The sequence below is a fragment of the Pseudomonas sp. PI1 genome, assembly GCF_000812405.1.
Taxonomy (GTDB): domain Bacteria; phylum Pseudomonadota; class Gammaproteobacteria; order Pseudomonadales; family Pseudomonadaceae; genus Pseudomonas; species Pseudomonas citronellolis.
The window spans coordinates 1-55,574 of the sequence record NZ_JWMC01000078.1; the positions used below are offsets into that span (position 1 = coordinate 1).

Here is a 55,574-nt window from a genome sequence, read left to right on the forward strand (position 1 = left end):
TTCGGCTCTTCCTGATGCTACGCATAAAGCCTGATGCCTCCATGGGGCACGGCCTTCACGCCGGCACGGACTAGCTCCCTCTCCCTTCAGGGAGAGGGTTGGGGAGAGGGGCGGTGTTCAGGTTGGTATCGATGTTTCCGGGAGGCACCATTCGCGAGCAAGCTCGCTCCTACGAAAAGCCCCCAGAGCCCCAGGGCCTCAGAGCCCGCGCAGGGCCAGGTCCGCGCCAAGCAACAACAACCCCCCGAAGAAGCACCGGCGAAAGGCCGTCGGGCTGATGCGGTTGCGCAGCCACTGCCCCAGGTACATCCCCGCCAACGCCGGCAGCAGCGCCAGCAACGACACCCCCAATACCGAGGCATGCAACAGCGAGCCCTGCTGCCCGAGGGTGAGCGCCAGGGCCAGGGTGGAGATGGTGAAGGACAGCCCGAGGGCCTGCACCAGGTCGTCCTTCTCCAGGCCCAGCGCCTGCAGGTAAGGCACCGCGGGGATCACGAAGACGCCGGTGACCGCGGTGACGGCGCCGGTGGCCAGGCCGATCAGCGGCGACAGCCAGGCCTCGTGTGCCGGCGCCACCTGGAAGCGCTTCGCCGACAGCCCGAGCAGCGCGTAGAGGACCAGCGCCACGCCCAGCAGCGGCGTGGCCGCCGGCCAGTGCTCGCCGCCCAGCCACCAGCCCACGGCCAGGGTACCGGCGACGATGCCGGCGAGCATGCCCCACATCCGCCTGAGCAGCCCGAGGAAGCGCGGCCCGGCGGCCAGTTGCCAGACGTTGGTGACGGTGGAGGGCACCACCAGGATGGCCGCCGCCTGCATCGGCGGCATCAGCAGCCCGAGCAGGCCGACCGCCACCGTCGGCAGGCCGAGGCCGACCACGCCCTTGACCAGGCCGGCGAGGAGGAAGGTAAGGACGATCAGGTCCAGGTGCGCGGGCAGCGAGTCGAACATGGGCGGGCCTTGCCTTGGCGGTGGAGCGGGGCAGGATACCCGCAAACGAAGAACCCCGCCGCGGCGGGGTTCTTCTTCAACGGATGGCGACTCAGATATTGGCCACCTGCTGGTAGGCCTTGGGCTTGAAGTACAGCGTCTCGCCGCGGGCCAGGCCGACCAGGCTGTCGTGGTCCTTGACCACTTCGGCCTCGATCAGCTCGTCCTGGCCGTCCACCTTCAGCGTCACCCGGGTGATCGCGCCCAGCGGGCGGATGTCGCGGACTTCCGCCGCGCGGTGCGCTTCCACCGCCTGGCGCGACAGCGAGACCTCGTGCGGGCGGAACAGCAGGTGCTCGTCGTTGCCCAGGTGCAGGCGGTTGGAGTCGCCGAGGAAGTGGTAGACGAAGTCGCTGGCCGGGTTCTCGTAGACCTCGCCCGGCGAGCCGATCTGCTCGATCACGCCCTTGTTCATCACCACGATGCGGTCGGCGACTTCCATCGCCTCTTCCTGGTCGTGGGTGACGAACACGGAGGTGAGGTTGATCTCCTCGTGCAGGCGCGCCAGCCAGCGGCGCAGCTCCTTGCGCACCTTGGCGTCGAGGGCGCCGAAGGGCTCGTCCAGCAGCAGGATCTTCGGCTCCACCGCCAGGGCGCGGGCCAGGGCGATGCGCTGGCGCTGGCCGCCGGAGAGCTGTTCCGGGTAGCGGTCGGCGAGCCAGTCCAGCTGCACCATGTTCAGCAGCTCGTGGACCTTCTCGGCGATGCGCGCCTCGCTCGGGCGTTCCTTCTTGGCCTTCATGCGCAGGCCGAAGGCGACGTTGTCGAACACCGTCATGTGGCGGAACAGCGCGTAGTGCTGGAACACGAAGCCGACGTTGCGGTCGCGCACGTCGTGCTGCGAGACGTCCTCGCCGTGGAACACGATGTTGCCGGCGTCCGGCGTCTCCAGGCCGGCGATGATCCGCAGCAGGGTGGTCTTGCCGCAGCCGGAGGGGCCGAGCAGGGCCACCAGCTCGCCGCTGTGGATGTCCAGGTTGATGTCGTCGAGCGCCTTGAAGGCGTTGAAGTTCTTGCTGACGTTACGGATTTCGATACTCATGGCTTATTCCTCGTCAGCTTTGACTTTCAATCGGGACAGGCGCGACTCGCTCCACTGCTTGAGCAGCAGGATGACCAGGGCCATCAGCAGCAGCAGGGTGGCGACGCTGAAAGCGGCGACGTGATTGTATTCGTTGTAGAGGATCTCGACGTGCAGCGGCAGGGTGTTGGTGACGCCGCGGATGTGCCCGGAAACCACCGATACCGCGCCGAACTCGCCCATCGCCCGCGCGGTGCACAGCACCACGCCGTAGATCAGGCCCCATTTGATGTTCGGCAGGGTCACGTGCCAGAACATCTGCCAGCCATTGGCGCCGAGCAGGCGCGCGGCCTCTTCCTCCTGGGTGCCCTGTTCCTGCATCAGCGGGATCAGTTCGCGGGCGACGAAGGGGAAGGTGACGAAAATGGTGGCCAGGACGATGCCGGGCACGGCGAAGACGATCTGGATATCGTGGTCGCTGAGCCACGGCCCGAAGTAGCCCTGGGCGCCGAACAGCAGCACGTAGATCAGGCCGGCGATCACCGGCGAGACCGAGAACGGCAGGTCGATCAGCGTCACCAGGATGCTCTTGCCGGGGAACTCGAACTTGGTCACGCACCAGGCGGCGGCCACGCCGAACACCAGGTTCAGCGGCACCGAGATGCCCACGGCGATCAGCGTGAGCTTCAGCGCGGCCAGGGCGTCGGGCTCGACGATGGCCTCGAGGAAGGTGCCGAAGCCCTGCTTCAGCGCCTCGCTCAGGACCACGAACAGCGGCATCAGCAGGAACAGGGCAAAGGCCAGCCAGGCCAGGCCGATGAGCGCCCGGCGGCCCCAGGGGTTGCCACGCCGGGCGGCGTTCGCCGCTTGTGCGGTGGAAAGCGTTACGGAACTCATGGCGCGCTCCTTACGGGGTCTCGATGCGGCGTTGCAGCAGGTTGATCAGCAGCAGCAGGACGAAGGCCACCACCAGCATCAGCACGCCGATGGCGGTGGCGCCGGTGTAGTCGTACTGGTCCAGCTTGACCATGATCAGCAGCGGCAGGATCTCGGTCTTCATCGGCATGTTGCCGGCGATGAAGATCACCGAGCCGTACTCGCCGACGCCGCGGGCGAAGGCCAGGGCGAAGCCGGTCAGCCAGGCCGGCAGCAGCGCCGGCAGCAGCACGTGGCGGAACACCTGCAGCGGCTTGGCGCCCAGGCAGGCGGCGGCTTCCTCGACCTCGCGGGGGATGTCCGCCAGCACCGGCTGCACCGTGCGCACCACGAAGGGCAGGACCACGAAGGTCAGCGCCAGGGTGATGCCCAGCGGGGTGTAGGCGATCTTGAAGCCCAGCTCGGTGGCGAAGCGGCCGATCATGCCGTTGGGGGCGTAGAGCGCGGTCAGGGCGATGCCGGCCACGGCGGTGGGCAGGGCGAAGGGCAGGTCGATCATGGCGTCGATGACCTTGCGCCCGGGGAAGCGGTAGCGCACCAGCACCCAGGCCAGCAGGGTGCCGATCACGCCGTTGATCAGCGCGGCGATCAGCGCGGTGCCGAAGCTCAGCTTGAGCGCGGCGAACACGCGCGGGGCGGTGATGATGGTCCAGAACTGTTCCCAGGTGAGCTCGGTGGTCTTGAGGAACAGGGCCCCCAGCGGAATCAGCACCAACAGGCTGAGATACACCAGGGTGTAGCCCAGAGTCAGCCCGAAGCCGGGTATGACCGGGGAGATGCGTCGTGACATTGAAACCTCGTTAGCTGAAAGCCGGAAGCTGGAAGCCTGAAGCTGAAAGCGGTGCCGAGGTCGACTTCCAGCTTCGCGCTTCCAGCTTCCAGCCCGTATTCACTGCGCCTGGTAGATCTTGTCGAAGATGCCACCGTCGTTGAAGAACTTGGGCTGCGCGACCTTCCAGCCGCCGAAGTCCTTGTCGATGGTCACCAGGTCCAGTTTCGGGAACTGGTTGGCGAACTCGGCGGCGACCTTGGCGTTGCGCGGGCGGTAGAAGTTCTGCGCGGCGATGCGCTGGCCTTCCTCGCTGTACAGGTACTTCAGGTATTCCTCGGCGACCTTGCGGGTGCCCTTCTTGTCGACGGTCTTGTCGACCACCGCCACCGGCGGCTCGGCCAGGATGGACAGCGAGGGTACGACGATTTCGAAGTTCTCGCCGCCCTGTTCCTTCTTGGCCAGGAAGGCTTCGTTCTCCCAGGCCAGCAGCACGTCGCCGATGTTGTTGTTGACGAAGGTGATGGTCGAGCCGCGGGCGCCGGTGTCCAGCACGGGCACGTGCTTGTACAGGTCCTTGACGTAGTCCTGGGCCTTGTCGTCGCTACCGTACTGCTTCTTCGCCCAGGCCCAGGCGGCCAGGAAGTTCCAGCGGGCGCCGCCGGAGGTCTTCGGGTTGGGGGTGATGACTTCCACGCCCTGCTTGGTCAGGTCGCCCCAGTCCTTGATGCCCTTGGGGTTGCCCTTGCGCACCAGGAACACGATGGTCGAGGTATAGGGGGTGCTGTTGTCCGGCAGGCGCGCCTGCCAGTCGGCCGGCAGCAGGTTGCCGAGCTTGTGCAGTTCGTCGATGTCGCCGGCCAGGGCCAGGGTCACCACGTCGGCCTTCAGGCCGTCGATGACCGCGCGGGCCTGCTTGCCGGAGCCGCCGTGGGATTGCTGCACGGTCAGGTCGTCGCCGCCCTGGGCCTTCCAGTGCTTGATGAAGGCTGCGTTGTAGGCCTGGTACAGCTCGCGGGTCGGGTCGTAGGAGACGTTCAGCAGTTGGGTGGCCGCGGCCGCGGGGCCGGCGATCAAGGCACTGGCCAGGGCGGCCAGGGCGAAACGGCGGATGGACATGTGCAGCTCCTGGATACGAATCTTCAGTGTTGTGCTTGTTGGCGTGTTCTTATCGGGGGCGTCGCGGTGGGGCGCATGGGCCCCGGGGGTCAGCTCTGGCGGCTGGCGGGCTGCTGCAGGCGGAACTTCTCCTTGCGCTCGATCTGCACCACCTGGCCGTTGTGCACGGTGATCTCGACGGCGCCGAAACGCAGACCGCGCAGGGCGCTCTGCACTTCACGCAGGATGTTGGCTTCGTCCTGGCCTTCCAGGCTACGGAGGGTTGCGCTCATGATCTGGGCTCCTTGGTGGGCTTCGCCGGGCCGTCCCGGATGGGCGGCGCGTGCGGTGTGAGCGCATCTTAGGCAGGAGTCGAATATTCTTAAAAATACTATTTAAGAATTTTTATATTCCACCAGGTTTTAATTCGATTCGGTCGCCACCGCCCGGGCCCAGGGCAGCTCGTCGGCCGGCTGCGGGCGGCCGTACCAGTAGCCCTGGCCGAAGTCGCAGGCATGGTCGAGGAGGAAGGCCGCCTGGTCCGGGCGCTCGATGCCCTCGGCCACCACGCTTAGGCCCATGCTGCGGGCCAGGGCGATGATGGCGCGGGCGATGGCGGCGTCCTCGGCGTCGCCGGGCAGGCCGGCGACGAAGCCCTGGTCGATCTTCAGCTTCTGCACCGGCATGCGTTTCAGGCGCATCAGCGAGGAATAGCCGGTGCCGAAGTCGTCGATCGCCAGTTGCACGCCCAGCGCCCGCAGGCGCTGCAGCAGGGCCACCGACTGGTCGATGTTCTGCATGATGGCGCTCTCGGTCACTTCCAGCTCCAGGTGCCGCGGCTGCAGGCCGCTTTCCTGCAGGGCGCGGGCCACGCGCTGTTCCAGGCCGTCGCGGCCGAACAGGCGGCTGGACAGGTTCACCGCGACGAAATCCAGCGTCACGCCGTCGTCCAGCCACTGGCGCATCTGCCGGCAGGCCTGGTCCAGCACCCAGGCGTCGATGGCGGCGATCAGCCCGCATTCCTCGGCCACCGGGATGAATTCGCAGGGCGGCACCAGGCCGCGCTGCGGGTGCTGCCAGCGCACCAGCGACTCCACTCCGACCACCTGGCCGCTGGCCAGGTCGTGCACCGGCTGGTAGTACACGCGCAGCTCGTCGTGCTCCAGCGCCTGGCGCAGGGCGGCTTCCACCTGCACGTGGGAACGCGCGCGGGCGGTCAGCTCGGGGGTGTAGAAGGCGTACAGGTTGCGCCCGCTGGCCTTGGCCTGGAACAGCGCGGCATCGGCGTGGCGCAGCAGGTGGTCGACGTCGCGGGCGTCGTCGGGGAACAGGCTCACGCCCATGCTGGCGGAGATGTAGATCGGCTGGCCCTGCACCTCGAAGGGCGCGTGCATGGCCTCCAGCAGGCGCTGGGCGAGGCTGCTGGCATGGTGCGGCTGCTGGCTTTCCAGCACCACGGCGAACTCGTCGCCGCCCAGGCGCGCCAGGGAGGCGTGCTCGTCGAGGCAGCCGCGCAGGCGCTCGGCCACCGTCTTGACCAGTTGGTCGCCGGCGCTGTGGCCGAGGCTGTCGTTGACGTGCTTGAAGTGGTCCAGGTCGAGCAGCAGCAGGGCGCCGCTGCCCTGCTCGCGTTCGGCGCGGGCCAGGGCCTGCTCGATGCGCTCGCGCAGCAGCAGGCGGTTGGGCAGCCCGGTGAGCGGGTCGTGGTGGGCGAGGAAGTCCAGCTCGTGCTGCGAGCGCTTGATGCTGCTGAGGTCGGAGAACACCGCGACGTAGTGCGTCAGGCGCCCCTGCTCGTCGTGCACGGCGCAGATGTGCTGCCACTGCGGGTACACCTCGCCGCTCTTGCGCCGGTTCCAGATTTCCCCGCACCACAGGCCTTCGGCGTTCAGGGCCTGCCACATGCGCTGGTAGAAGGCGTCGTCCTGGCGCCCGGACTTGAGCATCGAGGGGTTGCGCCCCACCACTTCGTCGGCGCTGTAGCCGGTGATGCGCTGGAACGACGGGTTGACGTGCAGGATCATGCCCTTGTCGTCGGTCACCAGCAGGCCTTCCTGGGTCGCCTCGAACACCGCCGCGGCCTGGCGCAGGTGATCGTTGGCCTTGCGCTGCTCGGTGACGTCGCGGCTGACGCCGGTCATGCGCAGCGGCTCGCCGTCGTGGCCGCCGCTCAGGCGCGCGCGGGCATGCACCCAGCGGTAGTTGCCGTCGGCGTGGCGCAGGCGGTAGGTGCATTCCAGGCGCTGGCTGCGCCGCTGCAGCAGGTCGCGGTGCTGGGCCAGCACGCTGTCGCGGTCGTCCGGGTGCAGCCGCTGTTCCCAGGTGGCGAAGCTGTCGCCCAGCGCGTCCTCGCTCAGGCCGAGCAGCCGCGCGTAGCCGGGCGAGTAGAACACCCGGTGGCGCTCGATATCCCATTCCCAGAGGCCGTCGTCCAGGGCGTCCAGGGCCCGCTCGAAGCGCCGTTCGCTGCGCTCGCGGGCGGCGAAGGTGCGCCGCATCCACCTGAACTGCCGGGCCAGCAGCAGGAACAGCACGCCGGCGCTGATGGCAAAGAAAAGATACTTTTTCGCCACCAGCCAGGGCAGCAGGTCGCCATCGCCCACCGCCAGGCGCAACAGCTGGTCGCTGGTCAACCCCCACAGGCAGGCGAACAACAGGTACAGCAGGCAGATGCGGAGGGCACTCGGGCGTGGATTCATTATCGCGAGGGGAGCGAGTTATTGGCTGCGCAGTATAGTGGATGGCCATTGGCCCCGGTTCATATCAAAAAGACCGGATGGTTTTCCCGCCGCGCTTGGTGATAATGCGAGCTGGCCCTTGCCTGGGCTGCCGACCATTTCCGAGGTTCATTATCATTCATGTGGTACAACGGTTTCCTTGACCTGCCGCTGTGGCAACTGATCGTGGTCACGCTGGTGCTCACCCACATCACCATCGTCAGCGTGACGGTCTACCTTCACCGCTATTCCGCCCACCGCGCCCTCGAGCTGCATCCGGCGCTGCAACACTTCTTCCGTTTCTGGCTGTGGATGACCACCGGGATGAACACCCGCGAGTGGACCGCCATCCATCGCAAGCACCACGCCAAGTGCGAGACCGCAGACGACCCGCACAGCCCCGTGTACAAGGGCCTGGGCACCGTGCTGCGCAAGGGCGCCGAGCTCTACCGCGAGGAAGCGAAGAACGCCGACACCCTGCGCATCTACGGCAAGAACTGCCCGGACGACTGGCTGGAGCGCAACCTCTACGGCCGCTTCCCGCTGGGCGGCATCGCCCTGATGGTGCTGATCGACGTGGCCCTGTTCGGCGCCCTCGGCCTGACCGTGTGGGCCGTGCAGATGGCCTGGATCCCGTTCTGGGCGGCCGGTGTCATCAACGGCCTGGGCCACGCCGTGGGCTACCGCAACTTCGAGTGCCGCGACGCCGCCACCAACCTGGTGCCCTGGGGCATCGTCATTGGCGGCGAGGAGCTGCACAACAACCACCACACCTACCCGAACTCGGCCAAGCTGTCGGTGAAGAAGTGGGAGTTCGACCTGGGCTGGGCCTGGATCAAGCTGTTCTGCTTCCTGCGCCTGGCCAAGGTGGCGCGGGTGGCGCCGATCGCCCACCGGGTGGAAGGCAAGGGCAGCCTGGACATGGATACCGCCATGGCCATCCTCAACAACCGCTTCCAGATCATGGCCCAGTACCGCAAGCTGGTGATCGGCCCGCTGGTCAAGCAGGAGCTGGCCAAGGCCGATGCCTCGGTGCGCCACCTGTTCCGCCGCGGCAAGCGCCTGCTCTCGCGCGAGACCAGCCTGCTGGAGGAACGCCACCACGCGCGCATCGAGCGCCTGCTGCAGCACAGCCAGGCGTTGCAGGTGATCTACGAGAAGCGCCTGGCGCTGCAGCAGATCTGGCAGAAGACCAGCGCCAACGGCCACGACATGCTGGCCGCCATCAAGCAGTGGGTGCAGGAGGCCGAGGCCAGCGGCATCCAGTCGCTGCGCGACTTCGCCGAACAGCTGAAGACCTACTCGCTGCGCCCGGCTGTCTGAGTTGGCCTGATAACTGAGATGTGCATCACAAAAAGCCCGCCGTTCGGCGGGCTTTTTCTTTTTTTGTCGAGCGCTTAGCTAATTTTGCGGTCATAGACCTCTCGATTAGTTGTGGGAAGCTGAGACATGGACGATAGGTACAGGGCGCCGCAGGATCTCGACGAAGCGCTGCTGGCATTGCTGCACAGCCGCGCCGAGGTGGAGCGCCTGAAAGAACGCGAGCAACTCTTCAGCGCCCTGCTGGCCAGCGTCAATGCGGTGCTCTGGGCCTTCGACTGGCAGGCCCAGCGCATGGTCTACGTCAGCCCCGCCTACGAAAGCATCTTCGGCCGCTCGGCAGCCCTGCTGCTGGCCGACTATAACGAATGGCTCAACGCCATCTATCCCGACGACCTCGACTACGCCGCCAGCAGCCTGCTGCAGGTGCTCGAGCGCGGCGCCGTGGAGCAGCGCGAGTACCGCATCCTGCGCGCCGACGGCGAGGTGCGCTGGCTCAGCGACAAGTGCTTCATCAGCCAGCACAGCGAGGCGGGCCTGCCGCTGATGGTGGTCGGCATCGCCGAGGACATCACCGACAAGAAACACCTGGAAAGCGAGCTGCAGCGCCTGGCCACCACCGACGTGCTGACGCAGAGCAGCAACCGCCGCTACTTCTTCGACAACGCCGAGCAGGCCTTCAACGAATCCAAGCAGGCCGGCACGGCCCTGGCCTTCCTGCTGCTGGACGTGGACGACTTCAAGAAGGTCAACGACCGCTACGGCCACCAGGTCGGCGACCGTGTGCTGCAGCGCGTGGCCCAGTGCGCCTCCGGGGCGCTGCGCCGCGGCGACCTGTTCGGCCGCATCGGCGGCGAGGAGTTCGCCGTGCTGCTGCCCGGTTGCGACCAGGTGACCGCCCGGCAGATCGGCGAGCGCCTGCAGCGCGAGGTGCAGCGGCTGCGCTTCAAGGAAGACGAGCAGACCTTCGGTATCAGCGTCAGCCAGGGCCTGACCCTGCTGCAGCCCCACGACGAAAACCTCTCGGCGCTCTACGGCCGGGCCGACGCCGCGCTCTACCAGGCCAAGCGCAACGGCAAGGACCGTATCGAACAGGCCTGATCGGCTCCCCGGCCCACTGCCTCTCTTGCGCCCTGCGCGTACCCCTTCCGGGAAATGGACCGGGAAGGGATACGGGCGCATTATTTATTCCAATAAGGAATTACATTTTAATAATTAATTCTTTTTGGATTTATTTCCGATTGCTTATCGTTGCCCCCAGCGTGGCCGCAGGGTCCAGGCAATGAAGTCCGGCGAGCATGGCGACAAACCGCCAGCCAGGCCGGGAAAGGTGGCGGATTTCCGCTGACCAGCGCGCAGCGAAGGACCAGGCTACGGGACGCCAACCCGCGCCAATCCACGTGTCGGGGTGTGTCGGGCCGATTGGCCCGCGGATTGCCATGTCGGGGTGAAGCCTCAGGCTTTGCCCACAAGAACAAGACACGAGCATTCACCATGACGCTGCCATGCCTTTCCGCAAGTTCCTTCCTGCCTGCCTGCCCACGTAGAGACCCCGCCCAGGGGCGACCGATCTGACGACCGCCGTTCGCCTGCAGGCCCGGGCCGTGCCCGGCCGCGCGGCTGTCCGGTGGGATTCGCGCCACGCGGCGCCTGGCGCTTTGCCGACTTCACACAAGATCAATAAATGGGGATTACCAATGAAGAGTCGTAACATCACGCAATCCACCCTGGCGTTGGCCGTGGCGGCCGCTGCCCTTGGCGCCCATGTTCCGCTGGCCAGCGCCGGCGGCTTCATCGAGGACAGCAAGGCCAGCCTGACCCTGCGCAACTTCTACATCAACAGCGACAACCGCAACGGCACCGCCGAGCCGAGCAAGCAGGAGGAGTGGGGCCAGGGCTTCCTGCTGAACTACACCTCCGGCTTCACCGAAGGCACCGTCGGCTTCGGCGTCGATGCCCTGGGCCTGCTGGGCGTGCGCCTGGACAGCGGCAAGGGCACCCACTACAACCCGACCAGCTCCAGCTTCTCGGGCACCGTGTTCCCCACCGATGGCGATGGCCGCGCGGTGGACGACTTCTCGCACCTGGGGGCGACCGCCAAGGTGAAGGTTTCCTCCACCGAACTGCGCTACGGCACCCTGCTGCCCAAGCTGCCGGTGGTGACCTACAACGACGGCCGCCTGCTGCCGCAGACCTTCGAGGGCGGCCAGATCACCTCCAACGAGTTCAAGGACCTGACCCTGATCGGCGGCCAGCTGGAACACACCAAGGGCCGCAGTTCGAGCAACAACGAGGGCCTGTCCATCGCCGGCGCCAACAACGCGCGCACCGGCGAGTTCGTCAACAAGTTCTACTACGGCGGCGTCGACTACAAGCTGACCAAGGACCTGACGCTGCAGTACTACTACGGCAACCTGCAGGACTTCTACAAACAGCACTTCCTCGGCCTGCAGCACAACTGGGCGATCGGCCCGGGCGTGCTCAAGACCGACCTGCGCTACTTCAACAGCAGCGACGACGGCAAGAACAGCCACGACTCGCGCTACTACACCTCCGGCTACTACGGCAACGGCGTGACCAAGGGCGAGGTCGACAACAAGGCCTACAGCGGCCTGTTCACCTACATCGTCAGCGGCCACAGCTTCGGCGTCGGCTACCAGCAGCTCAGCGGCGACAGCGACTTCCCGTTCATCAACAACGGCGACGGCGCCACCGCCTACCTGATCACCGACGTGCAGATCGGCAAGTTCCTGCGCGCCGGTGAGCGTACCTGGCAGGCCCGCTACGGCTACGACTTCGCCCAGGCCGGCCTGCCGGGTCTGACCTTCCAGGCCCTGTACCTGCGCGGCGACAACATCGACACCGCCCGCGGCGACCAGAGCGAGTGGGAGCGCGACATCAGCCTGGCCTACGTGATCCCGGACGGCACCTTCAAGGGCCTGGGCTTCACCTGGAAGAACGCCTCGCTGCGCAGCGGCCTGCCGGCCCAGGGCGCCACCCCGGCCCAGCGCGACCAGGACGAGAACCGCCTGATCGTCAGCTACACCCTGCCGCTGTTCTAGGCCTGGGGCTTTCCGTAGGAGCGCGCCGAAGAGGTGACCTGTAGGAGCGGGCCCTGCCCGCGATTTCGCGCGCAGGGCGCGCTCCTACATGGGTATGGCGTGGGGGCGTAGGGCGTATGACCGTTCGCGGTTATACGCCGCCGGCCGGAACACCAGCGCCCGGTCGGGCATGGCGATGGGTATCGCTTCGCCCAACCCATCCTACGAAGCGTGCCGTGACGAAAAAGGCCGTCTCCCCTCGCGGGCAGACGGCCTTTTCGTTGGCAGCTACCGGCTCAGCGCTTCTGCGGCGCCGGTTGCTGCTGGGTGATGCAGTGGATGTTGCCGCCGCCCAGGAGGATTTCCCGGCCCGGCACCATCACCACTTCGTGCTCGGGGAACACGCGCTGGAGGATGGCCTTGGCCTCGGCGTCCTTCGGGTCGTCGAAGCTCGGCGCGACGATGCCGCCGTTGACGATCAGGAAGTTCACGTAGGAGCCGGCCAGGCGGATCGACGGATCGCGCTCCTGGCTGCCTTCCACCAGGTCGACGCCGGCGCACTCTTCCTCGGTGGCGTGCAGCGGGCCGGGGATCGGCATCTTGTGCACCACCAGCTGGCGGCCCTTGGCGTCGCGGGCCTGCTCCAGCACGCGCATGGCGGCCTGGCAGCGCGGGTAGTTGGGGTCGTTGGCGTCCTCGGTCCAGGCCAGCAGCACTTCGCCGGGGCGCACGTAGCAGCAGAAGTTGTCGACGTGGCCGTTGGTCTCGTCGTTGTACAGGCCGTCCGGCAGCCAGATCACACTGTCCACCGCCAGGTGCTCGCGCAGGACCTGCTCGATCTCCTCGCGGGACAGGTGCGGGTTGCGGTTGCGGTTGAGCAGGCATTCCTCGGTGGTGATCAGGGTGCCTTCGCCATCCACGTGGATGGAGCCGCCCTCGAGCACGAAGCCTTCGGTGCGGTAGCGATCGCAGCGCTCGACCTGGAGGATCTTCGCCGCCACCTGGTCGTCGCGCAGCCAGGGGAAGTAAAGGCCGCCGTCGAGGCCGCCCCAGGCGTTGAAGGTCCAGTCCACGCCGCGCACGCCGCCCTGGTCGTCGACCACGAAGGTCGGCCCGGTGTCGCGCACCCAGGCGTCGTCGTTGCTGATCTCGATCACCCGGACGGCGTCGCTCAGGCGCGCGCGGGCGTTCTCGAACTGCGCGGCGGAAACGCAGACGGTGACCGGCTCGAAGCGCGCGATGGCCTCGGCCACGGCGCTGAAGGCGGCCTGCGCCGGCTTGCCGCCCAGGCGCCAGTTGTCCGGGCGCTCGGGCCAGACCATCCAGGTCTGGGTGTGGGGTTCCCATTCCGCCGGCATGCGGAAGCCATCGGCGCGGGGGGTACTGGTCAGAGTGGTCATGGGGTCACCAGATGCGGGCAGCTACGGACGAAGCGGCGGAAGGGATCGCCTCCCGCCGCGCGAGGTCATTCGGAGAGGTTCTCTCCGTCGAGGGTCGCGATCGGCCAGTATAGGTTCGGACGGCGGTCGCGGAACACACCCCAGGCGGTGCGGATCTTCTCCAGGGCGTCCAGATCGAAGCTGTGCAGCAGGATGCCTTCCTCGGTCTCGTTCAGTTCCTGGACCTTCTTGCCGAATTGATCGGCGATGAAGGAGGAGCCGTAGAAGGTGATGTCGTAGCCGTCCTGCTCTTCCTTGCCGATGCGGTTGGAGGCCACCAGCGGCATCAGGTTGGCGCCGGCATGGCCCTGCTGCACGCGCTGCCAGTGGTCGCGGGAGGTGATGCTGGCGTCGTGCGGCTCGCTGCCGATGGCGGTCGGGTAGAACAGCACCTCAGCGCCCATCAGCGCCATGCTGCGGGCGCACTCGGGGAACCACTGGTCCCAGCAGATGCCGACGCCGATGCGCGCGTAGGCGGTGTCCCAGACCTTGAAGCCGGTGTCGCCGGGGTTGAAGTAGTACTTCTCGTGGTAGCCGGGGCCGTCGGGGATGTGGCTCTTGCGGTAGACGCCCAGGTTGCTGCCGTCGGCATCGATGATGGCGATGCTGTTGAAGCGCGCGCGGCCGGCGCGTTCGAAGAAGCTGATCGGCAGCACGACTTTCAGCTCGGCGGCGACCTTCCGGAAGTGCAGGATCGCCGGGTTCTCTTCCACCGGGGTGGCCAGCTGGGTGTAGTCGGCGTTGGGCTTCTGGCAGAAGTAGGGGGTCTCGAACAGTTCCTGGATCAGGATGATCTGCGCGCCCTGGGCGGCCGCCTGGCGCACCAGCTTCTCGGCGTTGGCGATGTTGGCCTGGACATCCCAGGAGCACGCCATCTGGGTGGCGGCGACGGTGACGGTACGAGTCATGGAACACCTTTTTATTCGGATACTTATCGGCCTTCCGGGTTGGGCGGCGGCCGTGGGGTGCGGCGAGATGGCGTGAGGTCGACGTCTTTCGCGGCGCTGGGGCGATTTATATCCGATAAAAATCGACTTTTGAAGCGATATTTCTCTATCGCGGCATTGAATCCGATAAAAAGACAGATAAATATCGGACTTAAAGCTGTGGGCGATAAGCTTCAAGCCGCAAGCGAAAGCGGCTCTTGCTTGCAGCTTGAGGCTTGCCGCTTACAGCTGCCGTTTTCCTATAGCTGCCGTTTAGGCAGGAAGGGCGGCAGATACAGCGACAGATAGGCATCGAACACCCGCATCCCTTCCTCGGCCAGGCGCGGTTCTATGCGCCCGTGGCGTTGCACCGAGAGGGCGTAGACGCGGTCGCCCAGTTCCATGGCCAGGCTGAACACTTCGATGTCCCGGGGCAGTTCGGGCAGGTGGAAGTGGTGGTCGAACAGGGCCTGCATGGAGCGGCCCAGCTCCATGTCGTGCTGGCGGTCGGCGAGGGTCACCTCGGCCAGGCCGTGGCTGGCGAGGATCAGCTGGCGCGCCGCGGCGTCGCCGGCGTAGACGGCGAGCATGCGCTCCTCCACCAGCCGCGAGAGGTCGCGCCAGTCGCGCAGGGCGTCGTGGTCCACCGGCGCCGCCAGGCAGGCGCGGAAGGCGGCGTGGACCTCGCCGGTCAGCGCCTGCAGCAGCGCCGGCACGCTGGGGAAGAAGTGGTAGACCGAGGACGGCGGTATGTCCGCCCGCTCCGCCACGGCGTAGATCGACAGGCCGGCGGTGCCGTCTTCGGCGAGCAGCGCGCGGGCGGCGTCGAGGATGCTGGCGATGCGCGCCTGGCTGCTGGCGCGGGGCTTGCGGGAGCTGGTGGGGGCGGGCATGGGGTTCTCCAGGCATGAGCGGGCTATTGGACGCCAGCTCATGCGTCCGGAGCAAGTTCGCGGCCCCTGGCGCGCGCCGCGCCGCTGGCCGTCAGTGGTCGGCCAGCAGCTTGTCCCAGGTTTCCTTGAACACCGGCGCGGTCTTCTCCGGGGCGGTTTCCAGGGCGAACAGGCGGCGCTTGGTCTCCTGGTCCGGGTACAGGCCCGGCTGCTGGCGCAGCTCGGCGTCGAGGAAGGCCGCGGCGTCGACGTTGGCGTTCGGGTAGAGGGTGGCGGCGGTGACCTGGGCGGCGACCTTCGGCTGCAGCATGAAGTCGATGAAGCGCAGGGCCAGGTCTGGATGCTGGGCGCTGCTGGGCACCACCAGGTTGTCGATGAACAGCACCGAGCCCTCCTGCGGCACCATGAAGTGCACCGGCTGCCCGGCGCGGGCCGCATGCAGGGCGTCGCCGACCCAGGCCATGGCCACGCACAGCTTGCCGTCGTTGAGGTCCTGGATGTAGCGCTCGCTGTCGATGTAGCGCAGGTTCGGGCGCAGCGCCTGGAGCACCTGGCCGGCGCGGCGGATTTGCGTCGGCGCGCTGCGGGCGAAGTTGCGCCCCTGGTAGTTCATCAGCACCGAGAAGGTCTCGTCGGGCGCGTCCAGCAGGCTCAGCCCGCAGCTCTTCAGGCGCGTGCTGTATTGCGGGTCGAACAGCAGGCTCCAGCTGTCCGGCACCGGCCCGCCCAGGGCCTTCTCGGCCTGCGGCTGGTTCACCGCCAGGCCCACGGCGCCCCACAGGTAGGGCACGGCGTGGCGGTTGTCGGGGTCGACGGCGGCCAGCTTGCTCATCAGTTGCGGGTCGAGGTGGCTGCGGTTGGGCAGGCGGGTGAAGTCCAGCGGCTGGATCAGCTTGTCCTTGATCAGCTGCGGCAGGTCGTTGTGGGAGGGGACGGCGACGTCGATCTTCTCGCCGGAGCGCAGCGCCTGCTTGAGTTCTTCGGCGGTGCTGTAGGTGTGGTATTCGACGCGGACGCCGCTGGCCTTCTCGAAGTCCTTGAGCGCTTCCGGGGCGATGTAGTCGTTCCAGTTGTAGACGCGGATGACGTCCTCGGCCTGGACGAACAGCGGGCAGAGCAGCAGCAACAGCGGGGCGAGCAGGCGTGGCATTGGCATTCTCCCTATGTCAAGGCACAGCATGGACGGCCGGCGGCCATCCCGGGGGCTTGGTTGCAGCGTGGTGCGGCAGAGCAGGGTACGGCGGGGCGCCCGCCCGGCGGGCAGGGCGGTCAGACGAACGCCGGCGCGGGGCCGGCGTCGCCTGGGGTGTTGCTTATACGGTGTGCAGGTACCAGTTGTACTCGAGGTCGGAGATCGAATACTCGAACTCCTGCATCTCGTGTTCCTTGCACGCGACGAAGATGTCGATGTACTCGGGGCTGATGTACTTGTTCATCACGTCGCTGTCGTCCAGCTCGCGCAGGGCATCGCGCAGGTTGTTCGGCAGGCTCTGCTCCAGCTGATCGTAGGCGTTGCCTTCGATCGGCGCGCCCGGCTCGACCTTGTTGACCAGGCCGTGGTGGACGCCGGCGAGGACCGCGGCCAGCAGCAGGTAGGGGTTGGCGTCGGCACCGGCCACGCGGTGTTCCAGGCGCACCGCTTCCGGCGCGCCGGTGGGCACGCGCAGCGCCACGGTGCGGTTGTCCAGGCCCCAGCTCGGCGCGTTCGGCACGAAGAAGGCCGAGCCGAAGCGGCGGTAGGAGTTGACGTTCGGGCAGAGGAAGGCCATGGAGGCGGGCAGGGTCTCGAGCACACCGCCGATCGCGTGACGCAACGCGGCGTTCTGCTCGGGATCCTCGCTGGCGAAGATGTTCTTGCCATCCTTGTCCAGCAGCGACACGTGGACGTGCAGACCGTTGCCGGCCTGGCCCGGGTAGGGCTTGGCCATGAAGGTCGAGTCCATTTCATGGTCGTATGCCACGTTCTTGATCAGGCGCTTGAGCAGCACCGCGTAGTCGCAGGCCTTGAGCGCGTCGTTGACGTGGTGGAGGTTGACCTCGAACTGCGCCGGGGCGCTCTCCTTGACGATGGCGTCGGCCGGGATGCCCTGGGCGCGGGCGCCGTCGATGATGTCCTGCAGGCAGTCGGCGTACTCGTCGAGGTCGTCGATGGAGTAGACCTGCACCGATTGCGGACGCTTGCCGGAGATGGGCGAGCGCGGCGGCTGCGGGCGGCCGTTCACGTTCTCCTGGTCGATCAGGTAGAACTCCAGCTCGAAGGCCGCGACGATGGACAGGCCCATGTCGGTGAACTTCTGGACGACCTGGCGCAGTACCTCGCGTGGGTCGGCGAAGAACGGCTCGCCTTCCATTTCATGCATGGTCATCAGCAGTTGCGCGGTCGGACGCTTCTGCCAGGGTTCCATGGCGATGGTGTTGGGGATGGGATAGCAGACACGGTCGGCGTCGCCGATATCCAGGCCCAGGCCGGTGCTTTCAACGGTGGAGCCGGTGATGTCGAGGGCGAACAGCGAGGCGGGGAGGTTGATGCCTTTCTCGTAGACTTTCGGCAGGTTGCTGCGCTCGATGCGCTTGCCGCGAACCACGCCATTCATATCTGCAATAAGGAGGTCGACGAACTGGACCTCGGGGTGTTCCTTCAGGAACTCGGTCGCTTCTGAGAGCGGAACGGCACTCGGGGGTACCGACATGGTGCAACACCTTTATTGTTAAAAATATCAATCATGCGGGGGCTAGGCTGTGAGTCAATCCGAAAGGCCTGTTGATGTCAATAGCGCCACTTCCTGCCCGCTGATGGTGCAAGGTGGCCATTCCTGGGGCATTTCGGCCTGTCTCAGGGGCCGTGAAAGCGTGCTGCCATGGGATGTTCAGAGAGGCGTGTGCAATTTTTTACAGGACTATTGTGTAAAAAAATGAACAGCGCTAAGCTCGGTCGCAACCCATAACACTTACAAGCACGGGTGTCCCATGTCTCGCCTGCCGTTAATCGGCGTGACCGCCTGCGTCAGGCAAGTCGGTCATAAACCCAGCCATACCGTCGGTGACAAATACGTCAGTGCCGTGGTGGCCGGGGCCAATGGTCTACCGCTGATCATTCCAGCCCTGGGCGAATCGCTTGACCAGGACACCTTGCTCTCCAGCCTCGATGGGCTGCTGTTCAGCGGATCACCGTCGAACGTCGAGCCCCATCATTATAGTGGCCCCGAGAGCGATGCAGGCACTTTGCATGACATCGCCCGTGACGCTACTACACTGCCGCTCATTCGCGCTGCGATCGCCGCCGGCGTGCCGTTGCTCGGCATCTGCCGCGGGTTCCAGGAGATCAACGTGGCTCTAGGCGGCACGCTGCACCAGAAGGTGCACGAAACTCCAGGCTTCATGGACCACCGCGAGCCGGCCAACCAGCCGGTCGAGGTGCAGTACGCCCCGCGCCACGTCGTCGACGTGCAGCCGGGCGGCATTCTCGCCGGCATCGGCTTGCCAGCGCAGATCCAGGTCAATTCCATTCATGGCCAAGGCGTTGCACGTCTGGCGCCGGGCCTTCGCGTAGAAGCACTGGCGCCTGACGGGTTGGTCGAGGCCTTCTCCGTAGAAGGCGCCAGGGCCTTCGCCCTCGGTGTGCAGTGGCACCCGGAGTGGCAGGTCCGATCCAATCCCAACTATCTCGCCATCTTCCAGGCATTCGGCAAAGCCTGCGGCAAGAGGGCGGGGCAACGTTGAGTCCGGCGGTTGGGGCCGGGCTCTCAAAACCCTGAGGTCTTTATGACTACCAAGCTAGACCAGCTGACCGGCTGGCTGAAGGAACGCAAGATCACCGAAGTGGAATGCATGATCGCCGACCTGACCGGGATTGCCCGGGGCAAGATCGCGCCGACCAACAAGTTCCTCAACGAGAAGGGCATGCGCCTGCCGGAGTCCGTGCTCCTGCAGACCGTGACCGGTGATTACGTCGAGGACGACATCTACTACGACCTGCTGGACCCGGCCGACATCGATATGGTCTGCCGCCCGGACGAGAATGCCGTGTTCCTCGTCCCCTGGGCCATCGAGCCTACCGCGATGGTCATCCACGACACCTACGACAAGCTCGGCAACCCCATCGAGCTGTCGCCGCGCAACATCCTCAAGCGCGTGCTCAAGCTCTACGCCGACAAGGGCTGGAAGCCGATCGTGGCGCCGGAGATGGAGTTCTACCTGACCAAGCGCAGCGACGACCCCGACTACCCGCTGCAGGCCCCCGTGGGCCGTTCCGGGCGCCAGGAGACCGGCCGCCAGTCCTTCTCCATCGACGCGGCGAACGAATTCGACCCGCTGTTCGAGGACATGTACGACTGGTGCGAGGCCCAGGGCCTGGACCTGGACACGCTGATCCACGAGGAAGGCACCGCGCAGATGGAAATCAACTTCCGTCACGGCGACGCCCTGGACCTGGCCGACCAGATCCTGGTGTTCAAGCGCACCATGCGCGAGGCCGCGCTCAAGCACAACGTGGCCGCGACCTTCATGGCCAAGCCGATGACCGGCGAGCCGGGCAGCGCCATGCACCTGCACCAGAGCATCGTCGACATCAAGACCGGCAAGAACATCTTCTCCAATGCCGACGGCACCATGAGCGAGCTGTTCCTGCACCACGTCGGCGGCCTGCAGCGCTTCATCCCCGAGGCCCTGCCGCTGTTCGCCCCGAACGTCAACTCGTTCCGCCGCTTCCTGCCCGACACCTCGGCGCCGGTGAACGTCGAGTGGGGCGAGGAGAACCGCACCGTGGGCCTGCGCGTGCCGGACTCCAACCCGGAGAACCGCCGCGTGGAAAACCGCCTGGCCGGCGCCGACGCCAACCCCTACCTGGCCCTGGCCGCCAGCCTGCTGTGCGGCTACATCGGCATGGTCGAAGGCATCAAACCCAGTGCCCAGGTCAAGGGCCGCGGCTACGAACGACGTAACCTGCGCCTGCCGCTGACCATCGAGGCGGCACTGGAAACCATGGAAGGCAGCAAGACCCTTGAACAGTACCTGGGCAGCAAGTTCATCCGCGGCTACGTCGCGGTGAAACGCGCCGAGCACGAGAACTTCAAGCGGGTGATCAGTTCCTGGGAGCGGGAGTTCCTCCTGCTGTCCGTCTGATCGGCGTGGGGCCCGGCCCTGCCGGCCGGGCCCCGTGTTCATTACAGAGAGGTTTTACCAAAATGACGAAACAGACCAGCGCCCAGACCCAACACTGGCAGGCGCTCAGCCGCGAACACCACCTGGCTCCGTTCACCGACTACAAGCAGCTGAACGAGAAGGGTGCGCGCATCATCACCAAGGCCGAAGGCGTGTACCTGTGGGACAGCGAGGGCAACAAGATCCTCGATGGCATGGCCGGCCTGTGGTGCATGAACGTCGGCTATGGTCGCAAGGAGCTCGCCGAGGTCGCCTACAAGCAGATGCTCGAGCTGCCCTACTACAACCTGTTCTTCCAGACCGCGCACCCGCCGGCGCTGGAACTGGCCAAGGCCATCGCCGACATCGCCCCCGAAGGCATGAACCACGTGTTCTTCACCGGCTCCGGCTCGGAGTCCAACGACACCGTGCTGCGCATGGTCCGCCACTACTGGTCGATCAAGGGCAAGCCGCAGAAGAAGGTGGTCATCGGCCGCTGGAACGGCTACCACGGCTCCACCGTCGCCGGCGTCAGCCTCGGCGGCATGAAGGCCCTGCACAGCCAGGGCGACCTGCCGATCCCGGGCATCGTGCACATCGCCCAGCCCTACTGGTACGGCGAGGGCGGCGACATGTCGCCGGAAGAATTCGGCGTCTGGGCCGCCGAGCAGTTGGAGAAGAAGATCCTCGAAGTCGGCGAGGAGAACGTCGCCGCCTTCATCGCCGAGCCGATCCAGGGCGCCGGCGGCGTGATCGTTCCGCCGGAGACCTACTGGCCGAAGATCCGCGAAATCCTCGCCAAGTACGAAATCCTGTTCATCGCCGACGAAGTCATCTGCGGCTTCGGCCGTACCGGCGAATGGTTCGGCAGCCAGTACTATGGCAACGCCCCGGACCTGATGCCGATCGCCAAGGGCCTGACTTCCGGCTACATCCCCATGGGCGGCGTAATCGTCCGCGACGAGATCGTCGATACCCTGAATGAGGGTGGCGAGTTCTACCACGGCTTCACTTACTCTGGTCACCCGGTGGCCGCGGCGGTGGCCCTGGAGAATATCCGCATCCTGCGCGAGGAGAAGATCGTCGAGACCGTGAAGGCGGAAACGGCACCTTACTTGCAAAAGCGCTGGCAGGAACTGGCCGACCACCCGCTGGTGGGCGAGGCCCGCGGCGTCGGCATGGTCGGCGCGCTGGAGCTGGTGAAGAACAAGAAGACCCGCGAGCGCTTCGAGAACGGCGTGGGGATGCTGTGCCGCGAGCACTGCTTCCGCAACGGCCTGATCATGCGCGCGGTGGGAGACACTATGATTATTTCGCCGCCGCTGGTCATCACCAAGCCGGAGATCGACGAGTTGATCACCCTGGCGCGCAAGTGCCTCGATCAAACCGCCGCCGTAGCGCTGTCTTGAGTCTTTCACCGGACCTTTGACAGACTGCGCCTGTGCGTTGGCCAGGCTCACCGGGTGGTGAAGGCGGAAAGCCGCCGACGCCACCCGGAACATCAAAAACAATTGGAGCTACCCGCATGTTCAAAACCTTCGGCAAGACCCTGCTCGCCGTGACTCTGGCGGGCGCTGTGGCCGGTATGGCACAGGCCGATGACAAGGTACTGCACGTTTACAACTGGTCCGACTACATCGCCCCGAACACGGTCGACGAGTTCACCAAGGCCACCGGCATCAAGGTCGTCTACGACGTCTACGACAGCAACGAAGTGCTGGAGGCCAAGCTGCTGGCCGGCAAGTCGGGCTACGACGTGGTGGTTCCCTCGAACTCCTTCCTCGCCAAGCAGATCAAGGCCGGCGTCTACCAGCCGCTGGACCGCGACAAGCTGCCGAACTGGAAGAACCTGAACCCGGACATCATGAAGACCCTCGAGGTCAGCGACCCGGGCAACAAGTTCGCCATCCCCTACATGTGGGGCACCATCGGCATCGGCTACAACCCGGACAAGGTCAAGGCCGCCCTGGGCGACGGCGCCCCGGTGGATTCCTGGGACCTGGTGTTCAAGCCCGAGAACATCCAGAAGCTGAAACAGTGCGGCGTGAGCTTCCTCGACTCGCCCACCGAGATGATCCCCGCGGCCCTGCACTACCTGGGCTACAAGCCGGACAGCCAGGATCCCAAGGAAATCAAGGCTGCCGAAGAGCTGTTCCTGAAGATCCGTCCGTACATCACCTACTTCCACTCCTCCAAGTACATCTCGGACCTGGCCAACGGCAACATCTGCGTCGCCATCGGCTACTCGGGCGACATCTACCAGGCCAAGTCCCGCGCCGTGGAAGCCAAGAACAACGTGAAGGTGGCCTACCACATTCCGAAGGAAGGCGCCGGCGCCTTCTTCGACACCGTGGCCATTCCGAAGGACGCCGAGAACCCCGAAGGCGCTCTGAAGTGGATCAACTTCCTGCTCGAGCCGAAGGTGATCGCGGAAATCTCCGATACCGTTTCCTACCCCAACGCCAACTCCGCGGCCACTCCGCTGGTGAACGAGGAAATCCGTAACGACCCGGGCATCTACCCGAGCGACGCGGTCATGAAGAAGCTGTACGCCTTCCCGGACCTGCCGGCGAAGACCCAGCGCCTGATGACCCGCAGCTGGACCACTATCAAGTCCGGCAAGTGACGCCCCGGCCCGGTCGTTCGTCCCGAACGGCCGGGCAGGGCGCAGGGTGGTGGCGGCGCGGTCGCAGGCCCGCCACCGCTCTGCAGGCACGGATCATCTGCAGTGGGATGGCCGTTGGTTGCAGCTAGGGCTGCAGAAGCGCTCGCGCGCGCCACGGAAGGCCCGGACAAGCTGTAAACGCCAACACAAAGAAGCTTCATGACAACAGAGAGGACCGACGTGTGCGCATTCCCTTCCGCAAAACCCTGATCGCCGCCATCTCGACCCTGGGCCTGGGCGCCGCCGTTGCGCAGGCCGAGCCGACCGTCCACGTGTACAACTGGAGCGACTACATCGGCGAGACCACTCTGGCCGATTTCGAGAAGGAAACCGGCATCAAGCCGGTGTACGACGTCTTCGACTCCAACGAAACCCTCGAAGGCAAGCTGCTGGCCGGCCGCACCGGCTACGACATCGTGGTGCCGTCCAACCACTTCCTCGGCCGCCAGATCAAGGCCGGCGCCTTCCAGAAGCTGGACAAGAGCCAGCTGCCGAACTGGAAGAACCTCGACCCGCACCTGATGAAACAACTCGAGGCCAACGACCCGGGCAACCTCTACGGCGTGCCCTACCTGTGGGGCACCAACGGCATCGGCTACAACGTCGACAAGGTCAAGGCCGTGCTCGGCGTCGACAAGATCGACTCCTGGGCCGTGCTCTTCGAGCCCGAGAACATGAAGAAGCTCAGCCAGTGCGGCGTCGCCTTCCTCGATTCGGGCGACGAAATGATGCCGGCCGTGCTCAAATACCTGGGCCTGGACCCCAACAGCACCAACCCGGCCGACTACGAGAAGGCCGAGGCCAAGCTGATGGCGGTTCGCCCCTACGTCACCTACTTCCATTCCTCCAAGTACATCTCGGACCTGGCCAACGGCAACATCTGCGTCGCCGCCGGGTTCTCCGGCGACGTGTTCCAGGCCGCCAACCGCGCCAAGGAAGCCGGCAAGGGTGTGAACATCGCCTATGCGATTCCGAAGGAAGGCGCCAACCTGTGGTTCGACATCCTCGCCATCCCGAAGGATGCGTCGAACCCGAAAGAGGCCCACGCCTTCATCAACTACCTGCTCAAGCCCGAGGTGATCGCCAAGGTCAGCGATTACGTCGGTTACGCCAACCCGAACCCCAAGGCTGGCGAATTCATGGATGAGTCCGTGCGCGACAATCCCGAGGTCTACCCGCCTCAGGAAGTACTCGACAAGCTCTTCGTGCAGCACGAGCTGCCGCCGAAGATCCTGCGCCTCATGACCCGTTCCTGGACCAAGATCAAGTCCGGTAAGTAAGCAATCCAAGTACGCCCGGCCGCGGGGGCCGGGCGTCCAAAAGTTGGGAGTTGTGGTAAATGGCTATAGCCTCCGGTGCCTACAAGAAAGCCCTCGCGGGCGACCAGCAGCCCAAAGAGGTGTTGGTAAAAATCGACCGGGTCACCAAGCAGTTCGACGAAACCCTTGCGGTGGACAGTGTTTCCCTGACCATCAAGAAGGGCGAAATCTTCGCATTGCTCGGCGGTTCCGGTTCCGGTAAATCCACCCTGTTGCGCATGCTGGCCGGCTTCGAGCGGCCGACCGAAGGTCGCATCTTCCTGGATGGCCAGGACATCACCGACCTGCCGCCCTACGAGCGGCCGATCAACATGATGTTCCAGTCCTACGCGCTGTTCCCGCACATGTCGGTTGCGCAGAACATCGCCTTCGGCCTGAAGCAGGACGGCCTGCCCAAGGCCGAGATCGACAGGATCGTCGAGGAAATGCTCAAGCTGGTGCAGATGACCCAGTACGCCAAGCGCAAGCCGCACCAGCTCTCCGGCGGCCAGCGCCAGCGCGTGGCCCTGGCCCGTTCGCTGGCCAAGCGGCCGAAGCTGCTGCTGCTCGACGAGCCCATGGGCGCCCTGGACAAGAAGCTGCGCTCGCAGATGCAGCTGGAACTGGTGGAGATCATCGAGCGCGTGGGCGTGACCTGCGTGATGGTGACCCACGACCAGGAAGAGGCCATGACCATGGCCCAGCGCATCGCCATCATGCACCTGGGCTGCATCGAGCAGATCGGCAGCCCGATGGACATCTACGAGACCCCGGCCAGCCGCCTGATCTGCGAGTTCATCGGCAACGTCAACATGTTCGACGGCCAACTGGTCGAGGACCTGCAGGACCACGCGGTGATCGCCTGCCCGCAGCTGGAAAACCCGATCTACATCGGCCACGGCATCAGCACCCGCGCCGAAGACAAGCGCATCACCTACGCGCTGCGTCCGGAGAAGGTCATGGTCAGCGCGCAGAAGCCGGAAAACCTCGAGCACGAAGGCTTCAACTGGGCCCAGGGCACCGTCTACGACATCGCCTACCTCGGCGGCCACTCGGTGTACTACATCAAGCTGGCCTCGGGGATGATCGTCCAGGCCTTCATGGCCAACGCCGAGCGCCACGTGGCCCGCCCGACCTGGGACCAGCCGGTGTACATCAGCTGGTACGACGACAGCGGTGTGGTGCTGCAATCATGAACATCAGCAAATCGCTCATGAAGCGCCTGCCGCGTGGCCGGCACGCCGTGATCGGTGTGCCGTTCATCTGGCTGTTCCTGTTCTTCCTGCTGCCCTTCGCCATCGTGCTGAAGATCAGCCTGGCGGCAGCGGACGTGGCCATCCCGCCGTACACCGAAGTGTTCCAGTACGCCGACCAGACCCTGCAACTGGTGCTGAACCTCGGCAACTACCTGATGCTGACGGACGACCCGCTCTACATCGACGCCTACCTGGGCTCGCTGAAGATGGCGGCGATCAGCACCTTCCTGTGCCTGCTGATCGGCTACCCGATGGCCTACGCCATCGCCCGCGCCAGCAAGGAAATGCAGACCGTGCTGCTGCTGCTGATCATGATGCCGACCTGGACGGCGATCCTGATCCGCGTGTACGCCTGGATGGGCATCCTCTCCAACAACGGCCTGCTCAACGGCTTCCTGATGTGGCTGGGGGTGATCAACGAACCGCTGACCATCCTCAACACCAACCTGGCGGTGTACATCGGTATCGTCTACTCGTACCTGCCGTTCATGGTGATGCCGCTGTACGCCAACCTGGTGAAGCACGACATGAGCCTGCTGGAGGCCGCCTCCGACCTGGGCGCGCGCAACTTCACCAGCTTCTGGAAGATCACCGTGCCGCTGTCGAAGAACGGCATCATCGCCGGCTGCATGCTGGTGTTCATCCCGGCAGTGGGCGAGTTCGTCATCCCGGAACTGCTCGGCGGCCCCGAGACGCTGATGATCGGCAAGGTGCTGTGGCAGGAGTTCTTCAACAACCGTGACTGGCCGGTGGCGTCCGCCCTGGCGGTGGTCATGCTGGCGATCCTCATCGTGCCCATCATCCTGTTCAACAAGAACCAAGCCAAAGAACTGGAGGGCAAGGTATGAACAAGCGTTGGTCCTTCTCCAACATCATGCTTGTCCTCGGCCTGCTGTTCATCTACGTGCCGATGGTCATCCTGGTCATCTACTCGTTCAACGGCTCCAAGCTGGTGACCGTGTGGGGCGGCTGGTCGGTGAAGTGGTACGTCGGCCTGCTGGACAACACCCAACTGATCAGCTCGGTGTTCCGCTCCCTGGAAATCGCCGTGTACACGGCGGTCTCCTCGGTGATCCTGGGCACCCTGGCGGCCTTCGTGCTGACGCGTATCCCGCGTTTCCGCGGCCGCACGCTGTTCGGCGGCATGGTCACCGCGCCGCTGGTCATGCCCGAGGTGATCACCGGTCTGTCGCTGCTGCTGCTGTTCGTGGCCATGGCCCAGTTGATCGGCTGGCCGCAGGAGCGCGGCATCGTCACCATCTGGATCGCCCACACCAGCTTCTGCTCGTCCTACGTGGCGGTGGTGGTGTCGGCGCGCCTGCGCGAGCTGGACCTGTCCATCGAGGAAGCGGCCATGGACCTGGGCGCCAAGCCCTGGAAAGTGTTCCTGCTGATCACCATCCCGATGATCGCGCCTTCGCTGGCGGCCGGCGGCATGATGTCCTTCGCCCTGTCGCTGGACGACCTGGTGCTGGCCAGCTTCGTCTCCGGCCCCGGTTCCACCACCCTGCCGATGGAAGTGTTCTCCGCCGTGCGCCTGGGCGTGAAGCCGGAGATCAACGCGGTGGCCAGCCTGATCCTGCTGACCGTCTCGCTGTTCACCTTCTTCGCCTGGTACTTCACCCGCCAGGCCGAGGAGCGCCGCAAGCGTGCCGTCCAGGAGGCCATGGAAGCCACGGCCACCGACTGGCAGAAAGGTTCGCCGGCCACCGTCTGAGGTCGTCTTGTCGGCCGGCTGCAGCCGGTGCCTGCGAAAACCATGGGCCACCTTCGGGTGGCCCATGTTTTTGGGGGAGACGGACATATGCCGAAGGGCAAGAAGAGTCGGTCTTCTCAGAAGAATCTGACAGCTAATCGCCGCAACTTCCCTGCATTTGCCAACTACTATTCAGTGTGTCCGTTGGCGGTTGCCGGCTATTCCCCGCAGCTTGGTCGGCCTCCGTGATCCCGGGCAATTTGCCAGTGCTTTCCACAGCACCCAGGCGGGAGGTGGCGCCCAATACAACACCCCAATAGTTATCCCTAGGGGGAATAACGCGCCAGGGAGCTTCGGCGCCTCCCGCAGTCCCTTCTCACGGAAACGACGAACCCCGCAGCATGCGGGGTTCGTCGTTTCTGGCGCGGCCTAGCGTGCCTGCGGCGCCAGCCTGAGCAGTCCGTGGCTGTTGGCGGCGACCTCGTCGGGCGCGAAATGCTCGGCGTGGTAGCGGCCTTCGACGTAGTCCTCGGCCTGGTCCTTGTAGTGCGCATCGAAGAGCACGCCGCTCTGGCCCACCGGGTTGATGCCCAGGGCGTGGGTGGGGTCGGCGAAGTCCACCAGGCGCCGCGTCGAGGGCCCGTAGGTGACGGCCCAGGGCGCCGGGCCGATGGGCGCCGAGAGGTTGTTGGGCACCTCGTGGCCGCCCGGCGCGGCGAAGGGGCCGATGTTGAACAGGCGGTCCAGCGGCTTCTGCATGCCCAGCGGGTGCACGTGGGTGAGGGTGTGCGCCGCGCCCCATTGCCAACTGGCCGGGTCCTCGCCGAAGGTGTCGCGCAGGTGCTTCAGGCTGGCCTGCCAGGCGGCCTTGACGATGTCCGCGCGGCTTTCCTTCTGCGCCGTGGCGCGGTCGTCCCACCAGGGCGAAGCGTCGTCGGCGGCCAGCCGCGGCAGGGCGCTGTCGAGCGCCCGGGTGCTCAGCAGGGTGTTGAAGAAGGCGTCGCCCATTTCGTCGTGCATGGCGCCGTAGGCCAGTTGGTAGAGGAACTGGCTGAACAGGGTGGCGGCCAGCGAATCCAGCGGGTAGTCGCCCTTCCAGGCCGCCAGCTGCTCCACCAGCGCCTTCTCCTGCTCGCCGCTCGCCACCTGGCGCAGGCTCGGCAGCAGCGGCGCCAGGGTGCGCGGGCCGTAGTCGGTGCCGGTGTCCAGTTGCAGCGCCTGGCTGTTCTGCAGGTCCCACTTCACCGAGGCGTCGGCCAGGTGCCGGTCCAGGCGCTGGCCGCGGTCGGCCAGGTTGTAGTAGCCGGGCACCGGCCGGCCATTGGCGGGCACCGGCTGGAAGTTGGCCGAGACGATGTAGCCGCGCGCCGGGTTCTCTTCGTGGGGGTTCTCGACGAAGGGGTAGAAGCCGTCCTTGTCCGCCGCGGCGGTGCTGCCGTCGAGGATGAAGTTCGGATCGACGCCGGCCGGGCGCTTCGGCAGTTGCGCCGAGGCCCACCAGGCGATGTCGCCGCGGGCGTTGGCCCAGACCACGTTGAGCCCCGGCGCGTGGATCTGCGCGGCGGCGGCGCGGGCCTTGTCCAGGGTGTCGGCGCGGTCGAGGTGGTAGAAGGCGTCCAGCAGCGGGTTCTCGGTCTGCAGGAAGCCCCACCACATGGCGATGGGCGTCTTGCCCGAGGCGGCGCCCAGGGCGTCGTTGACGATCGGCCCGTGGGGCGAGCTGCGCAGCACCAGCTTGACCGGCGCCTGGCCCTTCACCGCGATGCTCTGCTCCTCGCGCGCGAGGTCCACCCACTGGCCGTGGTACCAGACCTGCTCGGGGTTGGCCGGGTTGGTCTTCTCGGCCACCAGGTCCATGTCGTCGTTCTGGAACATGGTCAGGCTCCAGCCGAAGTCCTTGTTGTGGCCGAGCATGGCGAAGGGCACCAGGGCCTGGTGGTGGCCGTAGAGTTCGAAGCCGGGGGCGCTGAGCTGCGCCTCGTACCACACCGAGGGCGCGGCGAAGCGGATGTGCGGATCGCCAGCCAGCAGCGGCCTGCCGCTGCGCGTGCGGCTGCCGGAGACCACCCAGGCGTTGCTGCCCTCGTACTGCGGCAGGCCGGCGGCTTCCAGGGCCTGCTGGCTGATCTGCGCCAGGGCGCCGAGGTCCTTCCAGTCGCCGGCGGCCAGCGCGGTGGAGCGCTGCAGCACGCCCTCGGGGTGCCAGGCCAGGTCGAAGGCCTTCAGGTAGCCGGCGCCCAGGTCGTCGCGGATGTAGGTGAGCACCGGCTCGGTGCGCAGGGCCACGGCGAAGCTGTAGGCCAGGTAGCCGGACACGGCGAGGGTGTCCTCCACCGTGAAGGGCCGCTTGGGAATGCCCAGCACGTCGAATTCCAGCGGCTTCGGGTGGCTGGCCTGGTACTGGTTGATGCCGTCCAGGTAGGCCTCCAGGGCCTTCCAGGCCGGCGACTGCCGGTCCTGGCGGGCGGCGTACTCGGCGGCATGGTCGCGCAGGCGCAGGGTGCGGAACAGGCGGTCGGTGTCCACCAGCTTGGGCCCCAGCACCTCGGCCAGCTCGCCCTTGGCCAGGCGGCGCAGCATCTCCATCTGGAACAGCCGGTCCTGGGCGTGCACGTAGCCCAGGGCGTGGTACAGGTCGCTTTCGTTCTGCGCACGGATGTGCGGCACGCCACGCTCGTCGTAGCGCACCTCGACCTCGGCCTGCAGCCCGGGCAGCCCCGCCAGGCCGTCGCGGGTCGGCTGCTTGCCATGCAGGTACCAGGCGCCCCCGGCGGCAGCGGCCGCCACCAGCACGGCAAGAACGGTCAACGTACGTTTCATGTAGCGGCTCTCCTTGTTGTTCTGGGCGGATTCTGCGCATTCGCGCCGGGCGCTTTCATTGACCAAACGCGCGCAAGCTGCAAGTCTTCGGTCAAAAGGAGGCTGCATGTCCCTCGCCAGCGCGCCACTCACCCATTCGGCCACCCTGCGCCGCCTGCTCTACGAGGCGCTTACCAACCTGGGGCTGGAGCCGGCGCGCATCTACCGCCAGGCGCTGCGGCGCGTGCGCCTGGCGCCGGTGAGCGCCGACGGCCGCCTGCTGCACGACGAGGTGCCGCTGTTCTGGGCGGCGCTGCCGGAGCTGAGCGGTGACGTGGACATCGGCCTGCACCTGGCCGAGGCTATGAAGCCGCGCCTGCTCGACGTGGTCGGCTACCTGCTGCTGGCCAGCCGCGACCTGGAGCAGGCGCTGCACAGCTTCCTGCGCTTCCAGCACATCCTCTCCGGCGGCCTGGCCGCGCAGCTGCGCGAGGAGGGCGAGCAGGCGCGGCTGGTCCTCGACATCCACTACCGCGACTGCCCGCCGCTGCGCCAGCAGATGGAATGCCTGCTGCTGCTGTTCATCAAGCTGCTGAAGGCGGTCAGCGACGACGAGTTCGCCTGTTCCGCCATCGAGTTCCGCCATGCCGCGCCACGGCGCCTGGCCGAGCACCGCCGGCTGTTCGGGCTGACGCCGCGGTTCGCCTGCGCACACGACGCCCTGCTGTTCCCGCGAGCCCTGCTGCGGCGCCCGTCGCGCACGGCCAACGCCGCCTTGCACGGCGTGCTCACCCGCTATGCGGAGGAAGAACTGCAGCGCCTGCAGGAGAACGACCTGCTCAACCGCCTGCGCTATCTGCTGGCCCATCGCCTGGGCCGCGAACCCTGCACCTTGCAGGCCTGCGCCGAGCTGCTGGGCCTGCCGGCCAGCGCCTTGCAGCGCAGCCTGGCCGGGCAGGGCAGCGGCTTTCGCGAGCTGCACGAGGAAGTGCGCCGCCAGCGCGCCACCGAGCGGCTGGCCGAAGGCGTGGCCATCCGCGAAGTGGCGCGGACCTGCGGCTTCGCCGAGCTGTCGCCGTTCTATCGCGCCTTCCGGCGCTGGTTCGGGGTGCCGCCGGAGGTGTACCGGCGGCGTTTGCAGGAGATGGCGCAGGCGCACTGAGGCGTCCCGCGCCGGGCTCATTCGGCCAGCGGGATCTCGCTGGCCATGTCCAGCAGGGCCATGGCGTCGAGCTGCGTCTCGATCTGCAGGAAGCGCATGGCGCGGGTCGGCGAGACGGCCTTGGCCATGCGCGCGATGTAGCGGTTGCGCAGGTCCAGGCGCAGTTGCTGGAGCTTCTCGGCGCGCTTGAGCAGGGCGCTGGCGTCTTTGTCGGAGACCTTGCCGGTGTTGTAGGACTTGGCGTAGTCGAGGATCAGCGCCAGGTGCTGCTTGCTCAGCTTCTCGGCCTCGCTGCGGTAGGTGTTGTAGATCGGCCAGAACGCCTCGCCTTCCTTGCCGGTGAGGTTCATGTTGGCTTCGACGATGCGTTTGCGCTTGTAGTCGATGTCGGCCAGGCGGTTGTCGATCTCCGCCTTGTGCTCGGACATCACCTGGTCGGGGCTGGGCGCCTGGTCGTCGGCGCCGGCCAGCAGCGGCAGGCTGAGCAGGGCGCACAGGGCGAGGGTGGGGCGTAGCGGCATGGGAGGCTCCTTGTAGTCGCGCGCCGGCCCTTCATGGGCCGGCTCCGGCTAGTGTAGATGCTGGCGCCCGGCTGTCCGCCCGCCAGGGGCAATAGCAGCCTTGGGCGAGGCTCTGGGTGGACTGCACCGGGCGGCCGTCGATCAGCGCCTGCAGCACCGGTTCGATGAAGCTGTTGGCCGAGCTGCACACCGCGCCCTCGCTGTAGGGGCCGAAATAGGCCAGGCGGCCCTGGCGGTCCCAGATGGCCACCGCCGGGCTCGCCGGCAGCGCCTCGGCGCCAGGCGGCGTGGCCAATGGCCGCAGGGCCTGCAGGGTGGTGGGCAACTGGCCGTGGCTGCCGGGCTTTTGCACGGCGAAGAACTGCACGCCAAGCGGGGCGAAGCGCGCCAGCAACTCGGCGAGGTGCTGCTGGTTGCCGACGTTGCACGGGCAGGCCGGGTCCCAGAAATGCACCAGGCGGATGGCGCCGGGGCCGGCCAGTTCGGCCGGCAGCTGCAGGCCGGCGCCGCTGAACAGCGTCGGCTGCGCGTCGAAGGGGCGGATGTAGCGCTGCTGGAACCACTGGTAGGCGCCCAGCAGCATGGCGGCGAGCAGCGCGGCCAGGCAGGCGAGGATGAGCGTGCGGCGGGCAGGCATGGCGAATCCCGGTAAGATAGCCCCCAAGAGTGCCATGCCGTCGCTTGTGGCAGAACCGCCCGGATGCCGCCGGGCGCTCTTCCCAGCGTCACCGGAAACCGCGGAAAACCCCGATGCCAGAAGCCTTCCAGCCCGATCTGCTGCGCCAGCGCCTGCGACCCCTGACCGCAGCCGAACGCGACGCCCAGGTCCTCGCCTACCAGTCCTTCTACGGGCTCGACCTGGCGGCCCGCTACCCGGGCCTGGAAAGCCGCCTGGGCTACTTCGAGTGCGCCGGCTACCGCATCGCCGCGCAGCTGTGGCGCCCGCCCCTGGCCCGCGGCAGCCTGCTGCTGCTGCACGGCTACTACGACCACATGGGGCTCTATGGCCACGTCATCGACTGGGCGCTGGACCTGGGCCTGGCGGTGATCGCCTGCGACCTGCCGGGCCACGGCCTGTCCAACGGCGCGGCGGCCAGCATCAACGACTTCGCCGAGTACCAGGCGGTGCTTGCCGGCCTGCTGGACGCGGCGGCGCAGCTGGACCTGCCGCAGCCCTGGCACCTTTTCGGGCAGAGCACCGGCGGCGCCATCCTGCTGGACTACCTGCTCACCGGCGCGCCGCGCCCGGAGCTGGGCCACACCCTGCTGCTGGCGCCGCTGGTGCGGCCGCGCGCCTGGGGCTGGTCGAAGCTCAGCTACCAACTGCTGCGGCCCTTCGTCGACTCCATCCCGCGCAAGTTCACCGACAACTCCAACGACGCCGGCTTCCTCGCCTTCCTCCGCGATCGCGACCCGCTGCAGCCGCGCATCCTGCCCACCGCCTGGGTGGGCGCGCTGGCGCGCTGGATTCCGCACATCGAGGGCGCGCCGCCCAGCGCGCGCAACCTGCTGGTGGTGCAGGGCGACGCCGACGAGACGGTGGATTGGCGCTACAACCTGAGGGTGCTGGAGGAGAAGTTCGAGCGCATCGAGTGCCTGCTGCTCACCGGCGCGCGGCACCACCTGGCCAACGAGAGCGAGGCGCTGCGCCGGCGCTACTTCGATTTCCTCGGCGAGCGCCTGAGCTAGTTCGAGGGGGCGGAAGCCAGCCCGGCCTTCACCGCGGCCAGGGCCGCCTGGTAGTAGGCCTGGCCGGCGGGCGACTCGGCGAAGTCGGCGAACTGCTGCAGCTCGGCGTCGGAGAGCCCGCGGTAGACGTACAGCAGGGTGTTGTCGAGGTCGGCGCCGATCTGCTGCACGACGTTCTGCCGCTGCCCTTCGAGCAGCCCCTGGCCCTGGCCGAGCAGGCCGGGGAGCATCTGGCTGAGGCTGTCGGCGGCCACGCTGGCCAGCGCCATGCTGACCTCGGCGCCGGCCTCGCTGGCGGGCAGGGCCCGGCTCAGGCGCTGGGCCAGCTGCTGGCGCTGCGGCGTGGCCTGCTGGCGCGGCAGGCCGTTGGCGTACTGGGCGAGCTGGTCGCTGCGGGTGGCGAGGGTTTCCGCGGCGGCGATCTTGCGCCCCAGGGGCGATTCGAAGAAGGCCAGCGCCGGGCCGCTGTCCGCCAGGTTCCGGCGCAGGCCGGCCAGCGCCCGGGCGTCGATCTGCGCCGGGGCGAAGCGCTGGTCGCTGTTGTTCACCAGGGCCTGGTACAGCGCCGGCGGCAGGTTGGCCTGGTAGCGCTTCTGCGCGGCGTGCAGGGCATCGTTGAAGTGCGCGCGTTGTTCCGGCCAGCCGGCGGCCTGGTAGAGGCGCTGGTAATCGTCGGCCAGTACGGGTAGGCCCAGCATCAGCAGGGCAAGGGCAAGCAGTGCACGCAAATCGGGTCCTCCTGGCGGCAGTGGCCATCCGCCGCGGCTATTGTCGGCAAGCCCGGCCCCGCTTGTCGAGGCGCTTGTCGCCGGCGTTACAATAGCGCATGAACCCCCACGCCGATTCCTCCCCCCTGCAAAACGCCGTCGACGACCTGGCCGAACGCGGCTGGTCGCTGCAACGCGACTTCCTGCCCGCGGACCTGATCGCCGCCCTGGCCGCGGAGTGCCGCAACCGCGCCGCCGCCGGCGAGCTGGCTTCGGCCTCGGTGGGGCGCGGCGCCGGCCAGGCGGTGCGCGAGGGCATCCGCGGCGACCGCATCCAGTGGCTGGAGCCGGGGCAGGCTGAGGCCTGCGACCGCTACCTGGGGCTGATGGACGAACTGCGCGTGGCGCTCAACCGCGCGTTGTTCCTGGGCCTGGAGGACTTCGAGTGCCACTTCGCCCTGTATCCGCCGGGCGCCTTCTACCAGAAGCACCTGGACCGCTTCCGCGACGATGACCGCCGTTGCGTGTCGGCGGTGCTCTACCTCAACGACGACTGGCTGCCCGAGCACGCCGGCGAACTGCGCTTGTATTTCGCCGACGGCAGCCACGACGACGTGCCGCCGCTGGGCGGCAGCCTGGTGCTGTTCCTCTCCGGCGAGTTCCCCCACGAGGTGCTGCCGGCCCACCGCGAACGCCTGTCGCTGACCGGCTGGTTCCGCCGCCGCAGCGACGCCCCGCTCTAGGGCTCAGTGGCCCCAGACGCGGATGGTGCCGCTGATGTCCTGGATGTCGCGCACCTCCAGGCTGCCCAGGCGGCTTTCACCGACGTAGAGGTCGCCGGCCACGCGCACGCGGATGGTCTGCGCCGGCAGGCCGCCGTCATTGAGCTGCTTGTTGATGGTGGTCAGGTCCGGCAGGGTCAGCGCCAGCTGCTGCTGGCCGTTGCTGCCCTGGACCACGTCGACCTGCAGGGTAGGCAGCTCGACGCCGAAGAACGGCAGGCTCAGGCCCAGCTGCGCCGCGCCCAGGGGCAGCGCGCCGCCGCGGCCGTCCGGGCAGACCGCGGCGCTGGTGCAGCCGTTGTCGATCTTCAGGTTGCGCAGCGAGACGCTGCCGCCGTCGTCGACCCAGGCGGCCTTGCCGATGCTGGCCATGACGTCGGCGCGGATGCTCAGGCCCTCCTGGCCGGTGATGCGGCCGAGGTTTTCGTTGTCCAGCGGTTCGAGCGCGGCCTGGCTGGCGCCGGCGGCGCACAGCAGCAGGCCGCCGAGCAGGTGCGGCAGGCTGAGAGGCTTGAGCATGGTGGCGGTTCCCTCGCGGTGGGCGATATGGCGAGGCAGTCTGCGCGCGATGCGCCCGGCCCGCCATGCCGGCGCGGCAGTTCCAGCCGAAGGATGGGCCCGACCATCGGCGGGTGGCCGCCATCGGTTGCCAGGTGACCAGGTCCGATGTGCGGGCTAGTCTGTTGCGATCGAAAAGGGAGTGTTTCGCCCATGCAGAAGATTCTCGTCAGCCGCTGCCTGCTGGGCCACCGGGTGCGCTACGACGGTGGCAGCCACGGCCCCTTCGACCTGCTGGAACGCTGGCAGGCCCAGGGCCGGGTGGTCGCGCTGTGCCCGGAAGTGGCCGGCGGCCTGCCCACGCCGCGTGCGCCGGCGGAGATTCCCGGCGGCCGCGGCGCCCTGGTGCTGGAAGGCCAGGCGCCGGTGGTGACGGTGGATGGCGTGGACGTCACCGGCGCCTTCGTCCGCGGCGCCGAACAGGCCATGGCGCTGGTCGACCGCCATGGCATCCGCCTGGCCATTCTCAAGGCGCGCAGCCCTTCCTGTGGCAACCGCGAGAACTACGACGGCAGCTTCTCCGGCCTGCGCGTGCCCGGCGAGGGCGTCACCGCGGCGGCGCTCAAGCGCATGGGCGTGCTGGTGTTCAGCGAGGAGGAGCTGGACGCCGCGGCGGTCTGCCTGGCTGGCCTGGAAGCCGGCGGCTGAGTTCGTTGTGATAGCCTGCGAGGCTCGGCGTAGAGCCTTCCGACAGCCCTTGTAGCACTCTTTCCCTTGAGCCGTCGGCGTGGCGACCTATGCTGAAGAGTCCCGCCGGAGGTTCGCTGCAGCGTGCCGGGCCTCCCCATCCCGCTCATAAGGAGAACTCCATGAAGCTCACGTTGCCTTGCCTGGGCCTTGCCGGCCTGCTGCTCGCCGCCTCCACCGCCGCGCTGGCGGCCGGCATGCCGCGTACCCCGGCGCCCGAGGGGGCCAAGGTGTATTTCATCGAACCGCAGGACGGCGCCACCGTCGGCCAGACCTTCACCGTCAAGTTCGGCCTGGAAGGCATGGGCGTGGCCCCGGCCGGCGTCGACTCGCCGAGCACCGGGCACCACCACTTGCTGGTGGACCTCAAGGAGCAGCCTGCCATGGACATGCCGCTGCCGATGACCGACAACATCCGTCACTTCGGCAAGGGCCAGACGGAAACCAAGATCACCCTGCCGCCGGGCAAGCACACCCTGCAGCTGCTGCTGGGCGACAAGAACCACGTGCCCTTCGAGCCGAACGTGGAATCCAAGCAGATCACCGTCAACGTGAAGTGATGGTTGGCTCTAGGGCCGGCAAGATCGGGCTGATATGCCCGTAGGAGCGGATTTATCCGCGATGCTCTTGAGCGGCGGATAACCTCTCGCGGACGGAGTCCGGCGATACACCACGTAGGATGGGTTGAGCGAAGCAATACCCATCACCGTCCCGCATGGGTTTCGCAAGCTCAACCCATCCTACGAAGAGCGCCCGCCGCAGAAACGAAAAAAGGAGGCCGAAGCCTCCTTTTTTCTTGCCGCCGAGCGGTCCTTAGAACAGGACGCGGCTGCGGATGGTGCCGTTGACGTGCTGCAGCTTCTCCAGCGCCAGGTCCGAGTACTCGGCGTCGACGTCGATCACCACGTAGCCGACCTTCTCGTTGGTCTGCAGGTACTGGCCGGAGATGTTGATGCCGTTGTCGGCGAACACCTTGTTGATCTCGCTCATCACGCCCGGGATGTTGGCGTGGATGTGCAGCAGGCGGTGCTTGCCCGGGTGCGACGGCAGGGCGACTTCGGGGAAGTTGACCGAGGACACCGAGGTGCCGTTGTCGCTGTACTTGACCAGCTTCTCGGCCACTTCCAGGCCGATGTTGGCCTGGGCCTCGGCGGTGGAGCCGCCGATGTGCGGGGTCAGGATCACGCGGTCCAGGCCACGCAGCGGGCTTTCGAACTCTTCGTCGTTGGACTTGGGCTCGACCGGGAACACGTCGATGGCGGCGCCGATCAGGTGCTCGTCCTTGATGGCGTTGGCCAGGTGGTCCAGCTCGACCACGGTGCCGCGGGCGGCGTTGATCAGGATGCCGCCCTTCTTCATGGCGCGGATTTCCTTCTCGCCGATCATCCACTGGGTGGACGGCAGTTCCGGCACGTGCAGCGAGACGATGTCGCACAGGCCCAGCAGCTCGTGCAGCGAGCCGATCTGCTGCGCGTTGCCCAGCGGCAGCTTGGTCACCACGTCGTAGAAGAACACCTGCATGCCCAGGGCTTCGGCCAGGACCGAGAGCTGGGTGCCGATGGAGCCGTAGCCGACGATGCCCAGCTTCTTGCCGCGGATCTCGAAGGAGTTGGCTGCCGACTTGATCCAGCCGCCGCGGTGGCAGGAGGCGTTCTTCTCCGGGATGCCGCGCAGCAGCAGGATGGCTTCGGCCAGCACCAGTTCGGCCACCGAGCGGGTGTTGGAGTAGGGCGCGTTGAACACCGCGATGCCGCGTTCGCGGGCGGCGTTCAGGTTGACCTGGTTGGTGCCGATGCAGAAGCAGCCCACCGCGATCAGCTTCTTGGCGCAGTCGAAGACTTCCTCGGTGAGCTGGGTGCGGGAGCGAATGCCGATGAAGTGGGCGTCGGCGATCTTTTCCTTCAGCTCGTCGCCGGACAGCGCGGTCTTGAGGTACTCGATGTTGGTGTAGCCGGCGGCCTTGAGGGTATCAACGGCATTCTGGTGCACGCCTTCCAGGAGAAGGAATTTGATCTTGCTCTTGTCGAGAGAAGTCTTGCTCATCTGCTTGAACCTGTAGTCCCGGGATAATGGCTAGAAAATGAACAGCTCTGGCCGAACCGGCCGGTGCCGCAGCTCGGCGCCAGGTGGCGAACTGCGTGGGGTGCGTATGCTAGCATGTTCTCCCTTTTCCTTGTCCGGTTGCGACCTGAGCTGTTCTCAGGACGACCATGAACCATTTGAGAGTTCCCTCGATGACCCGCGAAGCCCTGATCGAATCGCTCAAGCCCCTGCTGGAGCCCGGCAAGCTGCTGACCGATGCCGATTCCCTGGATGCCTATGGCAAGGACTGGACCAAGCACTTCGCCCCGGCGCCGCTGGCCATCGCCTTCCCCAAGAGCATCGAGCAGGTGCAGGCCGTGGTGCGCTGGGCCAACGAGCACAAGGTCGGCCTGGTGCCCTCGGGCGGGCGTACCGGGCTCTCCGCCGCCGCCGTCGCCGCCAACGGCGAGGTGGTGGTGTCGTTCGACTACATGAACAGGATCCTCGACTTCAACGCCTTCGACCGCACCGTGGTGTGCCAGCCGGGCGTGGTGACCAAGCAGCTGCAACTGTTCGCCGAGGAGCAGGGCCTGTACTACCCGGTGGACTTCGCCTCCTCCGGCTCCAGCCAGATCGGCGGCAACATCGGCACCAATGCCGGCGGGATCAAGGTGATTCGCTACGGCATGACGCGCAACTGGGTGGCCGGCATGAAGGTGGTCACCGGCAAGGGCGACCTGCTGGAGCTGAACAAGGACCTGATCAAGAACGCCACCGGCTACGACCTGCGCCAGCTGTTCATCGGCGCCGAAGGCACCCTGGGCTTCGTGGTCGAAGCCACCATGCGCCTGGAGCGCACGCCGAAGAACCTCACCGCGATGGTCCTCGGCACCCCCGACTTCGACTCGATCATGCCGGTGCTGCACGCCTTCCAGAGCAAGCTCGACCTGACCGCCTTCGAATTCTTCTCCGACAAGGCCCTGGCCAAGGTCCTGGCCCGCGGCGACGTGCCGCCGGCCTTCGAGACCGACTGCCCGTTCTATGCCCTGCTGGAGTTCGAGGCCAGCACCGAGGAAGTGGCCAACGAAGCCCTGGCCACCTTCGAGCACTGCGTCGAGCAGGGCTGGGTGCTGGACGGCGTGATGAGCCAGAGCGAGCAGCAGCTGCAGAACCTGTGGAAGCTGCGCGAGTACATCTCCGAGACCATCTCGCACTGGACGCCGTACAAGAACGACATCTCGGTCACCGTCAGCAAGGTCCCGGCCTTCCTCAAGGACATCGACGCCATCGTCGAAGCCAACTACCCGGACTTCGAAGTGGTCTGGTTCGGCCACATCGGCGACGGCAACCTGCACCTGAACATCTTGAAGCCCGAGAACCTGTCCAAGGACGAGTTCTTCGCCAAGTGCGCCACCGTCAACAAGTGGGTGTTCGAGACCGTGCAGAAGTACAACGGCTCCATCTCCGCCGAGCACGGCGTGGGCATGACCAAGCGCGACTACCTGGGTTACTCTCGCTCCGAAGCCGAGATCGGCTACATGAAGGCGGTCAAGGCGGTGTTCGATCCCAACGGGATCATGAACCCCGGCAAGATCTTCGCCGAGTAAGCCAGTCATCCCAGAAGGGCCGGTTCACCGGCCCTTCTCGTGTTCGGGGCCGACGGAACGGCCGGCAGCGCCCGCGGGAGGCGGGCACCGCGCAGCGCCACGAGCGCCGCGGGGCATCCCATTCATCCGTCCAGGAGTCGGTCATGAGTTACCAGCATCAGTACGTCGACGGCACCCGCATCCACTTCCCGCTGGGCAAGGTGGTCTGCGTCGGGCGCAACTACGCCGAGCACGCCAGGGAGCTGAACAACCCGGTGCCCACCGAGCCGCTGCTGTTCATCAAGCCCGGCTCCTGCACCGTGCCGGCCGAGGGCGGCTTCGCCATTCCCGAGGGTCGTGGCGACGTGCACTACGAAGCGGAGATCGCCGTGCTGATCGGCAAGCCGCTGTCGCGCACGCCCAGCCGCGAGGAAGTGCTGGACGCCATTTCCGGCTACGCCCCGGCGCTGGACCTGACCCTGCGCGACGTGCAGGCCAAGCTCAAGGAAAAGGGCCTGCCCTGGGAGCTGGCCAAGTCCTTCGACGGCGCCTTCGTGCTGGCGCCCTTCGTCAGCGCCGACCGCTTCCCCGACCCGGCCGACATCGGCATCCGCCTGAGCATCGACGGCGAAGTGCGCCAGGACGGCAACAGCCGCGACATGCTCAACCCCATCGTGCCGCTGATCCAGCACATCGCCGGGCACTTCTCGCTGCAGCCGGGCGACGTGGTCTCCACCGGTACGCCGGTGGGCGTGGGCCCGCTCAAGCGCGGTAGCGAGCTGGTGCTGGAACTTCCCGGCGCCAGCCGGTTCGAAAGCCGCGTCCTCTGAGCCGTACCCCGCCAAAGGCCGCCATTCGTGCGGCCTTTGCGTTCTGCGGGGCGTTCCCACCCAGACAACAAGAACTCCCCGATGACCCAGGTCCGATCCTCTCGTCTTCTGCGCTGGCTGCTGCTGGCCTTGCTCTTCGCCGCCGTGGTGCTGGTGGTCCTGACCAAGCTGTTCCACTGGGACGACCGCGCCCGCCTGTGGTGGCAGGAAGAGAACACCAGCGAGCAGGCGCGCGCCGACAGCGTCTGGCTGCCCGGCTACCGCGCGGTGATCCAGGGCAAGCCGCTCAAGGGCGGGCTGGAAGGCCAGGAAACCTCCGACCTGGCCTACAACCCGGTGACCCGCACGCTGTTCACCGTGACCGGCAAGAAGCCGCTGCTTGGCGAGCTGTCGCTGGACGGCGAGGTGCTGCGGGTGATCCCGCTGCTGGGCCTGGAGAACCCCGAAGGCGTGGCGGTGCTGCCCAACGGCAACGTCGCGGTGACCGACGAGCGGCAGAACTCCCTGACCATCTTCCACCTCGACCCGCAGACCCACGAGCTGAGCACCGCCAAGCTGGCCAGCTTCGACCTGGGCAACCTCGGCGAAAAGAGCAACAAGGGCTTCGAGGGCATCGCCTGGGACCCGGCGCAGAAACGCCTGCTGCTGGGCCGCGAGCGCGACCCCATGACCCTCTTCAGCTGGACCAGCGACGGCAGCCCGGGGCTGACCGGCAGCATGCGGCCGCTGCCCAGCGAGCAGCTGTACATGCGCAACGTCTCGGCGCTCAGCGTCGACCCGCGCACCGGCCATACCCTGGTGCTGTCGGCGGAGTCGCACCTGCTGCTGGAGCTGGACGAGAAAGGCGAGCCGGTCAGCTTCATCAGCCTGCTCGGCGGGCTCAACGGCCTGCACGACAAGATCCCGCGCGCCGAGGGCGTGGCCATCGACGAGCAGGGCACCATCTACATGGTCAGCGAACCGGAGCTGTTCTACGTGTTCCGCAAGCTCAAGGACGACGACAAGGGCGGTTAAGCCTGGATTAAGGGCGGATTCAGGCTGGTTTCATTCTGTTTGGCTAATCTGATTCCAACGAAAACAGCCAGGAGGCTACTTCATGAAATCCATCCGTCTTCCCCTGATCGCCGCCATCGCCCTGTTCTCCGGCGCCACCTTCGCCGCCGGCTACACCGGCCCGGGCAGCAATGCCGCCAAGCCCGCGGCGACCGGCCCGGTGAACACCGTGAAAGCCGCCCAGGCCGCCGCCGACGACGCCCCGGCCGTGCTGGAAGGCGTGATCACCAAGCGCCTGCACGGCGAGCACTACGAGTTCAAGGACGCCACCGGCAGCATGCAGGTGGAGATCGACCACGAGGACTGGCCGCAGGGCGTGGACGTCTCCGACAAGACCAAGGTGCGCCTGACCGGCGAGGTCGACCATGACCGCAAGGGCGTGGAGATCGATGTGGATCGCGTGGACGTCCTGCAGTAACGGGATGCATATGAAAAGGCCGCGCCGGGAGCGATCCTGGCGCGGCCTTTTTGCATTCGGCTTTTCGTAGGAGCGAGCTTGCTCGCGAACCGCGTCTCCCGGCGGCTCTAGCGCGCCAGGTTGACTCCGCTCCCTCTCCCCAGCCCTCTCCCTGAAGGGAGAGGGGGCTTGTCCGTGCCGAGAGAAGGTGTGGTTCATCCTGATGCCCGCGGAGTGGCCGGCTAACGCCGAAACATCAGCGCACTCCGAACGGTCCCCTCTCCCTTCAGGGAGAGGGTTAGGGAGAGGGTGCTCTCAAGCTGCACACCGAACTCATCCGGTAGAACTCCCTTCGCGAGCAAGCTCACTCCTACAGGGAATGACCATCAACCAACACTCTCAAACCCCTGCAACACATTCACCGCATTGACCCCGATCTCCTCCACCGCATACCCCCCCTCCATGACGAATAACGTCGGCAGCCCCAGCTTGCCGATGGCCTCGCCCATGCGCAGGTAATCCGGCGAGTCCAGCTTGAACTGCGAAATCGGGTCTTCCTTGAAGGTATCCACCCCCAGCGAAACCACCAGCACATCCGGTCCATAGGCCGCGATCTGGCGGATCGCCGCCTGCAGCGCCAGGCTCCACACCGACCAGTCGCTGCCCGAGGCCAGCGGGTAGTTGAAGTTGAAGCCTTCGCCCACGCCCCGGCCCTTCTCGTCGGCGTAGCCGAGGAAGTAGGGGTACTCGAAGCGCGGATCGCCGTGGATCGAGGTGAAGAGCACGTCGGCGCGGTCGTAGAAGATGTCCTGGGTGCCGTTGCCGTGGTGGTAGTCGACGTCGAGGATGGCCACCCGCGCCGCGCCCTGGTCGAGGATGGCCTGGGTGGCGATGGCGGCGTTGTTGAAGAAGCAGTAGCCGCCCATGTAGTCGGCCGAGGCGTGGTGGCCCGGCGGGCGGCACAGGCTGAACACCGAGCGGGCGCCCTTGGCCAGTTCGGCCTGGCCGGTCAGGGCCACGTTCGCCGAGCTGGTGATGGCCTGCCAGGTGCCGGCGGTGATCGGCGCGCCGGCGTCGAAACTGTAGTAGCCCAGGCGCCCGTCGATGCTGTCGGGCTCCTTCTGCAGCAGACGGCGGGTCGGCCAGGCGATGGGCAACATGTCGTGGGTTCTGCCGGTGGCCAGCCAGTCGCGCCAGGCGTGCTGGAGGAAGTTGACGAAACCCTCGGAGTGGATGCGCCGGATCGGCTCCAGGCCGAAGTCGCGCGGGGCCTGGATCTCGCCCAGGCCCACCGCCTTGACGCGGTCCAGGACCATGTCGGCGCGGCTGGGCTTCTCGAAGCAGGGGGTGAACTGGCCGCCGATCAGCTCATGCTGGCCGTGGTGCAAGCGATGGTCGTCGGTGTAGATCGTCAGCATCATGCACTCCTGAGGGCGCCCGGCGGCGCCCGGTGGGTCCGTGGGGTATCAGGCGTTTTCCTCGAAATTCACGCTCGGCGCCTTGCGGCGGAAGCCGCCGGTGTGCAGCGCCAGGTAGACGAAGCCGACGGCGAACCAGCTCAGGCCAACGATCAGCGTCAGCTGCGACAGGCTGGTCCACAGCCAGAGCGTCAGGCACAGGCCGACGAAGGGCACCAGGCCGTAGCGCAGCAGGTCGGCCGGCGCACGGCGGCCTTCGACGCCCAGGTAGGTGCGGATCACCGCCAGGTTGACCACCGAGAAGGCCACCAGGGCGCCGAAGCTGATCATCGAGGCCAGGGTGGTCAGGTCCAGCACCAGGGCCAGCAGGGAGATGGCCGAGACCACCAGGATCGCCACCACCGGCGTCTGGAAGCGCGCGTGCAGGGTGCCGAACAGGCTGCGCGGGAGGATGCCGTCGCGGCCCATGGTGAAGAGGATGCGCGACACCGAGGCCTGGGAGGCCAGCGCCGAGCCGATGCAGCCGGCGATGTAGGCGGCGGTGAAGAAGTTGCCGAGGAACTGGCCGCCGGCCTTGAGCATCACTTCGTTGGCCGCCGAGTCGGCGTTCTCGAACACGCTGCCGGGGAACACCAGCTGGCTGATGATCGCCAGCAGGGTGAACATCAGGCCGGCCAGCACCGTGGTGATGATGATCGCCCGCGGGATGTCGCGGCGCGCGTCACGAGTTTCCTCGGCCATGGTGGAGACCGCGTCGAAGCCCAGGAACGACAGGCACAGCACCGCGGCGCCGGCCATCAGCGGGGCGAAGCCGGGCTTGCTGCCGTCGCCGACGAAGGGTGCGGCCAGGTCCAGGGCCGGGGCGCCGGCCAGGCTCTTCAGCGACATGCCGACGAACACCACGATGAACACCAGCTGGGCGCCGACGATGGCGTTGCTCATGCCGGCCACCTGGCTGATGCCCACCACGTTGAGCACGGTGACCAGGGCGATGGAGGCGACCACGAAGACCCAGGCGGGAATCTCCGGGAAGGCGATGTTCATGAACAGGCCGATGAGCAGGTAGTTGATCATCGGCAGGAACAGGTAGTCGAGCAGCAGCGACCAGCCGGACAGGAAGCCCACCGCCGGGCCGAAGCTCAGGCTGGTGTAGGAATAGGCGGAGCCGGCGATCGGGTACTTGCGCACCATGAAGCTGTAGGAGGCGGCGGTGAACAGCATCGCCAGCAGGGTGATCAGGTAGGCGCTGGCGGTGCGCCCGCCGGTCATCTCGGTGACCACGCCGTAGGTGGTGAACATGGTCAGCGGGACCATGTAGACCAGACCGAAGAAGACCAGGGCGGGCAGCCCCAGGATGCGTTTGAGGCGGGCGTCCGCCTGGGCTTGGGGGGCGTTGCCGGTGCTGGCGCTCATGCGGGCGCCTTGTTCGATGGCCATCGATGTTTCCTCGCGAATTCTTGTCGTTGTTGCGCTGGCGCGGGGCGCCGCTGGCGGCCGCGCGAAGGGAGCGGGACGGTCAGCCGCAGCGCTGCCGGCGAGCGGAACGGGCGAGGAAGGGGTGGGCGCGGTGACGGCCGCGAACCGGGGTGGAGCAAGGGCTGGTCATGAGCGTTCTCGGGGCATTGTTCTTGTGGATGCTCGCTGGCGGCGCTCCCTGGATACCGGCGCGGCGCGTGCTGCGCCGGTGATCGCGGCCCTGGCGGCCATTCCCTGGGCGAGTACCCGGACTTTAGGCCGCCGCGCCGCCCCGCAGAACCCTGTAAAGGGTCAAAAAGGGATCGAAGTGGCCAAATTGACTGTCAGGCCCGGCGACGGGCGCCCGTCCCGCCGCCGGACCGGCCGGTCATTTCTTCAGCACCGGGCGGTCATTTCTTCAGCTTGGTCCAGACCTTGGCGCGCAACGACAGGGACTTCGGCGAACACAGCTGGAAGGGCTTCAGGCGGTCGATCTTGTCTTCGGGGGTGTTGATCGCCGGGTCGTCGAACAGTTCCTTGTCCATGAACTTCTCGGAGCCGGTGATGGCGTTGTTGTACTTGGCGAAGTTGGAGGCGGCGGCGATGTTCTCCGGCTGCATCATCCAGTTGAGGAAGACGTGGGCTTCCTTGATGTTGGTGGCGTCCTTGGGAATGGCCAGGTTATCGATGAACAGGCGCACGCCTTCCTTCGGATAGACGTAGACCAGGCTGGCGCGCTGGGCGTGGGCGCGGTGGTAGGCGCCGTTCCACTGCTGGTGCATGTACACCTCACCGGCGGCCATGCGCTCGATGGTGCCGTCGCTGTTGTACATGGCCAGCAGCGGCTTCTGCTTGAGCAGCAGGTCGAGGACCTTCTCGGCCTGTTTTGGGTCCTCGGTGCATTCGTCGACGCCGAGGTAGTAGGTGGCCGGGGCCCACAGCTCCTCGATGGAGTTGAGCGCCACCACCTTGCCCTTGAACGCCTCCGGCGGCTCGAAGAACGGCTTCCAGCTCTCGTCGAACTTGCCGCCCGGGGCCTTGGCGCTGTCGTAGCTGTAGCCGGTGCTGCCCCACAGGTAGGGCACGGTGTAGTCGTGGCCGGGGTCGTAGCTGAGGGTCTTGAACTTGTCCTTGAGGTTGGCCAGGTTCGGCAGCTGCGACTTGTCCAGCTTCTGCAGCAGGCCCTCCTTGACGAAGATTTCGATGAAGCTGTCCGAGGGCACCACCACGTCGTAGGCGCCGCCGCCGGCCTTGAGCTTGGCCAGCAGGGTCTCGTTGCTGTCGTAGGAGTCGAGGGTGGCGTGGATGCCGGTGTCCTTCTCGAACTTCTTCAGCAGCTCCGGCGGGAAGTAGTCCGACCAGTTGGCGAAGTGCAGCGTGCCGTCGGCGTGGGCCTGGCTGGCCAGGGTCAGGCCCGCCAGGGCGGCGGCCCTGAGGGCCAGGGGAAGGCGGCGGATGGTCATCGGTGAAGCTCCTGTGCGAATGGTTTTTATCGGGAGGCAGTCAACGCCGGCGCTGGCCGACGTAGTACGACAACGCAACGAACGCGATGGAAATCAGCAGGATGATCGACGAGATCGCGTTGATCTTCGGCGATATCCCCATTCTTATGGAACTGAAGATGTACACCGGCAGGGTGGTGGCCCCGGCGCCGGCGACGAAGTAGGTGATGACGAAGTCGTCCATCGAGATGATGAACGCCAGCATCGCCCCGGAGAGGATGCCGGGCATCAGCAGCGGGCAGGTCACCTTCCAGAAGGCCTTCCACGGCGAGGCGTAGAGGTCCGCCGCGGCTTCCGCCAGGCGCGGGTCCATGCCCTCCAGGCGGGCGCGGATCGGCAGGTAGGCGAAGGGGATGCAGAACACCACGTGGGCGATGAGGATGGTGAACAGCGACAGTTTCAGGCCGATGAAGGCGAAGAACATCAGCGTGGCCACCGCCACCACTATCTCCGGCACCAGCAGCGGCAGGCCGAGCACGCCGTTCATCAGGCTCTGCCCGCGGAAGGCGCGGCCGCGCATGCCCAGCGCCGCCAGGGTGGCGAGCAGGGTGGCGAAGACCGTGGCCAGGCTGGCCACTATCAACGAGTTCTTCGCCGCGCGGACGATCTCCGGGTCGTTGGCCACCACCGCGTACCACTTGAAGCTGAAGCTTTCCCAGAGGGTCGCCGACTGGCCGCTGTTGAAGCTCAGCACCACCAGCACCAGGATCGGTACGTAGAGGAAGGCGAAGAACAGCCAGGCGGCCGGGCGCACGCCGGCGAAGCGCCACAGCGGGTTCAGCGAATTCATGGGTGACCTCCGGCGGCGCCCTGCCTGAAGCGCATGCTGTAGACCAGCATGGCGGCGAGGACGAAGGCGAGCAGGGCGAAGGACAGTGCCGCGCCGAACGGCCAGTTGTGCGCCGTGCCGAACTGCAGCTGGATCAGGTTGCCGATCATCAGCGACTTACCGCCGCCGAGCAGCTCGGGGATGATGTAGTTGCCCAGCGAGGGGATGAACACCAGGATGCAGCCGGCGACGATGCCGGGCATCGCCAGCGGGATGATGATCCGCCTGAGCGCCTTCCAGCGGTTGGCGCCGAGGTCGAAGGCGGCCTCCACCAGGCGCCAGTCCATCTTCTCCAGGCTGGTGTAGATGGGCAGCACCATGAACGGCAGGTAGGTGTAGAGCAGGCCGATGATCACCGCGTTGTCGGTATACAGCAGGCCGATGGCGGCATCGCTGAAGCCCAGCTTGTGCAGGCCCTCGTCGATCAGTCCGCCGTTGCGCAGCAGCAGTATCCAGGCGTAAACGCGCACCAGCAGGTTGGTCCAGAACGGCACCGTGACCAGGAACAGCAGCATGTTGCGCCGGCGCTCGTCCTGCAGCGCCAGGTACAGCGCGGTGGGGAAGCCGATCAGCAGGCAGCCGACGGTGGTCAGGATGGACAGCCAGAAGGAGCGCTGGAAGATGCCCAGGTAGTCGGTGTTGAACACCAGGGCGTCGTCCAGGTCGCGTTCCCAGAGGAAGTTGATGTACGCCTCCAGGGTGTGCTGGCCCCACTTCACGCCGCCGTAGTCGCCGGGCGCCTGGACCGACACGGCGAACATGATGCCCAGCGGCAGCACCAGGAACACCAGCAGCACCAGCATCGCCGGGGTGGTCAGCGCCAGCCGGGCGCGCAGGCTCTTGCGCTCGGCTTGCAGGCGCAGCGTGCTCATTCGGCCAGCACCCGGATGGCGTCGCCGGGCACCCGCACGCGCACCCGCGCGCCGGGCTCGTGGGCGCCCACCGCGCCCTGGCGGTTCTGCTGGCGCACGCGGAAGCCGGGGGCGCCTGCGACCTTCAGGTGGTAGACGGTGTCGGTGCCGACGTAGACCACGGTTTCCACCACGCCTTCCAATTCGCCGTCCTGGGCCAGCTCGGTACGTTCCGGGCGGATCGCCAGGGTCACCTTGCCTGGCAGCGTGGTGGCGGCGGCCAGGCGCTGGCCGTCGGCGAGGACCACGCCGTCGCCGTTGGCCTCGGCCTCGAGGAAGTTGGTCTCGCCGATGAAGTCGGCCACCCAGCGGTTGGCCGGGGCGTCGTAGATTTCGGTGGGGGTGCCGATCTGCAGGACCTGGCCCTTGTTCATCACCGCGATGCGGTCGGACATGGTCAGGGCTTCTTCCTGGTCGTGGGTGACGAAGATGAAGGTGATGCCGGTCTCGTGCTGCAGGCGCTTGAGTTCGATCTGCATTTCCTTGCGCAGCTTCAGGTCCAGCGCCGAGAGCGATTCGTCCAGCAGCAGCACCTTGGGCCGGCTGGCCAGCGCGCGGGCCAGGGCGATGCGCTGCTGCTGGCCGCCGGAGAGCTGGTCGGCGCGGCGCGAGCCGACGTCGGGCAGGCGCACCAGGTCGAGCATGGCCTTCACCGTGGCCTCGGTCTCGGCCTTGGGCTTGCCCTGCATCTCCAGGCCGAAGGCGATGTTCTGCGCCACGGTCATGTGCGGGAACAGGGCGTAGCTCTGGAACACGGTGTTGACCGGGCGGCGGAAGGGCGGGAGGCCCTGCATGGGCTCGCCGTAGAGGCGGATGCTGCCGGAGGTGGGTTGTTCGAAGCCGGCGATGAGCCGCAGGAGGGTGGTCTTGCCGCAGCCCGAGGGGCCGAGGAGGGTGAAGAATTCGTTGGCGCGGATGTCCAGGGACACGTCGTCCAGGGCCTTGAGGCCTTGGCCGGGGGTACCGAATTCCATGCCGATTCGCTCGATGGCAATCGCGCTGGTCATGCTTCAATACCATGCAGTTAAGCAGTTGTTATTGTTTACGGTTTTACGGCTCTGGCGGCCGCTTCACCTAGCTGCGGCTTGATAATGGCCCTCCTTTTCGCGGCGGCAGAACGATAGAACAGGCCAATAAGGGATAAATCAGGCCAAGTTGAGGGGCCGTTTTCGCCAGCCTGGCCGGCTCTTCGCAGGAGCGGGCTTGCTCGCGATAGCCGGAGGTTCCGGCGCGTTTCGCGGATGGGATTCGCTCCTACGATGCGCCCACCGTCGACCCCTCCTGTAGGAGCGGGCCCTGCCCGCGATTTCGCGCGCAGGGCGCGCTCCTACAAGGAGCACGGGTGTTGAGGATGGTGTAGGAGCGGATCTCATCCGCGATCCGGCCGCCAGGCCGGCTCGGGCTCAACCGCGATACAGACTCGGGCTCGCCCCGCTCCAGCGCTGGAAGGCATGGCGGAAGCTGGCGGTCTCGCTGTAGCCGAGCCGTTCGGCGATCAGGTAGATGGGCAGGTCGGTGTCCTTGAGCAGTTGCCGGGCCTTGTCGTAGCGCACTTCGTCCAGCACCTGCTGGTAGCTGGTGTTGTGCTGCTGCAGGTGCCGGCGCAGGGTGCGGCTGGAGCGGTGCAGGTGGCGCGCCACCTCGTCCAGGCCACGGGCTTCCTGCAGGTGGTTGGCGAGGTGGCGGCGGATCAGTTCGAGGATGTCGTCGCGCCCGCTCATGGCCGCGCTCAGGCGCTGGCATTGCTGCAGGCCGTTGTGGCAGCTGACCGGGTCGGCCAGCGGCAGGGCGCGGTCGAGCAGCGCCGGGCCCAGGCACAGGGCGCTGGTGGCGGCGCCGAACTCCACCGGGCAGCCCAGGCGTTCGCTGTAGGTGCCGGCATGCAGCGGCGGGCGGTAGGCCAGCAGCAGGCGCCGCGGGCGCACCGACTCGCCGAGCAGGTCGCGCACCACGGTGAGCAGCGAGGTCAGGCACAGCTCGGTGTTGAACACCGTCAGCTCCGGCGCGTAGCGGTAGCCCTCGGCGCTCAGCCAGACCTCGTCGCCGTGGTCCTGCAGGGCCAGGCGGAAGTAGGTGCCGAGCAGGTCGGGATGGGCCAGGGCTAGTTGCAGGGCGTCGCGCAGGGTGCGGCTGGCCAGCATGCTGTAGCCGAGCATGCCGTAGGCCGAAACGTGCATGCGCAGGCCCAGGTAGAGGCCCAAAGCCGGGTCCTGGTAGCAGCTCAGGGCATTGGCGAATACCCGCAGCTCCTGGGCGTGGCTGACGAATTTCTCCGGCGTCAGCAGGTCCGCCTCGGCGATGCCGCTGCCCTCCAGCAGCCGGCCGCGGGGGATGCCGGCCTGGCTCAGCACCTCGGTGGCCAGCACCACGGTGTGCAGGGTGGTCAGGGTACGCTGCTCGGGAAGTTGGACGGCGCTCATCGGAACTCCTTGCGGGGGCGGCGAGAACACGGGATTACGCTAGCCTGACTTTAGCCTTGAGGAATTTTCCTGCACGGGGATTAAGCCTGGCTTCAGCGGCCTTGTGCTATTACGGCGTGCCCCCATCGACATGGACCTGCGATGTTCCGTTTCCTCACCTTGCGCCGCTGCCTGGCGGCGCTGCTGATCCTTCTCCTGCTCGCCCTGGCCTGGCTCGGCCAGCAGTTCCGCGTCTACGAACGCGCCTGGTTCGCCGTGCGCGAATGGCACCATGCGGAAAACTGGCGCGAACGCTCGATCTGGCTGCCCGACTACCGCGTCGAGATCGAGGCGCAGCCCATCGAGGGCCTGGACGACGACGTCTCGGCGCTGACCTACGATCCCGAGCGGCGCAGCCTGTTCACCGTCACCAACCAGCCGGCGCAGATCGTCGAGCTGTCCCTGGACGGCAAGGTGCTGCGCAAGATCACCCTGCACGATTTCGGCGACACCGAGGCCATCGAATACATCGGCCCCGGCCTCTACGTGCTCAGCGACGAGCGCCGCCAGCGCCTGTTCAAGGTGCGCCTGGACGACGACACCCGCGAGCTGGACGCCGAACAGGCGCAACAGCTGTCCCTGGGCCTGGGGCCGATGGGCAACAAGGGCTTCGAGGGGCTGGCCTACGACTCGGTCGGCCAGCGCCTGTTCGTCGCCAAGGAACGCGACCCGGTGCGCATCTACGAGGTCCACGGCTTCCCCCACACGCAGCCCGACAAGCCCTTCGCCGTGCACGTGCTGGACGACCTCAAGCGCGACCGCCGGCTGTTCGTCCGCGACCTTTCCAGCCTGCAGTACGACGAGGGCAGCGGCCACCTGCTGGCGCTGTCGGACGAGTCGCGCCTGGTGCTGGAGCTGGATGTCGACGGCGAGCCCATCAGCAGCCTGTCGCTGCTGCGCGGCATGCAGGGGCTCAAGCGCAGCGTGCCGCAGGCCGAGGGCCTGGCCATGGACGAGGCGGGCACGCTGTACCTGGTCAGCGAGCCCAACCTGTTCTACGTGTTCCGCAAGGCGCCGGGCGTGGAGCCGGAGTAACAAAAGGCTTACATTGTCGCCCCACCTGTTGTCCCGCCCCTGGAGCGACCTTGAACATCATCCGCGAAGCCCTGATCAACCGCCGCCTGAACAAGGCGCTGAGCGAACACGGCTGCCGCCTGGCCGGCGGGATCAAGTCGCTGCGCGACGGCGCGCGCCTGACCCTGGAGCCGGGGGTGAAGCTGGGCAAGGCGAAGATCTACTCGCGCGAGCTGGAGATAGGCGCGCACACCGATGCCGTCAGCGGCTGCGAGTTCCTCGACGTGGCGCGGATCGGCCGCTACTGCTCGATCGCCACCGGCGTGGTGATCGGTCAGGGCCGCCATTCGCACCCGATGGACTGGCTGACCACCCACAACTTCCCGTCCAACCCTAAACTGATCGGCCGCCCGATCATCCGCGACGAGTCCCGGCGCCCCTCGTCCATCGGCCATGACGTGTGGATCGGCCGCGACGTGCTGATCCTCGACGGCCTGACGGTGGGGACAGGGGCGGTGATAGGCGCGCAATCGCTGGTCAACAAGGACGTGCCGCCCTACGCGATCGTGGCCGGGACGCCGGCGCGGGTGATCCGCTACCGCTTCCCGCCGGAGGTGATCGAGCGCCTGCTGGCCAGCCGCTGGTGGGAGCTGCCGCTGGAAGTGCTGGGGGAGTTGCCGCTGGACGATCCCGAGGCCTGCCTGGCGCAGCTGGAGCGCCAGGCGCCGCCCGCCGCGCCACGGCCGCGGCGCCTGCGGATCGACTCCAAGCCCTGGGGCGTGGCGCTGCTGGCCGACTGAGGCGGCTCAGCTGTCGTCGCTGATCCCGGCGTCCGGCGCGTAGCGCTTCACCGAGGCGACGCCGTTCTCGGCGTTGGCCTTGCTGGCATACATCTGGCTCTGCCCGACCACCTGGCCATTGCTGGCCTTGAGCACGAAGTAGTGCTTGCCGTTGCTCGCTTCCTTCAGCTCGAAGGCGCCGTCGCGCTGCGAGTTCCTGCGCACCGACTCGATGCCTTCGATGGCCGAGGTCTTGGCCCGGTACAGCTCGCTGCTGAGCACGACCTCGCCGTTGCTGGCGTGCAGGGTGAAATGGAACTGGCCGTCGCTGGCCTTCTTCAGATGGTATTTTGCGGACATGGCGGCCTCCGGCGCGTTGCGCGAACAGCCTAAGCCTAGCCGTTGCCGGGCGCCCGTCCATGGGCGCGAATAGGTCAGGCCTTGAGCGTCTTCACGCCCTCGGCGGTGCCGAGCAGCAGCAGGTCGGCCGGGCGCGCGGCGAACAGGCCCACGGTGACCACGCCGACGATGTTGTTGATCTTCTCTTCCAGGGCCACCGGGCTGTCGATGCGCAGGTTGTGCACGTCGAGGATGATGTTGCCGTTGTCGGTCAGCACGCCGTCGCGGTAGACCGGGTCGCCGCCCAGCTTGACCAGTTGGCGGGCCACGTGGCTGCGGGCCATGGGGATGACTTCCACCGGCAGCGGGAAGGCGCCGAGCAGGGGCACCAGCTTGCTCTGGTCGGCGATGCAGACGAACTGCTTGGCCACGGCCGCGACTATCTTCTCGCGGGTCAGCGCAGCGCCGCCGCCCTTGATCAGTTCCAGGCGCTCGTTGCTCTCGTCGGCGCCGTCGACGTAGAACTCCAGCTCGCTGACGCTGTTCAGGTCGTAGACCGGGATGCCGTGGCCCTTCAGGCGCTGCGCGGTGGCCTCGGAGCTGGCCACGGCGCCGTCGAACTCGGCCTTGTGCCTGGCCAGCAGGTCGATGAAGAAGTTGGCGGTGGAGCCGGTGCCGACGCCGACGATGCTCTTGCTGTCGAGGTGCGGGAGGATGTGGTCGACGGCGGCCTGGGCCACGGCCTGCTTGAGCTGGTCCTGGTTCATCTGGGGGTTCCGGCAAAGGGGGCTTGGGGCGCGGATTATAGCGGGGCCGCCGGGCGAATGTGGATTCGCCGCTCCCGGCGGCGGCCGACTGGAGTAGACTGCCGGCTTTGTGCCCCGTCCCTGCGAAGCCCGCCCCGATGCTCGAACAGTACGTCAAGAAGATCCTCACCTCGCGCGTCTACGACGTCGCCGAGGAAACGCCCCTGCAACCGGCCCGCCGCCTCTCCGAGCGCCTGGACAACCAGGTGCTGCTCAAGCGCGAGGACCTGCAGCCGGTGTTCTCCTTCAAGATCCGCGGCGCCTACAACAAGCTGGCGCAGCTGAGCCGCGAGGAACTGGCGCGCGGCGTGGTCACCGCCTCGGCCGGCAACCACGCCCAGGGCGTGGCCCTGGCGGCGAAGGAACTGGGGGTGAAGGCGACCATCGTCATGCCGCGCACCACGCCCGAGCTGAAGGTCCAGGGCGTGCGCGCCCGCGGCGGCAAGGCGGTGCTGCACGGCGACGCCTTCCCCGAGGCGCTGGCGTATTCGCTGAAGCTGGTGGAAGAGAAGGGCTACGTCTACATCCACCCCTACGACGACCCGGACGTGATCGCAGGGCAAGGCACCGTGGCCATGGAGATCCTCCGCCAGCACCCGGGCCGCCTGGACGCCATCTTCGTGCCGGTGGGCGGCGGCGGGCTGATCGCCGGCATCGCCGCCTACGTGAAATACCTGCGCCCGGAGGTGAAGGTCATCGGTGTCGAGCCGGACGACTCCAACTGCCTGCAGGCCGCCATGGCCGCCGGCGAGCGCGTGGTGCTGAGCCAGGTCGGGCTGTTCGCCGACGGCGTGGCGGTGGCGCAGATCGGCCAGCACACCTTCGACATCTGCAAGCGGTACGTGGACGAGGTCATCACCGTCAGCACCGACGAAATCTGCGCGGCGATCAAGGACATCTACGACGACACCCGCTCTATCACCGAGCCGGCCGGCGCCCTGGCCGTGGCCGGGATCAAGAAGTACGTCGAGCGCGACGCCGCCCGCGGGCAGACCCTGGTGGCCATCGACTCCGGCGCCAACATCAACTTCGACCGCCTGCGCCACGTGGCCGAGCGCGCCGAGCTGGGCGAGAAGCGCGAAGCCATCATCGCCGTGACCATCCCCGAGCGCCCGGGCAGCTTCAAGGCCTTCTGCGAGGCCATCGGCAAGCGCCAGATCACCGAGTTCAACTACCGCTACAACACCGACAGCGAAGCGCACATCTTCGTCGGCGTGCAGACCCACCCGGACAGCGACCCGCGCGCGGTGCTGGTCGAGCAGCTGCGCGAGCAGGGCTTCCCGGTGCTGGACCTGACCGACAACGAGCTGGCCAAGCTGCACATCCGCCACATGGTCGGCGGCCATTCGCCACGGGTCAGCGACGAGCAGGTGTTCCGCTTCGAGTTCCCCGAGCGCCCCGGCGCGCTGTTCAACTTCCTCAACAAGCTCGGCGGGCGCTGGAACATCACCATGTTCCACTACCGCAACCACGGCGCCGCCGACGGCCGCGTGGTCGCCGGCCTGCAGGTGCCGGAGGAGGAGCGCCACCTGGTGGCGCAGGCGCTGGAAGAGATCGGCTACCCGTACTGGGACGAGAGCGACAACCCGGCGTACAAGCTGTTCCTGGGTTGACGCCACGGCCGGCGGGGAACGCCGGGGCAGCGCCCGCTGTCCCAGTTCGACCCGCCGGCCGGCAGCGCTGCTAGGCTGAGGGAACAGCCACGAATCGCGACAGGGACCGCCCGCATGGAAACCTACCAGACCCTCAAGATCCTCCACGGCGTCGCCGTGGCCGTGCCGCTGCTGGCCATCGCCGGCCTCGCCTGGTACGGCTGGCGCAGCTGGCGCGGCGGGGATGCCGGCGTGCTGGCCAAGGCGCTGCTGCGCATCGGCCTGGCGGCCTGGGTGCTGGTGGCCGGCAGCGTCGTCAGCCTGCCGCTGACCGGCTGGCAGATGGTCCACCGCGCCGGCTTCCCGCTGGGGCAGACCTGGCTGCTGGCCAGCGCCTGCCTGCTGATCCTGGTGGCGATCTTCTGGCTGCTGTTCACCAGCCGCCTGTGGCGCATCCGCGCCCTGGCGGTGAGCGC

At 66.9% G+C, this 55,574-nt stretch carries 51 protein-coding genes (1 of these 51 running past the window's edge); 24 read left to right on the forward strand and 27 right to left on the reverse strand.

Going from position 1 to position 55,574, the window contains the following annotated elements; genetic code table 11:
- Nucleotides 1–198: 198 nt before the first annotated feature.
- The 7 genes from RN02_RS24040 to RN02_RS24070 form a co-directional block, all read right to left on the reverse strand.
- Entirely contained in the window at nucleotides 199–948 is a 750-nt protein-coding gene (locus RN02_RS24040; protein WP_043317417.1) for a sulfite exporter TauE/SafE family protein, read from the reverse strand.
- 91 nt (nucleotides 949–1,039) lie between these two features.
- Complete coding sequence (locus RN02_RS24045) at nucleotides 1,040–2,029, reverse strand: sulfate/molybdate ABC transporter ATP-binding protein (RefSeq protein WP_043317419.1); 990 nt, start codon at nucleotides 2,027–2,029, stop codon at nucleotides 1,040–1,042.
- 3 nt (nucleotides 2,030–2,032) lie between these two features.
- Nucleotides 2,033–2,905 (reverse strand): sulfate ABC transporter permease subunit CysW, encoded by an 873-nt coding sequence (cysW, locus tag RN02_RS24050; protein WP_043317421.1) that lies wholly within the window; start codon nucleotides 2,903–2,905, stop codon nucleotides 2,033–2,035.
- A 10-nt stretch (nucleotides 2,906–2,915) separates the two neighbouring features.
- Nucleotides 2,916–3,734, reverse strand: coding sequence for a sulfate ABC transporter permease subunit CysT (gene cysT / locus RN02_RS24055; protein ID WP_043317422.1), 819 nt, complete (start codon nucleotides 3,732–3,734; stop codon nucleotides 2,916–2,918).
- A gap of 99 nt (nucleotides 3,735–3,833) precedes the next feature.
- The gene (locus RN02_RS24060; RefSeq protein WP_043268206.1) at nucleotides 3,834–4,832 is read right to left on the reverse strand and encodes a sulfate ABC transporter substrate-binding protein; all 999 of its coding nucleotides are present in this window, start codon (nucleotides 4,830–4,832) and stop codon (nucleotides 3,834–3,836) included.
- Nucleotides 4,833–4,921: 89 nt separating this feature from the next.
- Complete coding sequence (gene oscA / locus RN02_RS24065) at nucleotides 4,922–5,104, reverse strand: sulfur starvation response protein OscA (protein WP_009614015.1); 183 nt, start codon at nucleotides 5,102–5,104, stop codon at nucleotides 4,922–4,924.
- A gap of 129 nt (nucleotides 5,105–5,233) precedes the next feature.
- Nucleotides 5,234–7,510 (reverse strand): putative bifunctional diguanylate cyclase/phosphodiesterase, encoded by a 2,277-nt coding sequence (locus RN02_RS24070; RefSeq protein WP_043317424.1) that lies wholly within the window; start codon nucleotides 7,508–7,510, stop codon nucleotides 5,234–5,236.
- A 159-nt stretch (nucleotides 7,511–7,669) separates the two neighbouring features.
- Between RN02_RS24070 and desA the strand changes: the two genes are divergently transcribed.
- From desA to RN02_RS24085, 3 genes are all read left to right on the forward strand, one after another.
- Complete coding sequence (gene desA / locus RN02_RS24075; protein ID WP_009614012.1) at nucleotides 7,670–8,851, forward strand: delta-9 fatty acid desaturase DesA; 1,182 nt, start codon at nucleotides 7,670–7,672, stop codon at nucleotides 8,849–8,851.
- Between the two features lie 126 nt (nucleotides 8,852–8,977).
- Nucleotides 8,978–9,949, forward strand: a complete 972-nt coding sequence (locus tag RN02_RS24080) for a GGDEF domain-containing protein (protein WP_009614010.1) — start codon at nucleotides 8,978–8,980, stop codon at nucleotides 9,947–9,949.
- A 596-nt stretch (nucleotides 9,950–10,545) separates the two neighbouring features.
- A complete protein-coding gene (locus RN02_RS24085; RefSeq protein ID WP_009614008.1) occupies nucleotides 10,546–11,910 on the forward strand; it encodes an OprD family porin in 1,365 nt (454 codons plus the stop codon).
- A gap of 275 nt (nucleotides 11,911–12,185) precedes the next feature.
- Here RN02_RS24085 and aguA read toward each other — a convergent pair whose 3' ends face one another.
- The 5 genes from aguA to RN02_RS24110 form a co-directional block, all read right to left on the reverse strand.
- Nucleotides 12,186–13,289: an agmatine deiminase gene (gene aguA / locus RN02_RS24090; RefSeq protein ID WP_043317426.1), complete on the reverse strand. Its 1,104-nt coding sequence runs from the start codon at nucleotides 13,287–13,289 to the stop codon at nucleotides 12,186–12,188.
- A 65-nt stretch (nucleotides 13,290–13,354) separates the two neighbouring features.
- Nucleotides 13,355–14,236, reverse strand: a complete 882-nt coding sequence (gene aguB, locus RN02_RS24095) for an N-carbamoylputrescine amidase (protein WP_043268215.1) — start codon at nucleotides 14,234–14,236, stop codon at nucleotides 13,355–13,357.
- Nucleotides 14,237–14,514: 278 nt separating this feature from the next.
- Entirely contained in the window at nucleotides 14,515–15,147 is a 633-nt protein-coding gene (locus RN02_RS24100) for a TetR/AcrR family transcriptional regulator (protein WP_009614000.1), read from the reverse strand.
- 91 nt (nucleotides 15,148–15,238) lie between these two features.
- Nucleotides 15,239–16,297, reverse strand: coding sequence for a polyamine ABC transporter substrate-binding protein (locus RN02_RS24105; protein ID WP_043317429.1), 1,059 nt, complete (start codon nucleotides 16,295–16,297; stop codon nucleotides 15,239–15,241).
- A 163-nt stretch (nucleotides 16,298–16,460) separates the two neighbouring features.
- A complete protein-coding gene (locus RN02_RS24110; RefSeq protein ID WP_009613998.1) occupies nucleotides 16,461–17,837 on the reverse strand; it encodes a glutamine synthetase family protein in 1,377 nt (458 codons plus the stop codon).
- Between the two features lie 277 nt (nucleotides 17,838–18,114).
- Here RN02_RS24110 and RN02_RS24115 point away from each other — a divergent pair, with 277 nt between their 5' ends.
- From RN02_RS24115 to RN02_RS24150, 8 genes are all read left to right on the forward strand, one after another.
- Nucleotides 18,115–18,867 (forward strand): gamma-glutamyl-gamma-aminobutyrate hydrolase family protein, encoded by a 753-nt coding sequence (locus tag RN02_RS24115; RefSeq protein ID WP_043317431.1) that lies wholly within the window; start codon nucleotides 18,115–18,117, stop codon nucleotides 18,865–18,867.
- A 42-nt stretch (nucleotides 18,868–18,909) separates the two neighbouring features.
- A complete protein-coding gene (locus RN02_RS24120) occupies nucleotides 18,910–20,268 on the forward strand; it encodes a glutamine synthetase family protein (protein WP_009613996.1) in 1,359 nt (452 codons plus the stop codon).
- A 62-nt stretch (nucleotides 20,269–20,330) separates the two neighbouring features.
- The gene (locus RN02_RS24125; protein ID WP_043317433.1) at nucleotides 20,331–21,695 is read left to right on the forward strand and encodes an aspartate aminotransferase family protein; all 1,365 of its coding nucleotides are present in this window, start codon (nucleotides 20,331–20,333) and stop codon (nucleotides 21,693–21,695) included.
- 116 nt (nucleotides 21,696–21,811) lie between these two features.
- On the forward strand, nucleotides 21,812–22,912 hold the full coding sequence (locus tag RN02_RS24130) for a polyamine ABC transporter substrate-binding protein (RefSeq protein ID WP_009613994.1): 1,101 nt from the start codon (nucleotides 21,812–21,814) through the stop codon (nucleotides 22,910–22,912).
- A gap of 245 nt (nucleotides 22,913–23,157) precedes the next feature.
- Nucleotides 23,158–24,231: a polyamine ABC transporter substrate-binding protein gene (locus tag RN02_RS24135; protein ID WP_178132450.1), complete on the forward strand. Its 1,074-nt coding sequence runs from the start codon at nucleotides 23,158–23,160 to the stop codon at nucleotides 24,229–24,231.
- Between the two features lie 59 nt (nucleotides 24,232–24,290).
- On the forward strand, nucleotides 24,291–25,445 hold the full coding sequence (locus tag RN02_RS24140) for an ABC transporter ATP-binding protein (protein ID WP_043317435.1): 1,155 nt from the start codon (nucleotides 24,291–24,293) through the stop codon (nucleotides 25,443–25,445).
- A 26-nt stretch (nucleotides 25,446–25,471) separates the two neighbouring features.
- Nucleotides 25,472–26,353 (forward strand): ABC transporter permease subunit, encoded by an 882-nt coding sequence (locus tag RN02_RS24145; protein ID WP_173427895.1) that lies wholly within the window; start codon nucleotides 25,472–25,474, stop codon nucleotides 26,351–26,353.
- Complete coding sequence (locus RN02_RS24150; RefSeq protein ID WP_009613985.1) at nucleotides 26,350–27,222, forward strand: ABC transporter permease subunit; 873 nt, start codon at nucleotides 26,350–26,352, stop codon at nucleotides 27,220–27,222. The genes RN02_RS24145 and RN02_RS24150 overlap by 4 nt, the downstream gene beginning before the upstream one ends.
- A 408-nt stretch (nucleotides 27,223–27,630) precedes the next feature.
- Here RN02_RS24150 and RN02_RS24155 read toward each other — a convergent pair whose 3' ends face one another.
- Nucleotides 27,631–30,021: a penicillin acylase family protein gene (locus tag RN02_RS24155; RefSeq protein ID WP_043317437.1), complete on the reverse strand. Its 2,391-nt coding sequence runs from the start codon at nucleotides 30,019–30,021 to the stop codon at nucleotides 27,631–27,633.
- 106 nt (nucleotides 30,022–30,127) lie between these two features.
- Here RN02_RS24155 and RN02_RS24160 point away from each other — a divergent pair, with 106 nt between their 5' ends.
- The gene (locus tag RN02_RS24160; protein WP_043317439.1) at nucleotides 30,128–31,162 is read left to right on the forward strand and encodes an AraC family transcriptional regulator; all 1,035 of its coding nucleotides are present in this window, start codon (nucleotides 30,128–30,130) and stop codon (nucleotides 31,160–31,162) included.
- 17 nt (nucleotides 31,163–31,179) lie between these two features.
- Here RN02_RS24160 and RN02_RS24165 read toward each other — a convergent pair whose 3' ends face one another.
- Both RN02_RS24165 and RN02_RS24170 read right to left on the reverse strand, forming a co-directional pair.
- Nucleotides 31,180–31,683, reverse strand: coding sequence for a hypothetical protein (locus RN02_RS24165; protein WP_043317441.1), 504 nt, complete (start codon nucleotides 31,681–31,683; stop codon nucleotides 31,180–31,182).
- A gap of 31 nt (nucleotides 31,684–31,714) precedes the next feature.
- Entirely contained in the window at nucleotides 31,715–32,356 is a 642-nt protein-coding gene (locus tag RN02_RS24170) for a DUF6436 domain-containing protein (protein WP_052267830.1), read from the reverse strand.
- Nucleotides 32,357–32,433: 77 nt separating this feature from the next.
- Between RN02_RS24170 and RN02_RS24175 the strand changes: the two genes are divergently transcribed.
- On the forward strand, nucleotides 32,434–33,372 hold the full coding sequence (locus RN02_RS24175; protein WP_043317445.1) for an alpha/beta hydrolase: 939 nt from the start codon (nucleotides 32,434–32,436) through the stop codon (nucleotides 33,370–33,372).
- On the opposite strand, the gene RN02_RS24180 is transcribed toward RN02_RS24175, so the two are convergent.
- The gene (locus RN02_RS24180; protein WP_043268232.1) at nucleotides 33,369–34,100 is read right to left on the reverse strand and encodes a DUF2059 domain-containing protein; all 732 of its coding nucleotides are present in this window, start codon (nucleotides 34,098–34,100) and stop codon (nucleotides 33,369–33,371) included. The genes RN02_RS24175 and RN02_RS24180 overlap by 4 nt on opposite strands.
- A gap of 98 nt (nucleotides 34,101–34,198) precedes the next feature.
- Here RN02_RS24180 and RN02_RS24185 point away from each other — a divergent pair, with 98 nt between their 5' ends.
- Nucleotides 34,199–34,822 carry a 2OG-Fe(II) oxygenase gene (locus RN02_RS24185; RefSeq protein ID WP_043317448.1) on the forward strand — a complete coding sequence of 208 codons (624 nt, stop codon included), beginning with the start codon at nucleotides 34,199–34,201 and terminating at the stop codon, nucleotides 34,820–34,822.
- Between the two features lie 3 nt (nucleotides 34,823–34,825).
- Here the strand turns inward: RN02_RS24185 and RN02_RS24190 are convergent, their stop codons facing one another.
- Complete coding sequence (locus RN02_RS24190) at nucleotides 34,826–35,380, reverse strand: DUF6160 family protein (RefSeq protein ID WP_009613968.1); 555 nt, start codon at nucleotides 35,378–35,380, stop codon at nucleotides 34,826–34,828.
- Between the two features lie 192 nt (nucleotides 35,381–35,572).
- On the opposite strand from RN02_RS24190, the gene RN02_RS24195 reads away from it, so the two are divergent.
- Nucleotides 35,573–36,067, forward strand: coding sequence for a DUF523 domain-containing protein (locus tag RN02_RS24195; RefSeq protein ID WP_043268238.1), 495 nt, complete (start codon nucleotides 35,573–35,575; stop codon nucleotides 36,065–36,067).
- 161 nt (nucleotides 36,068–36,228) lie between these two features.
- Nucleotides 36,229–36,666: a DUF4399 domain-containing protein gene (locus tag RN02_RS24200; protein ID WP_043317450.1), complete on the forward strand. Its 438-nt coding sequence runs from the start codon at nucleotides 36,229–36,231 to the stop codon at nucleotides 36,664–36,666.
- Nucleotides 36,667–36,919: 253 nt separating this feature from the next.
- On the opposite strand, the gene serA is transcribed toward RN02_RS24200, so the two are convergent.
- On the reverse strand, nucleotides 36,920–38,149 hold the full coding sequence (serA, locus tag RN02_RS24205; RefSeq protein ID WP_009613962.1) for a phosphoglycerate dehydrogenase: 1,230 nt from the start codon (nucleotides 38,147–38,149) through the stop codon (nucleotides 36,920–36,922).
- Nucleotides 38,150–38,340: 191 nt separating this feature from the next.
- Between serA and RN02_RS24210 the strand changes: the two genes are divergently transcribed.
- The 4 genes from RN02_RS24210 (at nucleotide 38,341) to RN02_RS24225 (ending at nucleotide 42,015) form a co-directional block, all read left to right on the forward strand.
- Nucleotides 38,341–39,735 carry an FAD-binding oxidoreductase gene (locus tag RN02_RS24210; protein WP_024128084.1) on the forward strand — a complete coding sequence of 465 codons (1,395 nt, stop codon included), beginning with the start codon at nucleotides 38,341–38,343 and terminating at the stop codon, nucleotides 39,733–39,735.
- Nucleotides 39,736–39,878: 143 nt separating this feature from the next.
- Nucleotides 39,879–40,544 (forward strand): fumarylacetoacetate hydrolase family protein, encoded by a 666-nt coding sequence (locus RN02_RS24215; RefSeq protein ID WP_043317452.1) that lies wholly within the window; start codon nucleotides 39,879–39,881, stop codon nucleotides 40,542–40,544.
- 81 nt (nucleotides 40,545–40,625) lie between these two features.
- Nucleotides 40,626–41,558, forward strand: a complete 933-nt coding sequence (locus RN02_RS24220; protein ID WP_009613956.1) for an SdiA-regulated domain-containing protein — start codon at nucleotides 40,626–40,628, stop codon at nucleotides 41,556–41,558.
- An 82-nt stretch (nucleotides 41,559–41,640) separates the two neighbouring features.
- Nucleotides 41,641–42,015 carry a NirD/YgiW/YdeI family stress tolerance protein gene (locus RN02_RS24225; protein ID WP_043268248.1) on the forward strand — a complete coding sequence of 125 codons (375 nt, stop codon included), beginning with the start codon at nucleotides 41,641–41,643 and terminating at the stop codon, nucleotides 42,013–42,015.
- 365 nt (nucleotides 42,016–42,380) lie between these two features.
- Here the strand turns inward: RN02_RS24225 and RN02_RS24230 are convergent, their stop codons facing one another.
- From RN02_RS24230 to RN02_RS24260, 7 genes are all read right to left on the reverse strand, one after another.
- Complete coding sequence (locus tag RN02_RS24230; protein ID WP_043317454.1) at nucleotides 42,381–43,412, reverse strand: histone deacetylase family protein; 1,032 nt, start codon at nucleotides 43,410–43,412, stop codon at nucleotides 42,381–42,383.
- Nucleotides 43,413–43,460: 48 nt separating this feature from the next.
- The gene (locus RN02_RS24235) at nucleotides 43,461–44,825 is read right to left on the reverse strand and encodes an APC family permease (protein ID WP_052267851.1); all 1,365 of its coding nucleotides are present in this window, start codon (nucleotides 44,823–44,825) and stop codon (nucleotides 43,461–43,463) included.
- Between the two features lie 452 nt (nucleotides 44,826–45,277).
- Nucleotides 45,278–46,330, reverse strand: a complete 1,053-nt coding sequence (locus RN02_RS24240; RefSeq protein ID WP_043317459.1) for an ABC transporter substrate-binding protein — start codon at nucleotides 46,328–46,330, stop codon at nucleotides 45,278–45,280.
- A gap of 40 nt (nucleotides 46,331–46,370) precedes the next feature.
- Entirely contained in the window at nucleotides 46,371–47,159 is a 789-nt protein-coding gene (locus RN02_RS24245) for an ABC transporter permease (RefSeq protein WP_009613945.1), read from the reverse strand.
- On the reverse strand, nucleotides 47,156–48,070 hold the full coding sequence (locus RN02_RS24250; RefSeq protein WP_043317461.1) for an ABC transporter permease: 915 nt from the start codon (nucleotides 48,068–48,070) through the stop codon (nucleotides 47,156–47,158). Before RN02_RS24250 ends, RN02_RS24245 begins: the two co-directional genes overlap by 4 nt.
- Nucleotides 48,067–49,116: an ABC transporter ATP-binding protein gene (locus tag RN02_RS24255; RefSeq protein WP_043317463.1), complete on the reverse strand. Its 1,050-nt coding sequence runs from the start codon at nucleotides 49,114–49,116 to the stop codon at nucleotides 48,067–48,069. Before RN02_RS24255 ends, RN02_RS24250 begins: the two co-directional genes overlap by 4 nt.
- 396 nt (nucleotides 49,117–49,512) lie before the next feature.
- On the reverse strand, nucleotides 49,513–50,529 hold the full coding sequence (locus RN02_RS24260; protein ID WP_009613942.1) for an AraC family transcriptional regulator: 1,017 nt from the start codon (nucleotides 50,527–50,529) through the stop codon (nucleotides 49,513–49,515).
- Between the two features lie 141 nt (nucleotides 50,530–50,670).
- On the opposite strand from RN02_RS24260, the gene RN02_RS24265 reads away from it, so the two are divergent.
- Nucleotides 50,671–51,603, forward strand: a complete 933-nt coding sequence (locus tag RN02_RS24265; protein WP_043317465.1) for an SdiA-regulated domain-containing protein — start codon at nucleotides 50,671–50,673, stop codon at nucleotides 51,601–51,603.
- 50 nt (nucleotides 51,604–51,653) lie between these two features.
- Nucleotides 51,654–52,382 (forward strand): CatB-related O-acetyltransferase, encoded by a 729-nt coding sequence (locus RN02_RS24270; protein WP_043317467.1) that lies wholly within the window; start codon nucleotides 51,654–51,656, stop codon nucleotides 52,380–52,382.
- 6 nt (nucleotides 52,383–52,388) lie between these two features.
- Here RN02_RS24270 and RN02_RS24275 read toward each other — a convergent pair whose 3' ends face one another.
- Nucleotides 52,389–52,721, reverse strand: coding sequence for a YegP family protein (locus RN02_RS24275; protein ID WP_043268263.1), 333 nt, complete (start codon nucleotides 52,719–52,721; stop codon nucleotides 52,389–52,391).
- Between the two features lie 74 nt (nucleotides 52,722–52,795).
- Nucleotides 52,796–53,467, reverse strand: coding sequence for a ribose-5-phosphate isomerase RpiA (gene rpiA / locus RN02_RS24280; protein ID WP_043317469.1), 672 nt, complete (start codon nucleotides 53,465–53,467; stop codon nucleotides 52,796–52,798).
- A 107-nt stretch (nucleotides 53,468–53,574) separates the two neighbouring features.
- On the opposite strand from rpiA, the gene ilvA reads away from it, so the two are divergent.
- Nucleotides 53,575–55,119 carry a threonine ammonia-lyase, biosynthetic gene (ilvA, locus tag RN02_RS24285; protein WP_263866496.1) on the forward strand — a complete coding sequence of 515 codons (1,545 nt, stop codon included), beginning with the start codon at nucleotides 53,575–53,577 and terminating at the stop codon, nucleotides 55,117–55,119.
- Nucleotides 55,120–55,233: 114 nt separating this feature from the next.
- A protein-coding gene (locus RN02_RS24290) for a DUF2269 domain-containing protein (RefSeq protein ID WP_043317473.1) crosses the window boundary here: on the forward strand, nucleotides 55,234–55,574 show its 5' portion. Its footprint extends 127 nt past the window's final position; only the first 341 of its 468 coding nucleotides appear in the window; the start codon lies at nucleotides 55,234–55,236; the stop codon falls past the right edge of the window.

Excerpts from the sequence above, each read along its gene's own strand:
- RN02_RS24125 (WP_043317433.1), top strand. The coding sequence starts at position 20,331 with ATGACGAAACAGACCAGCGCCCAGACCCAACACTGGCAGGCGCTCAGC.
- RN02_RS24140 (WP_043317435.1), top strand. The coding sequence starts at position 24,291 with ATGGCTATAGCCTCCGGTGCCTACAAGAAAGCCCTCGCGGGCGACCAG.
- RN02_RS24070 (WP_043317424.1), bottom strand. The coding sequence starts at position 7,510 with ATGAATCCACGCCCGAGTGCCCTCCGCATCTGCCTGCTGTACCTGTTG.
- aguB (WP_043268215.1), bottom strand. The coding sequence starts at position 14,236 with ATGACTCGTACCGTCACCGTCGCCGCCACCCAGATGGCGTGCTCCTGG.
- RN02_RS24045 (WP_043317419.1), bottom strand. The coding sequence starts at position 2,029 with ATGAGTATCGAAATCCGTAACGTCAGCAAGAACTTCAACGCCTTCAAG.
- RN02_RS24250 (WP_043317461.1), bottom strand. The coding sequence starts at position 48,070 with ATGAGCACGCTGCGCCTGCAAGCCGAGCGCAAGAGCCTGCGCGCCCGG.
- RN02_RS24200 (WP_043317450.1), top strand. The coding sequence starts at position 36,229 with ATGAAGCTCACGTTGCCTTGCCTGGGCCTTGCCGGCCTGCTGCTCGCC.
- cysW (WP_043317421.1), bottom strand. The coding sequence starts at position 2,905 with ATGAGTTCCGTAACGCTTTCCACCGCACAAGCGGCGAACGCCGCCCGG.
- RN02_RS24155 (WP_043317437.1), bottom strand. The coding sequence starts at position 30,021 with ATGAAACGTACGTTGACCGTTCTTGCCGTGCTGGTGGCGGCCGCTGCC.
- RN02_RS24215 (WP_043317452.1), top strand. The coding sequence starts at position 39,879 with ATGAGTTACCAGCATCAGTACGTCGACGGCACCCGCATCCACTTCCCG.
- RN02_RS24195 (WP_043268238.1), top strand. The coding sequence starts at position 35,573 with ATGCAGAAGATTCTCGTCAGCCGCTGCCTGCTGGGCCACCGGGTGCGC.
- RN02_RS24210 (WP_024128084.1), top strand. The coding sequence starts at position 38,341 with ATGACCCGCGAAGCCCTGATCGAATCGCTCAAGCCCCTGCTGGAGCCC.
- RN02_RS24085 (WP_009614008.1), top strand. The coding sequence starts at position 10,546 with ATGAAGAGTCGTAACATCACGCAATCCACCCTGGCGTTGGCCGTGGCG.
- oscA (WP_009614015.1), bottom strand. The coding sequence starts at position 5,104 with ATGAGCGCAACCCTCCGTAGCCTGGAAGGCCAGGACGAAGCCAACATC.
- RN02_RS24170 (WP_052267830.1), bottom strand. The coding sequence starts at position 32,356 with ATGGCACTCTTGGGGGCTATCTTACCGGGATTCGCCATGCCTGCCCGC.
- RN02_RS24230 (WP_043317454.1), bottom strand. The coding sequence starts at position 43,412 with ATGCTGACGATCTACACCGACGACCATCGCTTGCACCACGGCCAGCAT.
- RN02_RS24115 (WP_043317431.1), top strand. The coding sequence starts at position 18,115 with ATGTCTCGCCTGCCGTTAATCGGCGTGACCGCCTGCGTCAGGCAAGTC.
- RN02_RS24190 (WP_009613968.1), bottom strand. The coding sequence starts at position 35,380 with ATGCTCAAGCCTCTCAGCCTGCCGCACCTGCTCGGCGGCCTGCTGCTG.
- desA (WP_009614012.1), top strand. The coding sequence starts at position 7,670 with ATGTGGTACAACGGTTTCCTTGACCTGCCGCTGTGGCAACTGATCGTG.
- RN02_RS24175 (WP_043317445.1), top strand. The coding sequence starts at position 32,434 with ATGCCAGAAGCCTTCCAGCCCGATCTGCTGCGCCAGCGCCTGCGACCC.
- RN02_RS24165 (WP_043317441.1), bottom strand. The coding sequence starts at position 31,683 with ATGCCGCTACGCCCCACCCTCGCCCTGTGCGCCCTGCTCAGCCTGCCG.
- RN02_RS24245 (WP_009613945.1), bottom strand. The coding sequence starts at position 47,159 with ATGAATTCGCTGAACCCGCTGTGGCGCTTCGCCGGCGTGCGCCCGGCC.
- RN02_RS24120 (WP_009613996.1), top strand. The coding sequence starts at position 18,910 with ATGACTACCAAGCTAGACCAGCTGACCGGCTGGCTGAAGGAACGCAAG.
- aguA (WP_043317426.1), bottom strand. The coding sequence starts at position 13,289 with ATGACCACTCTGACCAGTACCCCCCGCGCCGATGGCTTCCGCATGCCG.
- RN02_RS24220 (WP_009613956.1), top strand. The coding sequence starts at position 40,626 with ATGACCCAGGTCCGATCCTCTCGTCTTCTGCGCTGGCTGCTGCTGGCC.
- cysT (WP_043317422.1), bottom strand. The coding sequence starts at position 3,734 with ATGTCACGACGCATCTCCCCGGTCATACCCGGCTTCGGGCTGACTCTG.
- RN02_RS24240 (WP_043317459.1), bottom strand. The coding sequence starts at position 46,330 with ATGACCATCCGCCGCCTTCCCCTGGCCCTCAGGGCCGCCGCCCTGGCG.
- RN02_RS24265 (WP_043317465.1), top strand. The coding sequence starts at position 50,671 with ATGTTCCGTTTCCTCACCTTGCGCCGCTGCCTGGCGGCGCTGCTGATC.
- rpiA (WP_043317469.1), bottom strand. The coding sequence starts at position 53,467 with ATGAACCAGGACCAGCTCAAGCAGGCCGTGGCCCAGGCCGCCGTCGAC.
- RN02_RS24255 (WP_043317463.1), bottom strand. The coding sequence starts at position 49,116 with ATGACCAGCGCGATTGCCATCGAGCGAATCGGCATGGAATTCGGTACC.
- RN02_RS24105 (WP_043317429.1), bottom strand. The coding sequence starts at position 16,297 with ATGCCACGCCTGCTCGCCCCGCTGTTGCTGCTGCTCTGCCCGCTGTTC.
- RN02_RS24275 (WP_043268263.1), bottom strand. The coding sequence starts at position 52,721 with ATGTCCGCAAAATACCATCTGAAGAAGGCCAGCGACGGCCAGTTCCAT.
- RN02_RS24060 (WP_043268206.1), bottom strand. The coding sequence starts at position 4,832 with ATGTCCATCCGCCGTTTCGCCCTGGCCGCCCTGGCCAGTGCCTTGATC.
- serA (WP_009613962.1), bottom strand. The coding sequence starts at position 38,149 with ATGAGCAAGACTTCTCTCGACAAGAGCAAGATCAAATTCCTTCTCCTG.
- RN02_RS24130 (WP_009613994.1), top strand. The coding sequence starts at position 21,812 with ATGTTCAAAACCTTCGGCAAGACCCTGCTCGCCGTGACTCTGGCGGGC.
- RN02_RS24110 (WP_009613998.1), bottom strand. The coding sequence starts at position 17,837 with ATGTCGGTACCCCCGAGTGCCGTTCCGCTCTCAGAAGCGACCGAGTTC.
- RN02_RS24080 (WP_009614010.1), top strand. The coding sequence starts at position 8,978 with ATGGACGATAGGTACAGGGCGCCGCAGGATCTCGACGAAGCGCTGCTG.
- RN02_RS24040 (WP_043317417.1), bottom strand. The coding sequence starts at position 948 with ATGTTCGACTCGCTGCCCGCGCACCTGGACCTGATCGTCCTTACCTTC.
- RN02_RS24260 (WP_009613942.1), bottom strand. The coding sequence starts at position 50,529 with ATGAGCGCCGTCCAACTTCCCGAGCAGCGTACCCTGACCACCCTGCAC.
- RN02_RS24235 (WP_052267851.1), bottom strand. The coding sequence starts at position 44,825 with ATGAGCGCCAGCACCGGCAACGCCCCCCAAGCCCAGGCGGACGCCCGC.
- RN02_RS24185 (WP_043317448.1), top strand. The coding sequence starts at position 34,199 with ATGAACCCCCACGCCGATTCCTCCCCCCTGCAAAACGCCGTCGACGAC.
- RN02_RS24150 (WP_009613985.1), top strand. The coding sequence starts at position 26,350 with ATGAACAAGCGTTGGTCCTTCTCCAACATCATGCTTGTCCTCGGCCTG.
- RN02_RS24225 (WP_043268248.1), top strand. The coding sequence starts at position 41,641 with ATGAAATCCATCCGTCTTCCCCTGATCGCCGCCATCGCCCTGTTCTCC.
- RN02_RS24100 (WP_009614000.1), bottom strand. The coding sequence starts at position 15,147 with ATGCCCGCCCCCACCAGCTCCCGCAAGCCCCGCGCCAGCAGCCAGGCG.
- RN02_RS24160 (WP_043317439.1), top strand. The coding sequence starts at position 30,128 with ATGTCCCTCGCCAGCGCGCCACTCACCCATTCGGCCACCCTGCGCCGC.